General features: G+C 65.6%; 38 protein-coding genes. 18 read left to right on the top strand and 20 right to left on the bottom strand.

Annotation, left to right across the window (positions count from 1 at the left end):
* Nucleotides 1-176: 176 nt before the first annotated feature.
* Complete coding sequence (locus JWQ90_RS27720) at nucleotides 177-1,334, bottom strand: acyl-CoA dehydrogenase family protein (RefSeq protein WP_299698328.1); 1,158 nt, start codon at nucleotides 1,332-1,334, stop codon at nucleotides 177-179.
* 151 nt (nucleotides 1,335-1,485) lie between these two features.
* Between JWQ90_RS27720 and JWQ90_RS27725 the strand changes: the two genes are divergently transcribed.
* The 5 genes from JWQ90_RS27725 to JWQ90_RS27745 all read left to right on the top strand — a co-directional run bounded on the left by JWQ90_RS27725 (nucleotide 1,486) and on the right by JWQ90_RS27745 (nucleotide 8,201).
* Nucleotides 1,486-1,683, top strand: a complete 198-nt coding sequence (locus JWQ90_RS27725; protein ID WP_299698329.1) for a hypothetical protein — start codon at nucleotides 1,486-1,488, stop codon at nucleotides 1,681-1,683.
* Nucleotides 1,684-1,770: 87 nt separating this feature from the next.
* Nucleotides 1,771-5,391 (top strand): hydantoinase B/oxoprolinase family protein, encoded by a 3,621-nt coding sequence (locus tag JWQ90_RS27730; RefSeq protein ID WP_299698330.1) that lies wholly within the window; start codon nucleotides 1,771-1,773, stop codon nucleotides 5,389-5,391.
* A 143-nt stretch (nucleotides 5,392-5,534) separates the two neighbouring features.
* On the top strand, nucleotides 5,535-6,236 hold the full coding sequence (locus JWQ90_RS27735; protein ID WP_299698331.1) for a DUF969 domain-containing protein: 702 nt from the start codon (nucleotides 5,535-5,537) through the stop codon (nucleotides 6,234-6,236).
* Nucleotides 6,233-7,183, top strand: coding sequence for a DUF979 domain-containing protein (locus JWQ90_RS27740; RefSeq protein WP_299698332.1), 951 nt, complete (start codon nucleotides 6,233-6,235; stop codon nucleotides 7,181-7,183). The genes JWQ90_RS27735 and JWQ90_RS27740 overlap by 4 nt, the downstream gene beginning before the upstream one ends.
* Nucleotides 7,164-8,201, top strand: a complete 1,038-nt coding sequence (locus tag JWQ90_RS27745) for a DUF2891 domain-containing protein (protein WP_299698333.1) — start codon at nucleotides 7,164-7,166, stop codon at nucleotides 8,199-8,201. The genes JWQ90_RS27740 and JWQ90_RS27745 overlap by 20 nt, the downstream gene beginning before the upstream one ends.
* 13 nt (nucleotides 8,202-8,214) lie before the next feature.
* Here the strand turns inward: JWQ90_RS27745 and JWQ90_RS27750 are convergent, their stop codons facing one another.
* Nucleotides 8,215-8,736, bottom strand: a complete 522-nt coding sequence (locus JWQ90_RS27750; RefSeq protein ID WP_299698334.1) for a helix-turn-helix domain-containing protein — start codon at nucleotides 8,734-8,736, stop codon at nucleotides 8,215-8,217.
* 94 nt (nucleotides 8,737-8,830) lie between these two features.
* On the opposite strand from JWQ90_RS27750, the gene JWQ90_RS27755 reads away from it, so the two are divergent.
* Nucleotides 8,831-9,619: a hypothetical protein gene (locus tag JWQ90_RS27755; protein WP_299698335.1), complete on the top strand. Its 789-nt coding sequence runs from the start codon at nucleotides 8,831-8,833 to the stop codon at nucleotides 9,617-9,619.
* A 149-nt stretch (nucleotides 9,620-9,768) separates the two neighbouring features.
* Nucleotides 9,769-10,362, top strand: coding sequence for a hypothetical protein (locus JWQ90_RS27760; RefSeq protein WP_299698336.1), 594 nt, complete (start codon nucleotides 9,769-9,771; stop codon nucleotides 10,360-10,362).
* An 82-nt stretch (nucleotides 10,363-10,444) separates the two neighbouring features.
* On the opposite strand, the gene JWQ90_RS27765 is transcribed toward JWQ90_RS27760, so the two are convergent.
* The 7 genes from JWQ90_RS27765 to metG all read right to left on the bottom strand — a co-directional run bounded on the left by JWQ90_RS27765 (nucleotide 10,445) and on the right by metG (nucleotide 16,588).
* Nucleotides 10,445-11,587, bottom strand: coding sequence for an acyl-CoA dehydrogenase family protein (locus JWQ90_RS27765; RefSeq protein ID WP_299698337.1), 1,143 nt, complete (start codon nucleotides 11,585-11,587; stop codon nucleotides 10,445-10,447).
* Nucleotides 11,588-11,705: 118 nt separating this feature from the next.
* Complete coding sequence (nth, locus tag JWQ90_RS27770; RefSeq protein ID WP_299698338.1) at nucleotides 11,706-12,359, bottom strand: endonuclease III; 654 nt, start codon at nucleotides 12,357-12,359, stop codon at nucleotides 11,706-11,708.
* The gene (locus tag JWQ90_RS27775) at nucleotides 12,356-12,640 is read right to left on the bottom strand and encodes a hypothetical protein (protein WP_299698339.1); all 285 of its coding nucleotides are present in this window, start codon (nucleotides 12,638-12,640) and stop codon (nucleotides 12,356-12,358) included. Before JWQ90_RS27775 ends, nth begins: the two co-directional genes overlap by 4 nt.
* 376 nt (nucleotides 12,641-13,016) lie before the next feature.
* Entirely contained in the window at nucleotides 13,017-13,448 is a 432-nt protein-coding gene (locus tag JWQ90_RS27780) for a type II toxin-antitoxin system VapC family toxin (protein WP_299698340.1), read from the bottom strand.
* A complete protein-coding gene (locus JWQ90_RS27785; protein ID WP_299698341.1) occupies nucleotides 13,448-13,681 on the bottom strand; it encodes a hypothetical protein in 234 nt (77 codons plus the stop codon). Before JWQ90_RS27785 ends, JWQ90_RS27780 begins: the two co-directional genes overlap by 1 nt.
* Before the next feature lie 176 nt (nucleotides 13,682-13,857).
* Nucleotides 13,858-14,430 (bottom strand): RnfABCDGE type electron transport complex subunit B, encoded by a 573-nt coding sequence (locus JWQ90_RS27790; RefSeq protein WP_299698342.1) that lies wholly within the window; start codon nucleotides 14,428-14,430, stop codon nucleotides 13,858-13,860.
* 1 nt (nucleotide 14,431) lies between these two features.
* Nucleotides 14,432-16,588, bottom strand: a complete 2,157-nt coding sequence (gene metG / locus JWQ90_RS27795; RefSeq protein WP_299698343.1) for a methionine--tRNA ligase — start codon at nucleotides 16,586-16,588, stop codon at nucleotides 14,432-14,434.
* A gap of 139 nt (nucleotides 16,589-16,727) precedes the next feature.
* Here metG and JWQ90_RS27800 point away from each other — a divergent pair, with 139 nt between their 5' ends.
* From JWQ90_RS27800 to JWQ90_RS27815, 4 genes are all read left to right on the top strand, one after another.
* Nucleotides 16,728-17,231, top strand: coding sequence for a MarR family transcriptional regulator (locus JWQ90_RS27800; protein ID WP_299698344.1), 504 nt, complete (start codon nucleotides 16,728-16,730; stop codon nucleotides 17,229-17,231).
* Nucleotides 17,228-18,583, top strand: a complete 1,356-nt coding sequence (locus tag JWQ90_RS27805) for a TolC family protein (RefSeq protein WP_299698345.1) — start codon at nucleotides 17,228-17,230, stop codon at nucleotides 18,581-18,583. The genes JWQ90_RS27800 and JWQ90_RS27805 overlap by 4 nt, the downstream gene beginning before the upstream one ends.
* Nucleotides 18,584-18,736: 153 nt before the next feature.
* Nucleotides 18,737-19,825: an HlyD family secretion protein gene (locus JWQ90_RS27810; RefSeq protein ID WP_299698346.1), complete on the top strand. Its 1,089-nt coding sequence runs from the start codon at nucleotides 18,737-18,739 to the stop codon at nucleotides 19,823-19,825.
* A 14-nt stretch (nucleotides 19,826-19,839) separates the two neighbouring features.
* On the top strand, nucleotides 19,840-21,390 hold the full coding sequence (locus JWQ90_RS27815; RefSeq protein ID WP_299698347.1) for a DHA2 family efflux MFS transporter permease subunit: 1,551 nt from the start codon (nucleotides 19,840-19,842) through the stop codon (nucleotides 21,388-21,390).
* A gap of 81 nt (nucleotides 21,391-21,471) precedes the next feature.
* On the opposite strand, the gene JWQ90_RS27820 is transcribed toward JWQ90_RS27815, so the two are convergent.
* The 4 genes from JWQ90_RS27820 to JWQ90_RS27835 form a co-directional block, all read right to left on the bottom strand.
* Nucleotides 21,472-22,611, bottom strand: a complete 1,140-nt coding sequence (locus JWQ90_RS27820; protein WP_299698348.1) for a hypothetical protein — start codon at nucleotides 22,609-22,611, stop codon at nucleotides 21,472-21,474.
* Nucleotides 22,612-22,655: 44 nt separating this feature from the next.
* Nucleotides 22,656-23,870 carry a hypothetical protein gene (locus JWQ90_RS27825; protein WP_299698349.1) on the bottom strand — a complete coding sequence of 405 codons (1,215 nt, stop codon included), beginning with the start codon at nucleotides 23,868-23,870 and terminating at the stop codon, nucleotides 22,656-22,658.
* A 242-nt stretch (nucleotides 23,871-24,112) separates the two neighbouring features.
* Nucleotides 24,113-24,679 (bottom strand): sulfotransferase family 2 domain-containing protein, encoded by a 567-nt coding sequence (locus JWQ90_RS27830; RefSeq protein ID WP_299698350.1) that lies wholly within the window; start codon nucleotides 24,677-24,679, stop codon nucleotides 24,113-24,115.
* Between the two features lie 8 nt (nucleotides 24,680-24,687).
* Complete coding sequence (locus tag JWQ90_RS27835; protein ID WP_299698351.1) at nucleotides 24,688-26,028, bottom strand: hypothetical protein; 1,341 nt, start codon at nucleotides 26,026-26,028, stop codon at nucleotides 24,688-24,690.
* A gap of 184 nt (nucleotides 26,029-26,212) precedes the next feature.
* On the opposite strand from JWQ90_RS27835, the gene apbC reads away from it, so the two are divergent.
* Nucleotides 26,213-27,292 carry an iron-sulfur cluster carrier protein ApbC gene (gene apbC, locus JWQ90_RS27840; RefSeq protein WP_299698352.1) on the top strand — a complete coding sequence of 360 codons (1,080 nt, stop codon included), beginning with the start codon at nucleotides 26,213-26,215 and terminating at the stop codon, nucleotides 27,290-27,292.
* 16 nt (nucleotides 27,293-27,308) lie between these two features.
* On the opposite strand, the gene JWQ90_RS27845 is transcribed toward apbC, so the two are convergent.
* The gene (locus JWQ90_RS27845) at nucleotides 27,309-27,971 is read right to left on the bottom strand and encodes a LysE family translocator (RefSeq protein WP_299698353.1); all 663 of its coding nucleotides are present in this window, start codon (nucleotides 27,969-27,971) and stop codon (nucleotides 27,309-27,311) included.
* Nucleotides 27,972-28,119: 148 nt separating this feature from the next.
* On the opposite strand from JWQ90_RS27845, the gene JWQ90_RS27850 reads away from it, so the two are divergent.
* The 3 genes from JWQ90_RS27850 (at nucleotide 28,120) to dcd (ending at nucleotide 32,361) form a co-directional block, all read left to right on the top strand.
* Entirely contained in the window at nucleotides 28,120-29,568 is a 1,449-nt protein-coding gene (locus JWQ90_RS27850) for a PLP-dependent aminotransferase family protein (RefSeq protein WP_299698354.1), read from the top strand.
* 94 nt (nucleotides 29,569-29,662) lie between these two features.
* Nucleotides 29,663-31,732 carry a C1 family peptidase gene (locus tag JWQ90_RS27855; RefSeq protein WP_299698355.1) on the top strand — a complete coding sequence of 690 codons (2,070 nt, stop codon included), beginning with the start codon at nucleotides 29,663-29,665 and terminating at the stop codon, nucleotides 31,730-31,732.
* A gap of 62 nt (nucleotides 31,733-31,794) precedes the next feature.
* On the top strand, nucleotides 31,795-32,361 hold the full coding sequence (dcd, locus tag JWQ90_RS27860; protein ID WP_299698356.1) for a dCTP deaminase: 567 nt from the start codon (nucleotides 31,795-31,797) through the stop codon (nucleotides 32,359-32,361).
* A 98-nt stretch (nucleotides 32,362-32,459) separates the two neighbouring features.
* Here the strand turns inward: dcd and glgA are convergent, their stop codons facing one another.
* Nucleotides 32,460-33,896 carry a glycogen synthase GlgA gene (gene glgA / locus JWQ90_RS27865; protein ID WP_299698357.1) on the bottom strand — a complete coding sequence of 479 codons (1,437 nt, stop codon included), beginning with the start codon at nucleotides 33,894-33,896 and terminating at the stop codon, nucleotides 32,460-32,462.
* 108 nt (nucleotides 33,897-34,004) lie between these two features.
* On the opposite strand from glgA, the gene glgB reads away from it, so the two are divergent.
* Nucleotides 34,005-36,224 carry a 1,4-alpha-glucan branching protein GlgB gene (gene glgB / locus JWQ90_RS27870; RefSeq protein ID WP_299698358.1) on the top strand — a complete coding sequence of 740 codons (2,220 nt, stop codon included), beginning with the start codon at nucleotides 34,005-34,007 and terminating at the stop codon, nucleotides 36,222-36,224.
* A 94-nt stretch (nucleotides 36,225-36,318) separates the two neighbouring features.
* On the opposite strand, the gene JWQ90_RS27875 is transcribed toward glgB, so the two are convergent.
* Nucleotides 36,319-37,278, bottom strand: a complete 960-nt coding sequence (locus tag JWQ90_RS27875; protein WP_299698359.1) for a hypothetical protein — start codon at nucleotides 37,276-37,278, stop codon at nucleotides 36,319-36,321.
* Nucleotides 37,279-37,734: 456 nt separating this feature from the next.
* Between JWQ90_RS27875 and glgC the strand changes: the two genes are divergently transcribed.
* Nucleotides 37,735-39,057 carry a glucose-1-phosphate adenylyltransferase gene (gene glgC / locus JWQ90_RS27880; RefSeq protein WP_299698360.1) on the top strand — a complete coding sequence of 441 codons (1,323 nt, stop codon included), beginning with the start codon at nucleotides 37,735-37,737 and terminating at the stop codon, nucleotides 39,055-39,057.
* A gap of 57 nt (nucleotides 39,058-39,114) precedes the next feature.
* Here glgC and JWQ90_RS27885 read toward each other — a convergent pair whose 3' ends face one another.
* The 4 genes from JWQ90_RS27885 to JWQ90_RS27900 all read right to left on the bottom strand — a co-directional run bounded on the left by JWQ90_RS27885 (nucleotide 39,115) and on the right by JWQ90_RS27900 (nucleotide 44,075).
* The gene (locus JWQ90_RS27885; protein ID WP_299698361.1) at nucleotides 39,115-40,272 is read right to left on the bottom strand and encodes a S53 family peptidase; all 1,158 of its coding nucleotides are present in this window, start codon (nucleotides 40,270-40,272) and stop codon (nucleotides 39,115-39,117) included.
* 128 nt (nucleotides 40,273-40,400) lie between these two features.
* Nucleotides 40,401-42,938, bottom strand: a complete 2,538-nt coding sequence (gene glgP, locus JWQ90_RS27890) for an alpha-glucan family phosphorylase (protein WP_299698362.1) — start codon at nucleotides 42,936-42,938, stop codon at nucleotides 40,401-40,403.
* A gap of 105 nt (nucleotides 42,939-43,043) precedes the next feature.
* Nucleotides 43,044-43,754 (bottom strand): uracil-DNA glycosylase family protein, encoded by a 711-nt coding sequence (locus JWQ90_RS27895; protein ID WP_299698363.1) that lies wholly within the window; start codon nucleotides 43,752-43,754, stop codon nucleotides 43,044-43,046.
* A gap of 150 nt (nucleotides 43,755-43,904) precedes the next feature.
* The gene (locus tag JWQ90_RS27900; protein WP_299698364.1) at nucleotides 43,905-44,075 is read right to left on the bottom strand and encodes a hypothetical protein; all 171 of its coding nucleotides are present in this window, start codon (nucleotides 44,073-44,075) and stop codon (nucleotides 43,905-43,907) included.
* Nucleotides 44,076-44,227: 152 nt separating this feature from the next.
* Here JWQ90_RS27900 and JWQ90_RS27905 point away from each other — a divergent pair.
* On the top strand, nucleotides 44,228-45,375 hold a 1,148-nt coding region (locus tag JWQ90_RS27905; RefSeq protein ID WP_299698365.1), incomplete at its 3' end, for an MltA domain-containing protein.

A 45,375-nucleotide genomic window follows, 5' to 3' on the forward strand; every position in this document is an offset into this window, starting at 1 on the left:
TTTGTTTTCCCATGTAATCGGCGAAAACAATGTACCGTTATTCTCCGAACACGCCACGAGTCTCTTTCATCATCAGGGGTGGCGCGAGTCGCCATGTCCGTTGGGGTGAGCGCAGCGAACCCCAACATCGGCGCGGAACAAATGTTGGGGTTCGCAGGCTCACCCCAACCTACGAGTTAGCGCCCTACCAGCGACCTTGCGATCACTTCTTTCATGATCTCGTTGGTGCCGCCGTAGATGCGCTGGATGCGTGCATCTAGCCAGTAGCGCGAGATCGGGTATTCGGCCATGTAGCCGTAGCCGCCGAACAGCTGCAGGCAGGCATCGACGACGCGGTTCTCCATCTCGCTGGTGGCGAGCTTGATCATCGCCGCGGTCGGCACGTCGAACTGGCCGATCGCATACAGCCGCCGACATTTTTCGTAGAACGCGCGGTGCACCTCGATATCGGTCTTGATCTTGGCCAGCTCGAAGCGCGTGTTCTGGAAGCTCGCGACGGTGGCGCCGAAGGCCTTGCGCTGGGTTACGTACTCGATGGTGCGTTCGAGCGCGCCCTCCGCATGCGCGACTGCCGACACCGCCAGCATCAGGCGCTCGCGCGGCAGCTCGTCGATCAGGTGGCCGAAGCCACCGCCGACGCGGCCGAGCACGGCGTCGGCATCCAGCTGCACATCGTCGAAGAACAGCTCGGAGGTATCGGCCGCATGCATGCCGATCTTCGAAAGGTTGCGGCCGCGCTTGAAGCCGGGCTTCTCGCCGTCGAGCAGGAACAGGGTCATGCCCTTGCCGCCCGCCTTGGGATCGGTCTTCGCGGCGACGATGATCACGCCGGCGTGCTGGCCGTTGGTGATGAAGGTCTTGGAGCCATTGAGCCGGTAGCCGCCGTTGCCATCGGCGACGGCGTAGGTCTTGATCGCCTGCAGATCCGAGCCGGTGCCAGGCTCGGTCATCGCCAGCGCGCCGAAGCATTCGCCGCGTGCCATGCGCAGCAGGTATTTCTGTTTCTGCGCCTCGGTGCCCAAGTGCAGGATGTAGGGTGCGACGATGTCCGAATGCATCATGAAGTTGGACACCAGCGACATGTAGCCGAGCCGCGAGCCTTCTTCGGCGACGGCGCAGGAGTATTCAAAAGGCGCGCCGCTGCCGCCGTATTCCTCGGGCAGATCCACGCACAGCAGGCCGGTTTCGGCGGCTTTCAGATACAGCGATTTCGGCACGATGCCGTCGCGTTCCCATTGCGCGTAATGCGGCTCGACCTCGTCGTTGAGGAAGCGCAGCACGGTGTCGCGCCAGGTGCTCAGGTCGGAGTCATCTGCGGCGGAGGAGGCATCCATGGGCGATCGTCGTCTTGGGTGGAAAATCCGATTGTCAGCCGCCGTCGCCGCCGCCGCGTCCGCCAAGCGGATGAGGCGCTGAACTCTGGCGGTGTAATGCCGTCCAAAACAGGCTGGCTCCAAAGCCGGCCTTCGTCTAAGGAGAGGAACAATGAAAAATCTGATCGGCAACCAGGTCGCTACCGACTACTCGAACTACGTTTTCAAATCCCGCGAAGAAGCCGAGGCGTTCTATCTGGCCGCGCGTCAGAGGGAAGCCAACCGACAGCAGCAACAGGCCGCGACGCCGGACGTGCGCCGCTCGCAGCAGCAGACGGTGGGAAGTAGCGGCGGTTCGAAACGGCGCTGAGAAGCGGCGGGTCACCACCCGCCACAAAATCTGGCTGGTAGGGCGGGTCGTGGCTAAAGTGTCGGCTGATTCCCACCGTGTCCGCCGATGTCGACTGATCAAATGCCCGCTCACGACTGGGAATTCTGGATCGATCGCGGCGGCACCTTCACCGACATCGTCGCGCGTCGGCCTGATGGCCTGCTGCTGACGCACAAGCTGCTGTCCGACAATCCCGAGCACTATCGCGACGCCGCCGCGGCCGGCATCGCCTGGCTGCTGGCGCGCAACGGCGACGCGTATCCACGTATCGCTGCGGTCAAGATGGGCACCACGGTCGCGACCAACGCACTGCTGGAGCGTCGCGGCGAACCCACGGTACTGGCCATCACCCAGGGCCACGCCGATGCGCTGCGTATCGGCTATCAAAGCCGTCCACGCCTGTTCGATCGGCATATCAAACTGCCGCCGCCGCTGTATTCGCGAGTCATCGAGATCGACGAGCGCGTCGCGATCGACGGCGAAGTGCTGCAGCCACTCGACGAAGCAGCCGCGCGGCGCGATCTGACTGCTGCTTATCAGGCGGGTCTGCGCTCGATCGCGATCGTGCTGATGCACGGCTGGCAGCACCAGGCACACGAGAAAAAGCTGGCGGAGATTGCGCGCGCTATCGGCTACACGCAGATCTCGGTCAGCCACGAAGTCAGCCCGCTGATCAAGCTGATCGGCCGCGGCGACACCACGGTGGCCGATGCCTATCTGACGCCGGTACTGCGGCGCTACCTGGACCGCCTGGAGCCCGAACTCGGCGGCGCACGCCTGCTGCTGATGCAATCCAACGGCGGCCTGGCCGAGGCGCGCCGGTATCGCGGCAAGGATGCGGTGCTGTCCGGCCCGGCCGGCGGCATCGTCGGCATGGCGCGCACCGCGTCCGAGGCGGGCTTCGAGCGCGTGATCGGCTTCGACATGGGCGGGACTTCGACCGACGTCTCGCACTATGCCGGCCAGGAAAACGGTGGCTACGAACGCGCCTGGGAGACCACGGTCGCCGGCGTGCGGTTGCGCGCGCCGATGATGGCGATCCACACGATCGCCGCCGGCGGAGGATCGATCTGCCGTTTCGACGGCGCGCGTCTGCGTGTCGGTCCGGAATCGGCCGGCGCGGTGCCGGGGCCGGCCTGTTACCGGCGCGGTGGCCCGCTGACCATCACCGACTGCAATCTGCTGCTGGGCAAGCTGCAGGCCGGGTTTTTTCCCGCGGTATTCGGCACCGGTGCTGATCAGGGATTGGATCGCGATGCGGTCGTCGCGCGCTTCGATGCGCTCGCGGCCGAAGTCGCGGCGGCGACTGGCGAAGCGATGTCGCCGGCCGCGCTGGCCGAAGGTTTTCTGCGCATCGCGGTTGACAGCATGGCGCATGCGATCCGGCAGATTTCCACGCAGCGCGGTCACGATCTGGCGCGCTACACCCTGGCCTGCTTCGGCGGCGCCGGCGGCCAGCATGCCTGCCTGGTCGCGGAGTCCCTATCCATGCGCCAGGTGATGATCCATCCCTACGCTGGCGTGCTGTCGGCCTATGGCATGGGCCTGGCGGATCTGCGCGTGGTGCGCGAACGCAGTGTCGAGCAGCCGCTGGATACCGCTGCCGATACTTTGCTTGAACTCGCCGCCGAACTGTCGCAGCAGGCGCGTGCCGAACTGCTGGAGCAGGCGGCGGGCAGTCCGCTGGATACGCTGAGCCTGCAGCGCCGCGTGCAGCTCAAGTACGCCGGCACCGACAGCGCGCTAGCCGTGGCGCTGGATCAGCCAGCCGCGATGCGCGCGGCTTTCGAGCTGCTGCACCGTCGCCGCTTCGGCTTCGATGTACCCGACAAGCCGGTGCTCGTCGAGATGATGTCGGTCGAGGCGATCGGCGCGCCGCGCAGCGGCCGAGCACGGACGGTCGAAGTCGCATCGCCGTCCGCCGAGCCGCTGGCGCAGGTCGACGCGATTCTGCGCGGCAGCCCGCGGCGCGTCGCGGTCTACGATCGCGATCGTCTGCCCGATGGCTGGCGCATCGACGGCCCGGTGATCATCCGCGAATCGACCGGCACCGTGGTCGTGGAACCCGGCTGGCGCGCGCGGCTGGACCGCTGGCGCAATCTGATCCTGGAATTCACTGCCGCCACCGAAAGCTCGGTACCGGGCCGTATCGACGCCGATCCGGTGTATCTGGAGCTGTTCAACAATCGCTTCATGGCAATCGCCGAGCAGATGGGCTACGCGCTGCAGAACACCGCGCACTCGGTGAACATCAAGGAGCGTCTGGATTTCTCCTGTGCGCTGTTCGATCGCGGCGCCCGTCTGGTGGCCAATGCGCCGCATATTCCGGTGCATCTGGGTTCGATGGGCGACAGCGTGCGCGCGGTGATCGCGCGCCGCGAGCAAACCGCCACGCCGTTCACCGCCGGCCAGGTTTACATGCTCAACGCGCCGTACAACGGCGGCACGCATCTGCCCGACATCACCGTCGTGATGCCGGTGTTCGATGCCGACGGCAGCAGCCTGCTGGCTTATGTCGCCGCGCGCGGTCATCACGCCGACATCGGCGGCATCACGCCCGGCTCGATGCCGCCGCATAGCCGCAGTGTCATTGAGGAGGGCGTGCTGATCGACGACTTTCTGCTGATCGATCGAGGCCGCATGCGCGAAGCCGAAGTGCGCGCGCTGCTGGCGAGCGGCGCCTGGCCGGCGCGCAATCCGGATCAGAACCTCGCCGACCTGCGCGCCCAGGTCGCGGCCTGTGCGCGCGGTGCCGAGGAATTGCGTCTGCTGGTGGCCGAGAGCGACCGTGAAGTCGTGGAGGCCTATCTCGGCCACGTGCAGGCGCATGCGGAAGTCTGTGTGCGCCGCCTGCTGGCGCGGGTGGCCGATGGCGAGGCCGCGATCGAAATGGACGATGGCGCGATCATCCGCGTCGCGATCAAGGTGGATCGCGAGCGCCGCTGTGCGCGTATCGATTTCGGCGGAACCAGCGCGCAGCGGGCCAGCAATTTCAACACGCCGCTGTCGATCTGCCGCGCCGCGGTGCTGTACGTGCTGCGCTGCATGATCGACGAGGACATTCCCTTGAACGACGGCTGCCTGGTGCCGATCGAGCTGATCGTGCCCGAGGGCAGCATGCTCAATCCGCGCTACCCGGCCGCGGTGGTCGCCGGCAACGTCGAGACCAGCCAGGCGGTGACCGACGTGCTGTTCGCCGCGCTCGGCGCGATGGCCGGCGCCCAGGGCACGATGAACAATTTCACGTTCGGCGACGAGGCCCGGCAGTACTACGAAACGATCTGCGGCGGCTCGGGCGCCGGGCCCGGCTTCGATGGCGCGCACGCGGTGCAGACGCACATGACCAATAGCCGGCTGACCGATCCGGAAGTGCTGGAGACGCGGTTCCCGGTGCTGCTGGAGCAGTTCGCCATCCGCGCTGGATCGGGCGGCGATGGCGCCTTCCGCGGCGGCGATGGCGTGGTACGCAGGCTGCGGTTTCTGCAAGCGATGACGGCGGGGATTCTGTCGAATCGCCGACGGGTTGCGCCGTCCGGGCTGGCCGGCGGTGGTGCCGGTGCGGTGGGTCGAAACTCCGTTGAGCGAGCCGATGGCCGCATTGAAGTCCTGGATTCGACCGCTGTGGTGGCGATGCATGTCGGCGATGTATTCGTGATCGAGACGCCGGGCGGTGGTGGCTACGGGTAGGTTGGGGTGAGTTTGCGAACCCCAACATCGGCGCGGAACAAATGTTGGGGTTCGCAAGCTCACCCCAACCTACGACGCTACGACGCCCTATGCGTCTCAGGTGCGAGTCTTGCTATACCGCTGCATTCAGATCGGGAGTGCACATGCTCAAGCTGCTCGGTATCGCGGTGATCGTCGCCGGTTTCGCGCTGCGCCTGAATCCGCTGCCGGTGATCGCAGCTGCGGCGCTGGTCACCGGGCTCGCGGCCGGGCTCGACGTCGTCGCGGTGATCTCCGCGTTCGGCAAGGCGTTCAACGAGAGCCGCTATGTCAGCATCGTGTGGCTGGTGCTGCCGGTGATCGGCGTGCTCGAGCGCGCCGGGCTGCGTGAGCGGGCCGGTACCTTGGTGTCGAAGCTGAAATTGCTGACCACCGGGCGGCTACTCGGCATCTACTTCGTGCTGCGCCAGGCAACGGCCGCGATGGGCCTGACCTCGCTCGGCGGACATCCGCAGATGGTGCGGCCGCTGGTCGCGCCGATGGCGCTGGCGGCGGCGGAATCGCGTTTCGGCGTGCTGCCCCGGTTCTGGCACGAACGCATTCGCGCGCATGCGGCGGCGGCCGACAACATCGCCAATTTCTTTGGCGAGGATATCTTCATCGCGATCGGTTCGATCCTGCTGATGAAGGGCTTCCTGGAACAGAACGGCATTCGGGTCGAACCGCTGCAGCTGTCACTGTGGGCGATCCCGACCGCGCTCGCCGCGCTGCTGATTCACGGGCTCCGGCTGGCGCTGTTCGAGCGTCGCCTGGCCAGGGATCTGGGTGGGGTAAAACCCGCTGCAGACGAGGATGCGGCCCGGTGATCGGGCTGCACGAGGTCTACGATCTGGCAGGCCTGATGTTCGCCGCCTACGCGGTGCTCGGCGTACTCGGGGCAGGGCAGCGGCGCTGGAAGAACTCCGCGTTCTGGGCGCTGCTGGCGCTGAGTTTTCTGGCCGGCGATGCGCTCGGTGATTTCGGCAATGGCCTGCTGGTGCTTGCACTGGTCCTGCTGGCCAGCCTCGGCGGACTCAAGCCACCCACGTCCGCGAATACGTCGGACGCGCAACGCCTGAGTTCGGCGCGGCGATGGGGTGATCGCCTGTTCGTGCCGGCGCTGATGCTGCCGCTGGTCACCGTGCTCGGCACGATCTTGTTCAAGAAGCTCGCCGCGGCCGGGCATCCGATCGTCGATCCGGCGCAGGCGACGCTGGTGTCGCTGGCGCTGGCGGTCATCGTGTCGCTGTCGATCGCGCTGCCCCTGCTGCGGCAGCCTTGGGCGTCGCCGCTGCAGGAAGGCCGCCGGCTGATCGACTCGGTCGGCTGGGCGGCGGTGCTTCCGCAAATGCTCGCGGCACTCGGCGCGGTGTTCGCGATGGCGGGCGTCGGCCAGGTGGTCGGCGATCTCGCCTCCCGCGCGATGCCGGCCGACAGTCGCCTTGCTGCCGTCGTGGCCTATACGCTGGGCATGGCCGCATTCACGCTGGTGATGGGCAATGCCTTTGCCGCGTTCCCGGTGATGACGGCCGGCATCGGTCTGCCATTGATCGTGCAGCGCTTCGGCGGCGATCCGGCGATCATGGCGGCGATCGGCATGCTGTCGGGCTTTTGCGGAACCCTGATGACGCCGATGGCCGCCAATTTCAACCTGGTGCCGGCGGCGCTGCTGGAACTGCCCGATCGCAACGCGGTGATCAAGGCGCAGTTGCCGACGGCGTTGCTGCTGCTCGCATTCAATACGGTGGCCATGTATGTCCTCGTCTGGCGTTGAATCAGGAATCCATCGGCTCGACGCTGCGCTGGCGCAGCGCTTCGCCACGATCGCGCTCGGGCACGTCGACCGCGAATATCCGCACAAGCTCGATCACGTGCTTGATGGCGACGGCGATGCCCTGCCGCCGCGCAGCCTGCACCCGCTGTTTCACGGCAGCTTCGACTGGCATTCCTGCGTGCATGGCTACTGGCTGCTGGCGACGCTGTTGCGCCTGTACCCGGGAATCGCGGCCGCAGATGAAATCCGCAGGCGTTTCGATGCGCGCTTCACTACCGATATCGTCGCTGCCGAATGCGCGTATCTGGCGCGTCCTTCGAGCCGCGGCTTCGAGCGCCCTTATGGCTGGGCCTGGCTGTTGATGCTGCAGGCGGAACTGCGGCGGCACGATACCGAGCCAGGCCGGCGCTGGGCGGCTGCCTTGCAGGCGCTGGCCGATGTTTTCACTCAGCGCTTCCATAATTTCCTGCCGAAGGCAACGTATCCGGTGCGCGCCGGCGTGCATACCAACACCGCTTTCGCACTGGCACTGGCGCAGGAATATGCGCAGCAGTCGTCCGACTCGCGATTGCTCGCGCTGCTGAAGAGCACGGCGGCGCGCTGGTATTCCGCCGATGCCGCATGCCAGGCCTGGGAGCCATCCGGCGATGATTTCCTGTCGCCGGCGCTGATCGAAGCCGAATGCCAGCGGCGCCTGCTGCCGCGGAGTGAATTTCGCCAATGGTTCGCGCGCTTTCTGCCGCGCGCGGCGCTGGGCGAGCCGGCGAGCCTGTTCGAGCCGGCGACGGTCAGCGATCGCAGCGACGGCAAGATCGCGCATCTGGACGGGCTCAACCTGAGCCGCGCCTGGTGCTGGCGTTCGATCACCGGCGCCCTCGCCGCGGACGATCCGCTGAAGTCCCGTGCGAGCACAGCGGTGCGTGCCCATCTTGACGCGGCGTTGTCCGAAGTCGCCGGCGACTACATGGGTGAGCACTGGCTGGCGAGCTTCGCGCTGCTGGCGCTGCGCGAATCATAGAGCGCGTCTGAAGCTACATCGGCGTGGTCTTTCGAGCCTGCTTGCTGCGCTGGCTCAGCAGTTTTCCCAGCATGCGCGTGCCAGGGCCCAGGCGTCCGCCGGGGCCGGCCTCCGTTGCCACGGTTTCGAGCAGCAAGGGTTCACCACATTGGTCGCAGGTGACGCGCGCCGTCGCCAGTGCGCCGCAGTCGTGACGGATGCGCGCCGGCGGGCCGGCCTTGTCCGCCTTCCAGCGATCACCCCAGGCCATCAGCGCCGCGATCACGCCGAACAGCTCGGCACCTTTCGCGGTCGGCACGTAGTCGTAGCGTGGCGGATGTTCCGCATAGGCGCGCTTTTCGAGAATGCCTTCGACGACGAACGAATCCAGGCGCGCGGCCAGCACTTTCCGCGACAGACCCAGGTCCTGCTGCAGCTGGTCGAAGCGGGTCAGGCCGACGAACACGTCGCGCAGGATCAGGGCGCCCCAGGCGTCGTGCAGCACCTGCATGCTGCGGGCGATCGAGCAATGGACGCCGGAAAGGTCGGTACGCATGACCGCTAGTCTAGCGCTAGTCCAGCGCCTCGGTTGCTTTAGGGAACGCACGATGGCAGCATAAGTTTTCTAAGGGAACTTAATGGTGGCGGTTATGAAGAAGTCCGGCGCTGCACCGCTGCGGCCTTCGCTCGTCCTCGCTGTGTTTCTGTGCGCCGGCAATGCGCGGGCCGGTGAGCCGGTCCGCGATCGATGGGGCAACATCCAGCAGGTTGATATCCAGGCGGAGCCGCCGGTGGCCAAGGCGGCCATCGCCTTCGACTTCCAGTTCAGCTACTCGAACGCACTGGGCTTGCCGCGTCCGCAGCGCGAGCTGGTGATCTACTGGCCCACCGGCGGGCGCTGGAACGGCGCGTTGTTTCCGCAGTGCGATCCGGTGCTGCTGGCGCAACAGGGTCCTGAGGTCTGTCCGGCGAATTCGCTGTTCCTGCGCGGTAAGGCGCTGGCGGCGCTGGGCAGCCAGGCGCTCACCATCGAGTCGGAAGTGCAGGGCTTTGTCGGCCTGCCGAAAAACGGCAATCCCACGCAGATCTTCTACATCCGGCCGCAGATCGGGCCGGCCTTCGTGCTCACGGGTGAGTTCACCGAGGAAGGGCAGGGACCGTACGGCCTGGTGCAGCGCTTCGACATGAACGCTATCCCCGCATCGACGGCGCTGACCCCGTCGCCGATCATCCTGACCGCGTTCCATAGCGAGGATCTACACACCTATGTCACGCGCCGTGTCGACGGCACGGACCTGCAGATTGCGCTCACCGTCGCGCCGGACACCTGTCCCGCCGACGGCTTCTGGCACTACGCGATCGAGAGCCGGTACCGGCTCGGCGACCTGCCGCTTCGCAGTGTCGGGCGGCAGCCTTGCGTGGGTGCGTCTACGGACTGAGCTGAAAGCCGGCGGGCTTCGCAACACTCGCCTCACGATGAGTGCCTGCTGAATATTTCGAGCTTAAATAAAGTTCATGTAAGCCCTCGGCAGGGAACCCGCTTTTTCCCTGCGAGGTCGAAAAACGCACAACCCCGCAGGAGATGGAAATGGACTTCAATAAAACCGCTTGCGTACTGGCTCTGTCGGCGCTGATCGCGGCGCCCGCATACGCGCAAAGCAGTACCGCCGCCGACGTGCAACGCGACGCCAACCAGGAGCAGCGCATCGACAATGGCCTGCAGTCGGGCCAGCTCAATACGCGCGAGGCCGGGCAGTTGCAGCACGAGGAAGCGCACGTCGACCAGATGGAGCAGAAGGCCGATCACAACGGATCGGTTTCTGCGCACGAGCAATCCGAAATCAACGCCGAGCAGAACAAGCTCAGCCGCAACATCAACAATGCCAAGCACAACAGCGTCACCGGCAACCCGGATTCGAAGTCTTCGAAGCGCATGCAGGCCGACGTGCAACAGGACGCAAGCGAGCAGCAGCGCATCGCCAATGGCATGCAGAACGGCTCACTGAGCAATCGCGAGACCGGCCGGCTGGAGCGCGGCCAGGCGCATGACGATCGCGCGCAGAGCACGGCGGCTGCCAATGGCCATGTCAGCGCCAGCGAGCAGCAGAACCAGCAGCAGCGCGACAAACATCAGAGCAACCAGATTCACAAGGACAAGCACGACAACGACTATCACGGCTGATTCTGGTCGTAGGTCGGCAATCCTTTGCCGACGTGGCTGGTGATCGCATATCGACGGTACACGTCGGCAAGGGATTGCCGACCTACCGCCCGACCAGAGATCTGGCGATGACTTCCTTCATGATCTCGCTGGTGCCGCCGTAGATGCGCTGGATGCGCGCGTCGGCCCAGTAGCGGCTGATCGGATATTCGGCCATATAGCCGTAGCCGCCGAACAACTGCAGGCAGCCGTCGGTGACGCGGCCCTCCATTTCGGTGGTCGCAAGCTTGGCCATCGCCGCGGTCGGTACGTCGAGCTTGTGCTCGGCGTACTGCGCCGTGCATTTCTCGACGAAGGCGCGATGCACTTCGATGTCGGTCTTCATCTTCGCCAGCTCGAAGCGGGTGTTCTGGAAGCTTGCGATCGCCACGCCGAAAGCCTTGCGCGTGCTCGTGTATTCGATGGTCTTTTCCAGTGCGCCCTGCGCATGCCAGACCGCCGACACCGCCAGCGTCAGGCGCTCGCGCGGCAGCTCGTCGATCAGATGGCCGAAGCCGCCGCCGACGCGGCCGAGCACGTCGGCCGCCGCGACGCGCACATTGTCGAAGAACAGCTCGCTGGTATCGGCCGCGTGCATGCCGATCTTGTCCAGGTTGCGGCCGCGCGTGAAGCCGGGCAGGGAAGTGTCGACCGTGAACAGCGTGGTGCCGCGGCCTCCTGCTTTCGGATCGGTTTTGGCCGCCAGCACGACGACACCGGCATGCTGGCCATTGGTGATGAAGGTCTTGGAGCCGTTGATGACATAGCCATCTCCGTCGGCGAGCGCACTGGTCTTGATGCCCTGCAGGTCGGAACCGGCGCCGGGCTCGGTCATGCCGATCGCGCCGATGCAGGCACCGCTGGCCATCTTCGGCAGGTACTTCCGTTTCTGCTGTTCGCTGCCCAGATGCAGGATATAGGGAGCGGCGATGTCGGAGTGCACGGTCAGGTTCGAGGCCAGCGCCAGGAAGCCCATGCGCGAGACTTCCTCGATCACCACCATCGAGAACGCGAACGGCGCGCCGGCGCCGCCGTATTCCTCGGGCTGGTCGACGCATAGCAGCCCCGCTTCACCCAGCTTCAGGTACAGCTCTTTGGGGAAGATGCCGACGCGTTCCCACTGCGGGTAATGCGGCTCGACCTCGTCGCTCAGAAAGCGGATCACGTTGTCGCGGAACAGCGCGAGTTCTTCGGTGCTCGTGTCCATGGGGTTCCCGGGAATGAAAAGTCGTGCGCGATTATCGGCTGAACGGGTAGGTTGGGGTGAGCTTGCGAACCCCAACATCGGTCCTCGCATCTGTTGGGGTTCGCAAGCTCACCCCAACCTACGCCTTGATCGGCGCCGTCGGCAGCGTCTTTTGCCTGAACTCGCACAGATCGACGATTACGCAGCGCGGGCATTCCGGTTTGCGCGCCTTGCAGACGTAGCGGCCGTGCAGGATCAGCCAGTGATGCGCGTCGCGCGCGAACTCGCTAGGGGTGAACTTGACCAGCTTGTCCTCGACGATGCGCACGGTCTTGCCCGGCGCCAGCCCGGTGCGGTTGGCGACGCGGAAGATATGTGTGTCGACGGCGATGGTGTGCTCGCCGAATGCGGTGTTCAAAACTACATTGGCGGTTTTGCGGCCGACACCGGGCAGCGCTTCCAGCGCATCGCGATCACGCGGCACTTCGCCGCCGTGTTCGCGCAGCAGGATTTCGCTGAGCGCAATCACGTTCTTCGCCTTGCCGTTGAACAGGCCGATGGTCTTGATGTATTCCTTCACACCGGCCAGGCCGAGGTCGACGATCGCCTGCGGCGTATTGGCGACGCGATACAACTTGGCCGTGGCCTTGTTGACGCCGACGTCGGTGGCCTGCGCCGACAGCACCACCGCGACCAGCAGTTCGAACGGCGTGCTGTAGTGCAGCTCGGTGGTCGGAGCGGGATTGCCGGCGCGCAGGCGTGCGTAGATGGTCAGGCGTTTCTGTGGATTCATCGATCCGGTTCTTGGAGCCAGGCACCCCTGGTGAAGAACAGCGGATCGCCGAGCCTGTCGGGGATCGCATCGACATCCGAAGGAGAATAGGCGTGCGTTGTTCCGACGGCAGCTTTCACAAAGAGGCTGGCCAGCTGGCTCGATACGCTTGGGGTGTGCACGGAGCGCATCGAGGCTTGCTGCATCTCGCGGCGGATCTTGTCCATCGAGTCCTGGGCCGGCGACACCGATGCCGACAGCAGCAGGTCGAAACCACAGAAGCCAACGATCAGGGTGCGCATGTGCATTCCTTGAGGCAGCGATGCCTCCAGCATATCGCTGTTGCTTCAATCAGGGCGAGCGCGATTGTGCACGTGCCAGTTGTAGGTTGGGGTGAGCGCAGCGAACCCCAACGTTTCGCCATCGAAGGGAGCTACAACGTTGGGGTTCGCAAGCTCACCCCAACCTACGGAAGCCGGTGCGGCTGTCGTGGCCTTCAAGCCGGCTCCAACCGGCGCCGTTGTGCCGTGCGCCACCTGCAACAACGGCACAAGTCGGACAGAAAGCTTTGCGAGGTGGACAGTTCGGACGCGGTGACGCCTCGCCATTTGGCGATAAACGCATTTGCATCGTCGGCCCTGATTTCCGCCACGAGTTTATCCTTCGATTGTCGAGTTCTTAACGCACGGCTTCGGATGCAAAAGGATTGACGATGCTGACGCCAGTGCCATGATAGTGGCGCTGATTGCGGGTGACGACGCTCAGGCCGTGCGTCAGCGCGGTGGCCGCGATCTGCTTGTCCAATGCGTTTTCCGGATGCGGGACGCGCAGCCGGCCCCAGACCTGCGCGCTGTCGGCGTCCAGCGGCAGAATGTGCTCGACGTGTTCAGTGAGCAGTTTCTGCAGCCAGCTTTCGAGCTTGCGCGCCTGTTGCGAGTCGCCGCGATGCCGTATCAGCTCGACGCCGCGCCTGAGTTCGCCGACGGTGACTACCGACAGGAAAACCGGCGACTGATCGAGGTATATTTTGTCGAAGAAGCTTCGGACTCCGGTGTCCGCTTTGTCTTTCTTGCGCAGCTCGCTGATGACATCGGTGTCGATCAGGTACATCAGACCATTACCGGTGGCGCCCCGTCGGCGCCGACACGTTCGAAGTCGCGATCCTCGCCGACATTCGGAATGGAGGAGAGCGTTTCGGCGAAATTTTTGCGTTTGGGGCGCAGCAAAGCTCGCCGGAGGATGTCGCGGTGCTCGGCTTCGGCGCTGCGCTGATGCCGGGCCGCGCGCTGCTTGAGCGCCTGGACCAGATCGTCCTCCAGGTTGCGTACAACGAGGTTGGCCATGGGCTCATCTCCGGAGCTGCTGCTGTGTGCTATCAATGATAGCAGGGCGGTCTAGCGTCTAGTCGAGTAGGTTGGGGTGAGCGCAGCGAACCCCACGCATCGGCGCGGGCACACGTTGGGGTTCGCTGCGCTCACCCCAACCTACACGCTGTCAGTGATAGCAGGGTGGTCTACCACTAGGGCGAGCGGGATTGAACGCGGTCCAGCGCGGCGGCGACCGGGTCCATCGCGATGTGTCTGCGCCGGCGTTCGCGTTCCTCGGCGTCCCAGCGCTGCAGGCGCGCTTCACGCGCGACGTAGCGCTGGCGGTGCTCGTTGGCACGCAATCGCGGCAAGGCCAGGGTTGGCGCCTCGACCATGACGATGCAATCGACCGGGCAGGGCGGCAGGCATAGTTCGCAGCCGGTGCATTCGGCGGTGATGACGACGTGCATCAGGTTGGCGGCGCCGACGATCGCGTCGACCGGGCAGGCCTGGATGCACTTGGTGCAGCCGATGCAGTCGGCCTCGACCACGCGGGCGACGGTTGCGACCGGCAACTCGGTTCCGCAGTCCGGGTCCAGCGGCAGCTTGTCGCGCTTGAGCAGCAGCGCAAGCGCGGTGATGGTCGCATCACCACCGGGCGGGCAGCGATTCAGCGCGGCCGAACCGTCGGCGATCGCGTCCGCATACGGCCGGCAGGCCGGATAACCGCAGCGCGTGCACTGCGTCTGCGGCAGCAGCGCGTCGATCGCGGCGGCGTCGCTCATGTCACTTGATGTGCATGCCCGGCTGCGCGCCGTCGTCGGGCATCAGCAGGAACGGCGCGCCGCCCTCGGTACTTGCGGCGAGCACCATGCCTTCCGACATGCCGAACTTCATCTTGCGCGGTGCCAGGTTGGCGACGCAGACGGTGAGCCGGCCGACCAGCTTTTCGGGCGCGTAGGCGGACTTGATGCCGGCGAATACCTGGCGTTTGCCAAGCTCGCCGAGGTCCAGCACCAGGCGCAGCAGCTTGTCGGCGCCTTCGACATGATCGGCGGATTCGATGCGCGCGACGCGCAGCTCGATCTTGCTGAAGTCGTCGATGCTGATGACCTCACTGCTCCTTCCCCCGCCCGCGGGGGAAGGCTGGGATGGGGGCGCGCTGATAGCGCTGCTCTTTACCTTCGCGCCCCCACCCGCGTTTGGCTTGGTCGCGGAGTGACCCATGTCACTCCGCGATAGGCCAAACGCCTCCCCCGCTGGCGCAGGGGAGGGAATGCTAGCGGCCACCGGCGCCTCCTCCGCCAGCATCGCGTCGATCGCTTTCTGCTCGATGCGCTGCGCCAGCGGCTCGTAGACGTTGATCGCGTGATCGAGCACGGGCCTCTGCGCGTCGGCCCAGACCAGCGGCGCGACGTTCAGGAACTTCTCGGCTTTGGCCGCCAGCTTCGGCAGCACCGGCTTCAGATAAATCGTCAGCTGGCGGAACGCGTTCAGGAAGCTGGTGGCGACGCGATGCAGCTCGGTCGCGCGCTCCGGGTCTCTGGCCATCGCCCAGGGCGCGAGCTTCTGGATCTCGGCGTTGGCGTCGTCGGCCATCAGCATGATTTCGCGAATCGCGGCGGAATAGTCGCCGGCGTCGAACAGCTGCTGCAGGTTCTCGGATTCGTCGGCGAAGTCGCGGAATAGTGTCTCGTCGTGCAGATCGTCGGCGAGCTTGCCGCCGAACTTGTTGTGGATGAATCCGGCGCAGCGGCTGGCGATGTTGACGTACTTGCCGACGATGTCGCTGTCGATGCGCGCCTTGAAGTCCGCGAGATCCAGATCGAGGTCGTCGACGCCGCTGCCGAGCTTGGCGGCGAAGTAGTAGCGCAGATATTCGGCGTCCAGATGCTGCAGGTAGCTGCGCGCCTTGATGAAGGTGCCGCGGCTTTTGCTCATCTTGGCGCCGTTGACGGTCAGATAACCGTTGACGTGCAGCTTGGTCGGCGTGCGAAAACCTGCGCCCTGCAGCATCGCCGGCCAGAACAGGCCATGAAAGTTGACGATGTCCTTGCCGATGAAGTGATGCAATTCGGTTGTCGTCTCGGCACCGGCGTCCCACCAGTCGCCGAACGTCAGGCCGTCGCGCTCGCACAGCGCAGCGAAGCTGGCCATGTAGCCGATCGGCGCGTCGAGCCAGACGTAGAAGAACTTGCCTGGCGCGCCCGGAATCGGAAATCCGAAGTAGGGCGCGTCGCGCGATACGTCCCAGTCCTTGAGGCCGGCGGCGAACCATTCCTTGAGCTTGGCGACGACCGAGGGTTGCGCGACGTCGGCATGCAGCCAGGCTTCCAGAAACACCTGGAATCTGCCGAGTTCGAAGAAGTAATGCTCCGAGTCGCGCATCACCGGCGTTGCACCCGAAACCACCGAGCGCGGGTTCTTCAGATCGGTGGGTGAATACGCGGCGCCGCAGTTTTCGCAGTTGTCGCCGTACTGGTCCGGCGTGCCGCAGCGCGGGCATTCGCCCTTGATGTAGCGGTCCGGCAGGAACATGTCCTTTACCGGGTCGTAGAGCTGCTGGATGGTGCGCGCCGCGATCACACCCTTGTTGTTGAGCCGCTGCCAGATCAGCTCGCAGTAGCGCTGGTTTTCCGGCGTATGCGTGCTGTGGTACTGGTCGTGTTCGACGCCGAAGTCGCGGAAATCGCGCTCGTGATCGGCCTTGATGCCGGCGACGAAAGCCTCGGGCGCGACGCCGGCCTTTTCCGCCGCCAGCATGATCGGCGTGCCGTGTGCGTCTTCGCCGGCGACGAAATGCACCTCAAAGCCGCGCATGCGCTGGAACCGGACCCAGACGTCGGTCTGCACGTAGCCGACCATGTGGCCCAGATGCAGCGGGCCGTTGGCATAGGGCAGAGCGTGGGTGACGAGTAGCTTGCGCGGAGCGGGATGGGGCATGTCGGCGCCGGATGATGAAGGGCGACGAGTTTACAACGCAGCTCGAGTCTTCATTTGCGCGCGGCAGCCGCTTTGTGAACTTCAACTGAGCTTACTTATAATCAGCTAAACTGATTAATAACTCGCCGCTCTGCCGTTCATGTCCGCTCCCCCTGCCAACGAGGCTTCGCCCGCTGTCCGCTCCCCGGTTCCGCCGGAATACCGAGGGCATCTCGGGTTTCTGGTCGCCAAGGCCAGGCAGCTGCTGTCCGAGCAGATGGACGCGCGGCTCAGCGCCAGCGGCTACAGCGTCCGGCATTTCGCCGTGCTGGGCGGGCTCGGGCGCCAAAGCGGTCTGCGCCAGACCGATCTCTGCGACACCCTGGGCATTGATCGCACAACGATCATGAAGCTGGTCGACGATCTCGAGCGCGGCGGGCTGCTGCAGCGCAACCGCCATCCCGACGACCGCCGCGCCTATGTTCTTGAGTTGACCGATGCCGGCCAGGCCGCTCATGCCCGGATGCTGGTGCCGATCCTGGCCGAGGAAGAGCAGTTTCTGGCGCCCCTGTCGCCCGGTGAACGCGCGCTGCTGCAGGAAATGCTGCTGCGCCTGGTCGAGCGTGCGCTCGATCGTAAACAGACTAATAGTCAATCGACATGAATAGTTCGATCCGATTGCCGGCGTCCTTGGCCGCCGTGATAGTGGTCGCGTGCAGCGCCGCCTGGGCCGGGACCGAGCCGCTGTCGGCCGCGCCGCTGAGCCTGCAGTCCCTGATCCAGCGCGCGCTGGTGCAGGCGCCGCGCCAGCAACTGGCGGACGACAACGTCGAGCTTGCCCGCATTCAGCGCGATTCGATGCGTGCCGCGTTGCTGCCGCAGATCGGGGCCGAGGTCTCCCAGACTCGCCAGACCATCAATATGGCGGCCTCGGGTTTCAACTTTCCCGGCTTGCCGACCCTGGTCGGCCCCTACAACGTCTTCGATGCGCGGCTGAAGCTGTCGCAGAAAGTGCTGGACCTGGCGCGTAGCAGCGAGATTGCCGGCGCCGGCTATGCGATCGATGCCGCGCAGGCCCAGGCCGACGTCAACGGCGAGCAGATCGCCAGCAATGTCGCGCTGTCCTATATCCAGGTGCTGGCCGGCGAGCAGGTGCTGGCCAGCGCGCAGTCCGACATGGCGCTGGCCGACGATCTGCTGACGCTGGCGCGCGATCAGAAGACCGCCGGTATCGCCTCGGGCGTCGACGTTGCCCGCGCCGAGACCGCACTGGCCCAGGATCGCTACGCGGTGTCGGAGGCGCAGACGCGGATCGCGCAGGCGCGCCTGCAGTTGCAACGTCTTGCGGTGCTGCCGATGGAAGGCGCGCCCTTGCTCGCTGGCCGCCTCGACGGCGAGCCCGGTGCGACACCTGGCCTGGTCCCCGAACTCGGCGTGACCGTGGAACAGGCGCTCAACACGGCCCGTGCATCGCGCAGCGAGCTGCGCGCCAGCGAGGCGGCGATGCGCCAGGCCGACGCGCAACTGAAAGCCGCGCATCGCCGCCGTCTGCCGACGCTGTCGCTGGTCGCGGACTACGGCCTGTCGGCGAACACGCCGGGCGAGAATCAGGAGGATACCTATCGCTACGGCGCGGTGATCGATCTGCCGATCTACAGCGGCGGATCGCTGCGCGCCGAAGACGCGGCCGCGGCTAACCGGATCGAGCAGCAGCGCCTGCAGATGGAAGACCTGCAGCAGCAGATCGAGCAGGACGTGCGCCTGGCGCTGGTGACGCTGGCGAACAGCGTCGAACAGCTGCGCGCCGCGGTGTCGGCGCGCGATCTGGCGCAGCGCGAACTCGATCTGGCGCGCGACCGCTTTACCAACGGCGTCGCCAACAACGTCGACGTGGTCAGTGCGCAGGCGAGCTTGGCGCGATCGCGCACGCAGTACGTGGCGGCGGCTGCGGCCGAGCAGCAGGCGCGGGTGAATCTGGCGGCGGCGCAGGGCAGGGCGCGGCAGTTCGATTTGTAGAACGAACTTCAATCAACGACTCCTTCCCCCGCTTGCGGGGGAAGGTTGGGATGGGGGCGCGACGAGGGAGCAATTCCGCGACGTCTCGCCCCCATCCTAGCCCTCCCCCGCAAGCGGGGGAGGGAACACGGACACGATGGAATGAGTGAAACGATGAACGAAGAACCGGCGGCGAATTCGAAGCGCTCAAGACTCTGGCTGGTAGCCGGCCTCGCGGTGCTCGTGCTGATCGCGGCTCTGATGTGGTGGCGCTCGCGCAACATCGAATCCACCGACGACGCCTACATCCAGGCCGACATCACGATGATCGCATCGCGGGTGCCCGGCACCGTGATCGCGGTGCATGTGGCCGACAACCAGTCGGTCAAGGCCGGCGCCGCGCTGTTCGAGATCGACCCGGCGGACTATGAAACGCATGTGCGCCAGGCCGAGGCGAATCTGGCCGTGGCCCGGGCACAGGCGCAGTCGGCCGAAGCCGATCTGACGATCACGCGCACCAGCGCACCGGCCGGTGTCGCCCAAGCGCGGGCTGGGCTGCGCGCCGCGCAGGCGCAGGCCGAGCGAGCCAAGGCCGACGTCGCGCGCTACGAATCCCTGTACAAGAAAGACGAAATCTCGAAGCAAACGCTGGATCAGGCAACGTCCACCGCCCGCGCGCTGCAGGCGCAGGCCGAGCAGGCCGTCGCCTTGCTCGATGGCGCGCAGACCACGCCGCAGCAGACCGCCGCCAAGCAGGCCATGGTCGCCAGCGCACAGGCCGCTGTCGCACAAGCCCAGGCGGCGCTGGACCAGGCGCGGCTGCAGCTGTCGTACACACGGGTAGTAGCGCCGGCAGACGGCCTGGTCACGCACAAGAACCTGCAACTGGGTTCACAGGTGCAGGCTGGCGCTCCGGTACTCGCGCTGGTCGGCAACGCGCCCTGGATCGTCGCCAACTTCAAGGAAACGCAGTTGCAGCACATGCGCGCCGGACAAGACGTAAAGGTGAAGATCGATGCGTATCCGGCGCATGATTTCCATGCGCGCGTCGACAGCGTGCAGGCCGGCACCGGCTCGGCCTTCAGCCTGTTGCCGCCGGAGAACGCGAGCGGAAATTTCGTTAAAGTGGTGCAGCGCGTGCCGGTGAAACTGGTGTTCGATCCGCTGCCGGACGCAGCGCTGCACCTGGTGCCCGGCATGTCGGCGGTCACGCGTGTCGACGTGTCGACTTCGCGCGGCGCGCCAGCGGTGGCCGCGCGGTGACATCGACGGCACCCTTGGCCGCAGCTCCCACCGCCACGCCGTACTGGCTGGCTGCGGTGGTCGGCTTCGGCGCGTTCATGGAGGTGCTCGACACCTCGATCGCGAACGTTTCGCTGTCGCATATCGCGGGCTCGCTGGCGGCCAGCCAGGAGGAAGCGACCTGGGTGCTGACCTCGTACCTGGTGGCCAACGCGATCATCCTGCCAATGACCGGCTGGCTCTCCAACGTGATCGGCCGGCGCCGCTATTACATCGCCTCGATCATCCTGTTCACGCTGGCCTCGGTGCTATGCGGCCTGGCGCCGTCGCTGCCGGTGCTGATCGTTGCGCGAGTCTTGCAGGGCCTGGCCGGCGGCGCCTTGCAGCCGGTATCACAGGCGATCCTGTCCGACGCGTTTCCGCAGAGCAAACGCGGCACGGCGATGGCGATTTACGCCATGGCCGTGATCTGCGGGCCCGCGATCGGCCCGCCGCTGGGCGGCTTGATCACCGACACTTTCAGCTGGCACTGGATCTTCCTGCTCAACGCGCCGGTTGGTGTGTTGCTGGCGATCGCGGCATTCCGGCTGGTGCATGACTCGCCGGCGCAGCTGGAAGCGCAGCGCCTCCGCCGCACCGAAACCTTCACCGTGGATTACCTGGGCTTTGCGCTGATCGTGATCGGCATGGGCACGCTGCAGATCATGCTCGACAAGGGGCAGCAGGAAGACTGGCTGGATTCCGGTTTCATCCGCGGCTGCCTGTTCGTCAGCGTGAGTGCGCTGCTCGCGCTGATTGTCTGGGAGCTGCGGCATCCGCACCCGATCGTGAATCTGCGTCTGCTGAAGAACCGCAACTTCGCGACTTCCAACCTGCTGATCTTCTTCATGGGTATGGCGATGTTCGGCATCATCGTGCTGATGCCGCAGTTCACCCAGAGCGTGCTCGGTTATTCGGCGCTGGACGCGGGCATCGTGATGTCGCCCGGTGCGCTGCTGATGTTTTGCATGATGCCCTTGGCCGCGCGCGTGGCCACGAAGGTGGAGCCCCGCGCCCTCATCAGCGTCGGCTTCGTGGTGTTCGGCGCCGGGCTGCTGGTGACGGCGCATTTCACCAGCCTGGGTCTCGCCCAGCACCAGTTGGTGCTGATGCGCATGGCGCAGGTGGCCGGCATTGCCTTCCTGATGGTGCCGATCAACATGCTCGCGTATGTCGGCCTGCCACCGTCCGAGGGTGGCAATGCGTCGGCGCTGCTCAACCTGATGCGCAACCTCGGCTCCGGCGTCGGCATCTCGCTGGCGGTGTCCTGGCTGTCGCGCGGCGTGCAGATGCACCAGGCCCAACTGGTTGATCGCGTCAGCCTGCTCGACCCGGCCTACCAGCAGACCATTGCCACACTAGGCAGACGATTCGATATCGACACCGCCCACGCGATGATCGCTGGCATGGTGCAAAAACAGGCAATGGTGCTCGCCTACATCGACGACTATCACTATTTTGCGCTGCTCGCGTTCCTGATCGCACCGCTGATCTGGTTCGCGAAAAAGCCGCCGGCCGATGCGCCGCCTCCGCCGCTGGTGCATTGAGAGCCGCCATCGTCGGTGACTGAGTAGTGAGCAGATCCGCTGGCGTTCATCGACGGCCTCGACGTTATCGACTGCCGCGCCTCACTGATTATCCGGTGCACTTATTGTCGCGGAGCCGGAGGTCCCCACGGTGTAGTACAAGATAGGGAGGGAGCCGATCGCGCGTTGGGGCTGGCCCTGACGGTATGCGTAGATTGACACCAGGCCGGTAGCACCTGGCGGCACATCGCTCGGGACATTGATTGACTGCTTGACTGTCGCGGTCTGACCAGCAGCGATGGTCTTTGCGATCGGCGTGGGCCCGCCCTTGCTTCCGAGATCGAACGCCGACTGTGAGACCGGCCCACCGCTTGTGACCTCGATGCTGGCTCGCAGTTCGACATCCAGTACTTCGGTTGTTGTGTTCAGCACCTGATACTGGAACTCGCATGCACTGCCTGTCGCAATCGGTGATGGGCATACGCTGAGTGCGCTGATCTCTGCGGGCATCGGCTCCAACTCGGGGCTGAGCTGTTGGCTTTGGCCTTTCACAAGATCCAGGGGCGGTGAGCGCCAGACGGCGAGTGCATTCCCGGATTTGGGATAGCCGCTGATGGCAAGCTGGTAGCGGCCTGTCGCCAGATTCGACGTATCGACCAAGAAACTGACGGTGTTGTAGTCGACCTGAATGGGCGCGTTCGGCACGTAGTAATACACGCAGAGTTCATACTGCGGATCTTGGCAAACGCTGAACGACACGGGTCCGATAGCGGGTTGGTCGCTGCTGTTTTTCTGCGTCACCCTGCCGTAGATGCCGACGGGTGCGGTGACTGTCATCGTGTACGTGCCGGTGCTGCCGGATTGTCCCGCCGCCGCCAGCCGAAGCTTGCCGTCCTCGGGAATCTCGACCAGCAGGCGCGCCTCGCCCGAACTGGCTGAACTTTGAGTTATTTTGATGCAGGAACTGGTGAATGCACTCAATACCGTATCGGCAATCGTCCCGGCACCCGAAGGGCTGCCTTTCAGGTCGATGGTGAGGAAACTGCCCGGTGTCGCCTTCAACTTGAAATAGTCGACATCGCCGCTGTCGATGGTGCCGCTCACCGACTTGGCCGGAACGCTCCCGATCGATTGGGCACTCTGGCAGCTGTCATTGGGCTCGACTTCATCGCTCGCCCATGCCAAGGGGCTGCATAGGCAGGCCAGAGTGGCCGCGACGGCCCGCCATTGTGTTTTCGTCATCAGGATTTTCCCGTTCGAAACTCGGTGCATGTCTGGGCCGCCTGCTAGGGTTGGAGTGACGGACGTTGCGGCTGGGGTTGCAGCGACGGCCGGCCGAGCAGATTGGGCGCCGGCTGCTTCGCCTGGTCGGCGGGCGAAAGCGTCGTCGTAACGGTGCTCTGCGCACTGATGACATAGCCGCCCAGACTGGCCCCGCCGATCGCGGTTTGCGGCATGCCTTTGCGATAGATGTAGACCGTAATGAATCCAGTCGATCCGGTAGGCAGATCGCCCGCGATCGGTATGGTCTGGCTGATTTTCAGGGTCTGACCTGGCTGCAAGGTTTTGTTGATCGGAGAAAGCACCCCGTTCTTTCCGACGTCGTAGCGTGAAGTAAAGACCGATGCGTCAGTGACGCTGCTTACGTTCGCGCGCAGCTCGACTTCCTGAACCTCGGCCGTCGTGTTCCTGATCTTGTAAGAAATCTCGCAGTCACTGCCGACCGGTAGTCCGGAAGGACATGTGCTGACCGGCGTGATCTCGATCGGCGTGGGCTTGGTCTGGAAGTCCAGTTGAATGGACTCTCCGCCGGCAAGGTCGATCGGATTGGAGTACTGCGTGGCAACGTTAGATCCGCCAGGAATCCAGACTTGGTACCGTCCCGATTCCAAAGTCGAAGTATCGAACGCATAGCGCCCCGAGGCATCCAGAAAGCCGCTAAGAGAATAGTTGACACAAAGCAGGTAGTCCGGACTGGCGCAGTGGTACAACCACGGATAGGTGTTGAGCGGTGCAGCGCCGGTTTGCGGATCGACGACGCTGCCGAAAATCAGCGAGGTGGGCGTGCTGATGTTCAGAACGTAGCTGCCCAGATAGATCGGATTTCCGAGGCTGCTGTAATACGTATCGCCGACCTGGATGATCAGCAGTCCATCGGCTGGAACAATGAGCGTCTCCCGCGAGTTGTATTTAACGCCGCCGATCAGAACACAGGCGCTATCGTAGGCCCCGATCACCGGCACCTGGATGGTTCCCTTTCCTGACTCGGCTCCCTGTGCCTCCAGGGTCAGGTAGGTGCCTGCCGTTGCCTTCAGGCGAAAGTAGTCCGAGTCGCCTTCGACGATCGTGCCCTTGACCGGCGACGATGGAAACTGCCCGATCGACTGGGGGCTGGTGCAGCTGTTGTTGGGCTCGACCTCGGTCTTCGCATTGGCGGTGGAGTGCGCCAGGCACAGACCAGCCGCCACCAGAGCCATTGCGGCCCATTTTGCTTCCCACATTATTTGTTCCCCTGTCCCTTACCGATTCGCGTCGTAATGGCGCTGCCCGATCCGGCGAAGCCCCCGCCTTGCGCAACTCGAAATCAGCGTCACGCAGGGCAAGCGACTATAACGCTGACGGTGGCGGGCCGTCGGGGGGATTCGGGTTTCTTTTTGCGACCTACGTCCCAGAGTTCAGCGCCGGCCCCGTCCCCGGCGCACCGACTTTCGTGGCGCATTGGCTCGGCATCGCGCTAAGCGAGTTATCCGATCTCGAATCGATATCCGAAAGTGGCCAGATCCTCGCCAAACATCGCCTCGGCCAATGCCCGCGTCCGCGCATCGAAATAGCCGCGCCAGTCGCCATCACGCTGGCCTGCGCCCAGATGAGGTAAGGGCCGCGGCGCCAGACCGATCCGCGCGCAGACGCGATCAAAGTCGGTCTGACGGGTTTCAAAGCGGATCAGGTCGTCGGTCACCAATGCTCCGGATTCGGGGTCGCGCAGCAACGCCACCTGGGGCCGGGTCAGATGACGATAGGCATGGCCTTTGCGCGGAGGGTCGAGCAGCACGTCGAGCAGCGGGCGCTCGCGGGTTTCCGGCAGATAGCGCCAGGCCGATATCAGCCGGTCGAAGGGATTGCGTACCGAGGAGAACACGAAGTAGCGCTTGTCCTCTTCGCTGCGCCGTTTCCAGGCTTCGCCTGTCACGCCGTCGTTGAAGCGATGCCAGGCTTCCTGCTTCGGCGTCAGGCCGAATGCGCTGATGATCGAAGACCCTGCCGTTTTACGCTGGTGGATGTAGATACAGCGTCGTTCGACATCGATCATGCCGGCGACTAGAGGCCGATGCAGCCCGCGCCTAACGTCTTGAAATCGGATTTGCGGCAGTAGCCGATCGTCGGATAGTAGTCGCCCATCGCGGCTTTCACCTGCGAGCGCGGCAGCTGCCCGACACTGGCCATCGACTGCGTCCAGCTCGGGTTCGCCAGAGTCTGCCGATACAGGATGAAGCCGTAGTAGTAGATGCCGTCGGCATTGGTTTTCGGTTCGCCGTCGAGGTTGTAGACCACGTCGGTGTCGAGCAGCGCGCCGAACGGCAGCCAGCTCGCGCCCCAGGTCTGCAGCTGCGAACTACTGGGCTTGTTCGACGGGTCCGAGAACACGACCGTGACCGTGCCGTCTAGCGGCTGCGTCTGCCCATCGGCCACACAGCGCGCGACGCCGGTGGTCAGCGGCTCGTTCTCGCAGACCGACCAGAAGCGCACCTGCCGGTCGGTGGTCGCCAGCCACGGCGCTTCGCCGGCCTGCGTGTTCGGGAAAGTCGGCGCGCGCATCCGCATGACGACCATGTTGTAGTCGTAGGGCGCGGTCATGAACTGGCGGCTGATCAGCGCCGACATGTAGTTGTTGTCGGCGCTCGGATAGAACGGCGTGAACGGATTGGTGATCGACAGCAGCAGGCTCGGCGGATTGGTCACCGGCCGCGTATCGAGCGGGATGGTGCCGGTGAAGTCGTACTTGTCGATGTGGCCGTTGACCGTATCCGACTTCGGCAGGATCGGCCGCGGCGCGCACGTGCTCAGCGTGACGCCGTTCTGCTTGATCTTCGGTAGTTTCGGGCTGGTGGTGCTGCCGTACAGGCTCTTGACGTTATTGGCGTAGTACACGCGGTACACCAGCCCCACTTCGGTCAGGCCGTCCGAATAGATCGTGTTCGGCGCCGGCGTCGACGGCGTCGCGCCGAATACCAGTTTGACCGTGTAGGTGCCCAGCGCCGTGGTCGAGCCGGAGCGGTACGGGTTGTTGCTGCCCGAGTCCGGATTGATTTCCTGGTCGCCGATCGCGCCGCGCACGTTGTGCTCGATGTCGTAGACCTGGATGCCCATGTAGCGCGCCGCCGGAAACTGGCCCTTGATCGTCACCGAGCTGCCGAGTGCGCCGGTGATCAGGCCGGCCCAGTAGGTCGCATTGCCTTCCGGATACGCGATATTGCGCATGCCGGTCGGCTCGGACTGGATATTCTGTTGTCCGTACCAGGCCTGTACGTCGGTGCAGGAGGCGTCAGGAGTCGCCCACACGCCCCAGCCGGACTGGGCCAGCGCCGGAGCGCAGAACAGCATGGCGGCTATCGAGATCGGCAGCGCGCCGACGCGCGCCATGATGGATGACATTTGCATGCTGTTGTACCCGGAAACGATCAGCTGAGGCGCGGTGCAACGTCTTTGGCGTTGTTTGCGTAGTTTGACATGCAAGACCGAGCCCATGGTGACATGGCCGGCTCTGCAACGTGAGCCCTGCCGCCGAGGCAGCTGTCGGGCAGGCCGGATAGACTCAGCGCCCATTTTTTTATGCGGGAGCGCCATGTCCGCCACTGTCTATCCAGGCCTGCAGGCTACGCTGGCCGGCTTTATCGATCCGGTGATCGGCCGTGATCTGATCAGTGCCGGCGTCGTCTCCCGTGCCGAGCTTGCCGGCGCGCGCGCGATCGTCGCCATCGAGCTGGGTTTCCCGGCTGCCGGCCATGCGCCGGGCCTAAAAGCCGCGATCACCGAGCGGATCAGGCTGGACACCGGCCTGGAAGCCGAGGTGTCGATCACCTGGCGCGTCAAGCCGCATGCGGTGCAGAAGAACCTGCGGCCGCTGGCGCAGATCCGCAACGTGATCGCGGTGGCCAGCGGCAAGGGAGGCGTCGGCAAATCGACCGTCGCGGTGAACCTGGCGTTGGCGCTGCAGGCCGAGGGTGCGCGCGTCGGTTTGCTTGACGCCGACATCTATGGCCCGAGCCAGCCGCGCATGCTCGGCAGCAGCGCGCGGCCGAGCTCGCCTGACGGCAAGATCATGAACCCGGTCGTCGCCCACGGCCTGCAGTCGATGAGCATCGGCTATCTGATCGACGACACCCAGCCGACGATCTGGCGCGGGCCGATGGTGACCTCGGCGCTGATGCAGCTGCTGACCGAGACGCGCTGGGACGATCTCGACTATCTGATTATCGACATGCCGCCAGGCACCGGTGACATCGCGCTGACCCTGTCGCAGAAAATCCCGCTGTCGGGCGCGGTGATCGTGACCACGCCGCAGGACATCGCGCTGCTGGATGCGCGCAAGGGCCTGGAGATGTTCAGGAAGGTCGAAGTCACCGTGCTCGGCGTAGTCGAGAACATGAGCGTGTTCTGCTGCCCGAACTGCGGCCACCAGAGCGCGATCTTCGGCAGCGGCGGCGGCGACAAGCTGGCGTTTGAGACCGGTGTCGACGTGCTGGGCCGGCTGCCGCTGGACGGGCGCATCCGCGAGCAGGCCGACAACGGCAGGCCGACCGTGGTCTCCGATCCAGATTCGGACGCGGCGAAGGCGTATCGGGACATCGCGCTGCGTGCTGCGGCGCGCCTCGCGCATGGCGAGGTCAACGCGTTCCCGAGCCTGTCAATCTCCGACGACTGAGGCCGTGTCGGCCGGCCTAGCGCAGTATCGCGGTCATCACCGGCTTGAGCATCCACAGCGCCGTCGCCGCCACCAGCGCCGCATTGACGCAGTTGAACAGGCGCCGCAGCCGCGGCTCGGCCAGGTGCCGGCGCATGCCGGAACCGGCCACGACCCACAGCGAGATGCACGGCAGGTTCAGCAGGCAGTAGACACCCACCAGCAGCGGCGCGCGCATCACGTCGGACACATCGGCAGCGAGCACCAGGCTGACGCCGGACGCGGCCATGCCCCAGACCTTGGGATTGATGAACTGGAACGCGACTGCGGCACCCAGGCTCATCGGCTGTGCCGCCGCGCCGCTCCCGGCGTCCAGCGGCTTGCGAGGGTCGGCGCTGGCCGTGACTTTGGCCAGCCACAGCAGGTACAGCGCACCGGTGATCGACAGCAGGGCCTGCAGTGCCGGCACGCGGCTCAGCAAAGCGCCGAGACCGAAGTAGGCGAGCAGCAGCACCAGCGCCAGGCCCGCGCTGACGCCGAAGCAATGCGGCAGCGTGCGGCGCACACCGAAGCGCAGGCCCGAGGACAGCAGCATCAGGTTGTTCGGCCCTGGCGTGATCGAGGTGCCGAAGGCCAGAGCGGCAAGTTGCGCCGACAGGGCGGCGGCGCCGGAGGTCATCGTGAGCGAGGTGGCGTCCATCGGCTGCATCCCTTGAAAGGTGCAGCACCATAGACAGCCGGGTCGGGGCGGTACAGATACAGCGGCGGCGTTTTCCAGGCAGTACAGTTACTGGCCCGGCCGCTGCCACCGATGGCCTAATCTGCCCACCTCGAAAACGCTGATTCGCATGTCTGCCGACGACACCACTGCGCTCCCTGATCAGCCGCTGTACCTGACCGTGGCCGATGAGCTGGACCTGCTGATTGCACAGGGTCAGCTGGCGGCTGGTGAGCGCCTGCCGTCGGTGCGCGAGCTGTCGCAGCGCCGCCGGCTCAGCGCGACGACCGCACTGGCGGCGCTGCGGGCGCTGGAGCGGCGCGGTGTCGTCGAAGCGCGGCCGCAGTCGGGCTACTACGTGCGGCAGCGGCCGCGTCGTCTGCCCGAGCCGGCGACGAGCCGGCCGCCAGCCGCGGCCAAGCCGGTCACGGTCAGCAGCATCGCGGCGCGACTACTCGCCGCGAGTAACGATCCGGACATCATCGGCTTTGGTGCGGCGATTCCCGAAGCAGACTGGTATCCGGTGGCGACGCTGCAACGCCACGCGGCGCAGGCGGCGCGGCGCCATTCGCAGATGATCGGTGAATACAGCCCATTTTTCGGTCTGCCAGCGCTGCGTCACCAGATCGCGCGGCGCTACGCTGAGCTGGGCGTCGCCGTTGACGAGGACGAAGTCGTCATCACCAACGGCTGCATGGAAGCTCTCAATCTGGCGCTGCGTACGGTCGCGGCGCCCGGTGCCGTCATTGCGGTGGAATCGCCGACGTATTACGGCCTGCTGCAGCTGATCGAATCGCAGGGCATGAAGGCACTGGAGATTCCGACGCATGCGCGTGACGGCTTGTCGGTCGATGCGCTTGCCGCGGCGCTGGCCGGGCCGGAAGGCGCTCAGATCCGTGCCTGCGTGGTGACACCGGCGTTCGCCAATCCGCTCGGCTCGCTGATGCCCGAGCGCGCGCGTCAGGCACTGGTGCGGCTCTGCGAGCGGCACCGCGTGGCGCTGATCGAAGACGACATCTACGGCGAGCTGGATTTCGCCGGTCAGCGGCCGATACCGGTGCGGCACTGGGATCGCAGCGGCAGCGTGCTGCTGTGCGGTTCGTTCTCGAAATCGCTGGCGCCGGGCGCGCGCATTGGCTGGTTGCTCGCCGGGCGGCATCGCGACGCGGTGCGCATGCGCAAATTCACCACTTCGGCCGGCACCGCGCTGATCTATCAACACGCCCTGTCGGACTATTTGCGCACGCAGGCCTATGCGCGCCATCTGGCCAGGCTGCGCCGGCTATGTGCGAACAACGTGGCGCGTTATGCCGACGCGGTGGAGCAGCATTTCCCGGCGGGCACGCGCGTCAGCCGTCCCGCTGGCGGTTTCGTGTTGTGGGTAGAACTGCCGCGCGGCACCGACACCCTGGCGCTATACGAACGCGCCCTGTTTCGCCGCATCAACTTCGCGCCCGGGCCGCTGTTCTCGGCGAGCGGCCGTTACCGCCATTGCCTGCGCCTGAATTGCGGCCGCCAGTGGACGCCGGAAGTGGCCGCTGCTTTGCAGGCGCTGGGCCGGCTGGTCGAGACTGGCTGACGCGGCCCCGCGATAGCCGCGCGGTGCGTGAAGCGCTAGCTTTCATGCCGGGAACGGTCGGGCAGACTCGAGCCGTCAGTCAGGGAGACAAGACATGGCCACCAGGAAAACACCGCCGCAGCCGAGCACTGCCGGCCGCACTTTCGATGCTCGCCCCGACCGTGTCGACTTCCGCGACCGGGTCTACACGCCGCCGTTGATCGCGCTGCCGGCGCAGACGCCGGACCCGAAGCAGATCAGCAAATACTTCCCCGAGTACGCAGCGCAGGGTCTGGTGCTGGATCAGGGCAGCGAGGGTGCCTGTACCGGCTTCGGCCTGGCTGGCGTGATCAACCACATGGCCTGGCGCCGCTCGCTGGCCGGCAAGCAGAAACGGGCCGGCGTCAGCCCGCGCATGCTCTACCAGCTGGCGCGCCAGTACGACGAATGGCCCGGCGAGGACTACGACGGGTCCAGCTGTCGCGGCGCGATGAAGGGCTGGCATCGTCACGGCGTCTGCAGCGCCACGCTGTGGCCGTATGCGAACCGGCGCGGCGAATTCATCAAGCCCAAAGCCGGTTGGGAGCAGGACGCCGCACTGCGTCCGCTCGGCGCCTACTACCGCGTCGACATGGCCTCGATCGCCGACATGCAGGCGGCGATTTTCGAGGTCGGCGCGATCTATGTTTCGGCCGACGTGCACGCCGGCTGGTCGATCAAGCGGGCCGCGTCGTTGCCGGTGATTCCCTGCCACAAGGACACCGACGGCGGCCATGCCTTTGCGCTGGTCGGCTACACGCCTGAAGGCTTCATCGTGCAGAACTCCTGGGGGCCGGGCTGGGGCTTTCACGGCTTCGCGGTGATGACTTATGAGGACTGGGTGCTGCACGGCAACGACGCCTGGGTCGCCGCGATGGGCGCGCCAATGCTCGGCGCCGTGTCCGCGCGCACCCGCAGCAGCGAGTCGCTGCGTGATCGCCAGGCGGCGCCGAATTCCGCGCTGGTGCCGGTTACCGCGGCAGCGCTTGCGGCCAACCCGGCGACGCTGCCGTGGAGCGAGGCCGTGGCCTATGAGCACTCGGTGGTGCTCGGCAACAACGGCGAGCCGCAGAACCGTTTCATCAGCGCACCGAACGCCGCCGCCGCGGTGCAGATGGCGGCGTATGAATCGCCGCTGGCCTGGCTGAAGGCGCGACCGACGCCGCGCATCGCGATCTATGCTCACGGCGGCCTCAACGACGAGGCCGCGTCGATCAAGCGCATCCGCGTGCTGGCGCCGTATTTCGCCGCCAACAACATCTATCCGCTGTTCATTACCTGGCGCACCGGCGTCTGGGAAAGCATCGTCGGCATGCTGCACGACACCACCGACAAGCTGTTCGGCGCGAGCATCGTCGGCAGCGGCTGGGAGTGGGCGCGGGACCAGGCCGATCGCGCGATCGAGGCGCTGGCCGAGCGCGCGCTGGTCAAGCCGGTGTGGATGCAGATCAAGCAGAACGCCGAGGCGGCTGCCGACGGCGGCAGCGGCCTCTGGCAAGTCGCCACGCATCTGCGCGCGCTCAAGCAAGCGCTGCCGAGTCTGGAGATCCACCTGGTCGGCCATTCCGCCGGCGCGATCCTGCTCGGCCATCTGCTCGACCTGTGCGCGCCGGCGGCCGCTGTGCCGGCGCTGGCGATCCGCTCGGCCTCGCTGTTCGCGCCGGCCTGCACGCTCGGCTTCGCCAACCGGCGCTACATCGGTGCCGCCGGCAACGGCGTGCTGCGCGCGGCGGATCTGCATGTTGACCTGATGAGCAACGAGCGCGAACTCGCCGACACGGTCGGGCCCTACGGCAAGTCGCTGCTGTACCTGGTCAGCCGAGCGCTCGAGAGCGTGCACAAGATGCCGCTGCTCGGCATGGAGGCGGCCTGGCATCCGCTGGACAAGGACAGCGACGGCAAGCTATGGAACAGCAGCGCCGTCACCATCGCCGACCTGGCGCAGTGGCGGGCGTTCTCGGCCGGCGGCGCGGTCGCCCTGCAGGTGCATGCCGACAAGCTGGTGCGCACCGGCACCGCGCCCGGCCAGTCGATCGCGCTGGCGCACGGCTCTTTCGACAACGACATCGACGTGATCAGCGCGACGCTGGCACGCGTGCTCGGCACGCCGCCGGCGGTGCCGGTCGACAATCTGCAGGCGTTCTAGCGCCGGGGCGGCGGGGCCCCGGTACAATGCCGCCACATCGACCGCAGAGGCTGCCCGTCCGCATGAGCATCAAGTCCGACCGCTGGATCAAACGCATGGCGCGTGATCACGGCATGATCGAGCCGTTCGAGAGCGGCCAGGTGCGCAGCAACGAGGGCGGCAAGATCGTCAGCTACGGCGTCAGCAGCTACGGCTACGACGTGCGCTGCGCGGACGAGTTCAAGATCTTCACCAACATCAATTCGACGATCGTCGATCCGAAGAACTTCGACGAGAAAACCTTCGTCGACGTGAAGGGCCCGGTGTGCATCATCCCGCCGAACTCCTTCGCGCTCGCCCGCACCGTCGAGTATTTCCGCATCCCACGCAGCGTGCTGACGATCTGTCTCGGCAAGAGCACCTACGCGCGCTGCGGCATCATCGTCAACGTCACGCCGCTGGAACCGGAGTGGGAGGGCCACGTGACGCTGGAATTCAGCAACACCACGCCGCTGCCGGCCAAGATCTACGCGAACGAGGGCGTCGCGCAGATGCTGTTTCTGGAGTCCGACGAAATCTGCGAAACCAGCTACAAGGACCGCGGCGGCAAGTACCAGGGCCAGACCGGGGTTACGCTGCCGAAGACCTGAGTCCGGATTGGCGTTGGGCAGCATGTAGGTTGGGGTTCGCTGCGCTCACCCCAACCTACGCGCGGACGGTGAGCGCGCCAGTTGGGCTGTGCTACTTCTCAGGGCCGCGCGTATAGCCGCAAGTATTCTGCCGCGGCGCGTTCCCAGGAAAAATCGCGGGCCATGCCGGCCAGCTGCATCGCCTTCCAGATCTTCGGATCGCCGCGCAATTCCAGTGCGCGGTTGACGCCCCAGAGCACGCCGCCGACGTCGGCGTCGTTGAACATCACGCCGCTTGCGCTGCCATCGGCGATCGTCTGCGGCGTCGCGTCGGTCACCGTGTCGGCGAGGCCGCCGGTGCGGCGTACCACCGGGATCGTGCCGTAGCGCTGGCTGTACATCTGGTTGAGACCGCAGGGCTCGAAGCGCGAGGGCATCAGGAAGATGTCGGCGGCGGCTTCGATGCGGTGAGCCAGGCGCTCGTCGTAGCGCAGCTGCACGCCGACGCGCTGCGGATGGCGCGCGGCGGCGTCGCGCCAGGCCTGCTCCTGAGCACGATCACCGGATGCCAGCAGCGCGAACTGCAGTGCCGGATACGCGTGCAGCAGCGGCTCCAGCGCACCGAGGATCAGGTCGGTACCTTTCTGCTCGGCCAGGCGCGTGACGATGCCGATCAGCGGCGCATCGACGTCGGCGGCCAGGCCCATTTCCTGCTGCAGTTCGCGCTTGTTGGCGTTCTTGCCCTGACGCAGGCTGGCGGCGGTATAGCGGCGCGCCAGCAGCGGATCGGTGGCCGGATTCCAGGCCTCCATGTCGATGCCGTTGGCGATGCCGGCCAGGCGTGCCGCGCGCCAGCGCAGCAGCGGGTCCAGACCATAGCCATACTCGCGGGTCTGGATCTCGCGCGCATACGTGGGGCTGACGGTGGTGATCACGTCGGCCGCGGTCAGGCCGCCTTTCATGAAGCAGAAGCCGCCGTGCATCTCCACGCCGTCGATGCTCCACAGCCGCGGCGGCAGGCCGAGAAAGTCGAAAGCCTCGCGTCCGTACCAGCCCTGGTAGGCGATGTTGTGGATCGTGAACACCGTGCGCGGCCGCACCGGCTCCAGCGACAGCCAGGACAGCGCCGGCCCGGTCTGCCAGTCGTTGGCATGCACCACGTCGGGCTGCCAGCCGGCCGCGCCCATGCTCAAGCGATAGATCACCTCGCTGAAGCAGCCGAAGCGCCAGGCGTTGTCGGCGAAGTCGTGGCCCGCCGCGTCGCGGTACGGGTCGCCGTCGCGGGCATACAGGTACGGCGCATCGATCAGCCATAGCTTCAGCGGCGTGCCCGGCAGCTGCCCCTCGATCACGCCAAAGGACTGGCCGCGGATTTCGATCCGGCGGATTGGCTGCGCGCTTTCGAGCTTGTCGATCAGCCCGCGGTAGGCCGGTATGACCACGCGCACGTCGGCACCGATCCGGGTCAGGGCCAGCGGCAGCGCGTAGGCGACGTCGGCGAGCCCGCCGGTCTTGATCAGCGGCCAGCATTCGCTGGCGGCAAAGAGCACCCGCATTTCGGCTTTCGTTGTCATGGGTTCAGGATTGGCACGTAGGATAAGCGGGTCGCCCGAACTCCGCCTTCGCCGGCGCTGCTGGCCCATAGCGCCAAGGAACCCGAAACTGTGACCGTTGCCGACAACGCGCCTTCCGTCCCGCAGGATCTGCTGCGCCGACTGCAGGAAAACCGTCTCGGTGATCCGTTCCAGCTGCTCGGCCGGCGGCCTTCCGGCAAGTCCGGCACCAGCCTGCGAGTCTGGAGGCCCGGCGCGCGGCGCGTGCATCTGCACGCGGCCGACGGCCCCGAGCTGCAGCGCATTCCGGATTCCGATCTGTTCGTCGCGCAGTTGGCCGGGACGCTGCCGCGTGATTACCGGCTGCATTGGCAGGACGCCGGCGGAGCCTGGCACAGCGGCCACGACGCCTATGCCTTCGACGAGCCGCTGATCGCGGATTTCGACCTGCACCTGTTCGGTGAAGGCCGCCACTGGCATGTGCACAAGATGCTCGGCGCGCATCCGCTGAGCATCGACGGCGTGGCGGGCGTGCGCTTCGCGGTCTGGGCGCCGCATGCGCTGGCGATCAGCGTGGTTGGCGACTTCAACGCCTGGGACGGCCGCATCCACCTGATGCGCGGCCATGGCAGCGGCGTCTGGCAGCTGTTCATTCCCGATCTGCCGGCCGGTGCGTTTTACAAGTTCGAGATCTGCGGGGCCGACGGGGCCCGGCGCCTCAAGTCCGATCCCTACGGCCGCGAGTTCCAGCTGCGCCCCGAAACCGCGTCGGTGATCGGCGCGCCCAGCCAATACCCGTGGGCCGACGCCGCCTGGCTGCAGGCGCGGCAGGGGCGCGACTACCAGCGCGAGCCGATGTCGGTCTACGAGGTGCATCTGGGCAGCTGGCAGCGCAGCGACGACAACGGCTATCTGAGCTATCGCGAGATCGCGCAGCGGCTGGTGCCGTATGTGGTGCAGCTCGGCTTCACCCATATCGAGCTGCTGCCGATCAGCGAGCATCCTTTCGACGGCTCCTGGGGCTACCAGACCATCGGCCTGTACGCGCCGACCAGCCGACATGGTTCACCGGACGACTTTCGTTATCTGGTCGATCAATGCCATGCCAGCGGCATCGGCGTGATCCTCGACTGGGTGCCGGCGCATTTCCCCAAGGACGCGCACGGCCTGCGCCAGTTCGACGGCCAGCCGCTGTACGAATACCCCGATCCGCTGCGCGGCGAGCACCCCGAGTGGGGCACGCTGGTCTACGACTATGGACGGCCGCAGGTGCGCAATTTCCTGCTCGCCAACGCGCTGTTCTGGATCGAGCTGTTTCATATCGACGGTCTGCGTGTCGATGCGGTGGCGTCGATGCTGTATCTCGACTACGGCCGCAATGCCGGCGAGTGGAAGCCCAACCAGCTGGGCGGCCGCGAGCATCTCGAGGCGGTGGATTTTCTGCGCGATCTGAACATCGTCGTGCACGGCCAGCATCCGGGCGCGGTGGTGATTGCGGAGGAGTCGACGTCGTGGCCCAAGGTGTCGCGGCCGGTCGACGAGCAGGGCCTGGGTTTTTCGATGAAGTGGGACATGGGCTGGATGCACGACACGCTCGACTACTTCAAGTGCGACCCGCTGTATCGCCGCTACGACAACAACAAGATGACCTTCGGCCTGATGTACGCCTGGACCGAAAGCTTCGTGCTGCCGCTTTCACACGATGAAGTGGTGCACTTGAAGAAAGCGCTGGTCGAGAAGATGCCCGGCGACGACTGGCAGAAGTTCGCCAACCTGCGGCTGCTGTACGCCTGGATGTACACCCGGCCCGGCAAGAAACTGCTGTTCATGGGCGGCGAGTTCGGCCAGCGCCGCGAGTGGAACCACGACCGCCCGCTCGACTGGTGGCTGGATACGCAGCCGCTGCACGCCGGGCTGCGCGGCTGGCTGAGCGATCTGAATCATCTGCACCGCGACGTGCCGGCATTCCACGAACGCGATTTCGAGCCTGGCGGTTTCGACTGGATCGATTGCAACAACCTCGACGAGTCGGTATTCGTGTACCGGCGCCGGGACCGCTCGGGGCGGGACAGTGTCGTGGTATTGAACTGCACGCCGGTGGTCCGCCATCGCCAGCGCATCGGCGTGCCGAGCCTGGGGCGCTGGATCGAGCGGCTGAATTCCGATGCGCCGGTCTACGGCGGCAGCGGCGTCGGCAACCTCGGCGTCGTCGAGGCGTTCGCGGCTGCGTGCATGAACCAGCCCTGCACGCTGGAGCTGAGCCTGCCGCCGCTGGGGGCGCTGGTGCTGAGCCTGGAAGAGCCCGTCGCGCTCAAGCAGAACAAACTGTAGGAGCGGTCCTTGACCGCGATTGCGCCCTCACGACCACACTCGCGGTCACGGACCGCTCCTACAGTGGTAATCCGTGGTAATCAGTGGTGATGCGCTAACCGCCGCTCATCCACGCCTTCCGGATCTCGCGCCCGCACAGCACGCTGTCCCAGTACGAAGTCTTGCCCATCTTGTTCCGGGCCAGCACGCCATACGTGGTCTTGTCCTTCGAGATCCACGGATAGAAGCCCATCGCGCCCGGGCTGCTGAAGGCGCCGTCGCCGGTGCGGGGGTCGTCCTCGATCCAGTGGTTGATGCTGTAGTGCCAGTTGTCGACGACCGGCGTGTAAGCCACGCCGGGGCAGCTGGTCGAGGCGCAGACCGGCTGGTAGCCGAGGAACTCCTTCATCCGCAGCTGGCCGGAGATGATCTTGCGCAGGAACTTGCCGTAATCCGCGGGGCTGGATTCCATGCCGCCCGCCGGCTGCGGCGATTTGTACGAGAAGCCGATCTCGGGGCCGACGTATTGTTTGATCTCGCGGCCGAACTCCTCGGCGTTCATCCGCCCCAGGCCGAGCATGCCGGCCAGCTTCTGGTCATGGCCGCCGCCGTAGGAGAACCTGCCGACCTTGCTGCCGTCCCGATCGCCGTTGGAGCGCGCGGTCATGCAGGAGTCGACGCTGCGCGACAGCATGCACATCAGCGGGTTGAAGTTGGCATAACCGGAGCGCATTTCCAGGTAGCTCAACTGATCGGCGGTGGGCTGCGCGCTGCGGCCGATCTTCTCCAGGAAATACGCGCCGAACACGAACTTGCTGGCCGAGGCGATGCGGATTGTCTCGTTGGCGCTGTATTCGCTGCCGATCTTGCCGCTGCCCTGGACGCCGCTGGCGTCGCCGATCTCCCAGTAGAAGTCGCCCAGCGCCTTGCACTCCGGGCTGCCACCGGCGACTGAGGCTGCAGCCTGCTGGCGTGCCTGCACCGAACCCGCCGCATAGGCACCCGGCACCGCTGCCGCGGCGATCACCAGCATTGCGATACTCGACGCGGATCGCAGCGCTACGACTTTTTTCATCTGAATGTCCTCTTGTCCTGGTCCGGTTTATTGCACCCGGCGGCTTGCGCTGATCTTGCAAGTTGCCGAATAGCTGACTGACTCGACAGCTAATGTAGCCGCTCTGGATGAACCGCAGCGTAGGAGTTTGCAGCGTCTTTCACCGGCGCAAGCAGCCTGTCGGGCTCGGGATTGATCGGCTGCAAAAGCGGCTGTGCGGTCCATATTCCGCCGCCTTTTCGACCCATAGCACGACTATGGGCCTTCAAAGTCGACGAAATCTGTCCTCGCACAACCGCTTTTTCGCATGCGATCACCCAAGCCCGACAGGCTGCTAGGACAACCTGAGCTTCCTTGAGCAAGTGTTTCATTGGGAACGGCATTGGTCTTGCCTGACACAGCGTCGCCGGCACCGGGATCGAGCGTGATCACAAGGGACGATAGGCCGATGCGACGGACTGCGGAGGAGCCGCTATCATGAAATTCGACAACCCGAGTGCCTACCTCGCCAGCGCTGTAGAGGACCCCGTGCAATCGCAATCCGATCCGCGTTTCGTCAGCCGTCTCACCAAGAGCACGCTTGCGCTGGTCATGGCCGGGGGCCGCGGTTCGCGGCTCGGGCCGATGACGCAGTGGCGCGCCAAGCCGGCGGTGCCCATCGCCGGCAAGTTCCGGATCATCGACTTCTCGCTGTCCAACTGCATCAACTCCGGCATCCGCCGGATTGGTGTGCTGACCCAGTACAAGAGCCATTCGCTGATCCAGCATCTGCAGAAGGCCTGGAGCTTTCTCGGCGGCGAGTTCGGCGAGTTCGTCGAGCTGCTGCCGGCGCAGCAGCGCGTCGACGAGAACAGCTGGTACATGGGCACCGCCGACGCGGTTTACCAGAACCTGGACATCATCCGCGCCCACGAGCCCAGCCATGTGCTGATCCTGGCCGGCGACCACGTCTACAAGATGGACTACGGCCGCATGCTGGCGCACCACGTGGAGAAGGGCGCGCAGATCTCGGTGGGCTGCGTCGAAGTGCCGCTGGTGGAGGCGAGCGGCTTCGGCGTGATGGACGTCGACAGCGATAGCCGCGTGGTCAAGTTCTCGGAGAAGCCGAAGAACCCCGACTGCATCCCGGGCCGGCCCGACACCGCGCTGGCGTCGATGGGCATCTACATCTTCGACGCCAGCTACCTGCTCGACCTGCTGACACGCGATGCCGGCATGACCATGTCCAGCCACGATTTCGGCCACGACATCATCCCCGCCGCGATCAAGAACGACCGCGTCTACGCCTATGCGCTGCGCGACGTCCATGACCAGAACCGCGCCGGCTACTGGCGCGATGTCGGCACCATCGACGCCTACTGGAAGGCCAACCTCGAACTCGTCGACGTGGTGCCCGAGCTGAATCTATACGACGACCAGTGGCCGATCTGGACCTATCAGCAGCAAACGCCGCCGGCCAAGTTCGTGTTCGACGGCCCGCACCAGCGCGGCACCGCGGTCAACTCGATGGTGTCGGGCGGCGCGATCGTGTCCGGCGCCGAGGTCAATCACTCGGTGCTGTTCTCCAACGTGACCATCGAGCGCGGCAGCATCATCGAAGACTCGGTGATCCTGCCGCGGGTGAAGATCGGCGCCAACTGCACGATCCGCAAGGCGGTCATCGACGAGGGCTGCATCATCCCCGAAGGCAGCCAGATCGGTGTCGATCCGGTAGCCGACAAGAAGAACTACCACATGTCGCCCGGTGGCGTGGTGCTGGTGACGTCCGAAATGCTCGGCCAGCCGCCGATGGTTCGGTGAACGGCCAACGGGCATAAAAAAACCGGCCCCGGAAACGGGGCCGGTTCGGTTCCAGCATCAGAACGCGGTGATGCCGTTGGGCGTGCCCAGGCCGGTCGGGCCGTCGTAGCCGGTACCGGCGGTGCACAGGTAGGGCACGGTGCAGCTGCCGTTGCTGCCCGAGGTCACGTCGAACAGCGCGCTGACGTGCGCGTAAGGATCGCTGCCGTAGTTCACCGCGCCGCCATTGGCGCCGTAGACACCGCCGATCAAGGGCGCCGCGACGCTGGTGCCGCCGAACACCAGCCAGGCCGATCTACGCGCCGTCGACGGGCCGTAGACCGCGACGCCGGTGTTCGGATCAGCCACCGCCGACACGTCGGCGAGGCTGCGCATCGTGCAGCCGGTATCTAGCTGCCAGCTCGGCTTCGCATAAGTTGTGCTGCAACCGCTGCCGGCGCCGCTCCAGGCGGTCTCGGTCCAGCCGCGGCTGTTGCTGGCGGTCACCAGATGCGTGCCGCCGACCGCGGTGACATGCGGCGAGGACGCGGGGAACTGCACGCCGTAGCCGCTATCGCCGGTGCTGACGGTAACCGCAACGCCCGGATGGTTGTAGGCGGACTCGTAGCTGGTGCTGCCGGATTCGCCGCCGCCGTAGCTGTTGCTGATTACATGCGCGCCGAATGCGGCGGCGGTGTTCACTGCTGCCGCGAGGTTCGCGAAGCTCGAGGAGTTGCCTTCGACCAGCAGCAGCTTGCAGTTCGGGCACATCGCGCTGGCCATGTCGAGATCCAGTGCGGTTTCCTGCGACCAGCCGGTGTTGGTCTTCGGATACGGTCCGGCGCTGCCGCTTTGGTTGAGCTTCTGGAAGCAGCCGTTGGCGGTGGTGCAGGCGGGCAGGCCATAGGTCGAGCGATACGTCGCCAGATCGCTTTCGGCATTCGGATAGCCGTAGGCGTCGACGATGGCGACGATCGTGGTCGAGCTGCCGGTGGCGGTGATCTTGTATGCCGAGCGCAGATCGCTGGGGCCGTAGCCCGACGGTGTCTTGGTTTCGAGCAGGTTGCCGGCGTTGTCGACTACGACGTGCGAATGGCAGCGTGCCATGCGTTCTTCGGAGATCGCCGGGCAAACCGCGATGTGCCGCACACGCTCGGGCGCTGCATGCGCAGCACTCGCCGCCATCATGGCCGCCGCGGCCACTCCCTTGAGTAACAGTTTTGTAACGGTTCGCATCGAAATATCTCCCTGAAATCGATAAGAAAAGGTGTCGCAACCGATCAAGGCTAACACCGCTGAAGCCGATTTCCCTGGGGAAAAACCCTAGCAAGCGATCAAACGGCGATGCGATGCGCCGATCCTGATCACAACCAGATCATCAAACCGAGCTCGAAGCGATGCGCCTGCGCCGCGTGCCGCGGATACGCGCGGATCTGATAGTGCTGCAGGCCGGTCAAGGGCTCGAGTTCGGTCTCAAACAGGCCCTCCTTGCCCGGCTTCAAAGTCAGCACCTGCTCGACCTGGAATCGGCCCTGCGCATCGACACGTCCGACCCGGTATTCGACGACCAGGTCGTCGACGCTCAGACCATTGAGCTGGGCCTGCACGCGCAAGGCCAGGCGCTCGCCGGTCGCCACCACGCTGGCCGGGGTCGCGGCCAGGCGCAGCGACACTCCGGGCCAGGCGTCCAGTACAAGCCGCTTCCACCGCGACAACTCGCGCGCGGCCTTGCTGTCGCCGGCGCTCAGGCGCGCCGCGGCTCGGGACGCCGGCGCGTAATAGCCGCGCACGTAGTCGACCACCTGGCGCGATGAGTTGAAGCGCGGGATCAGGCTCTTCATCGAATTGCGCGACAGGCGCAGCCATTCGTCCGAGTAGCCGTCGCCGGCACCGTGGTAATAGCGCGCCGCGACCTCGTGCTCGAGCAGGTCGAGCAGCTGGCGCGATTCCTCGGCGTCGCGGATGTTCGGGTCGAGCACCGGCTGAATCGCGAAGCCGTTCTGGTTCGGCTCGGGCTGGTAGCCCTCGGCCCACCAGCCGTCCATCACCGACAGGTTGACCACGCCGTTGATGCCGGCCTTCTCGCCGGACGTGCCGCTGGCTTCCTGCGGATATTCGGGGTTGTTGAGCCAGACATCGCAGCCCTGCACCAGGTTGCGCGCCAGCAGCATGTCGTAGCCCTCGACCATGAACAGCCGGCCGATGAACCCGGGCTTCAGCGACATCTCGTGCAGCTGGCGGATCAGGTCCTGGCCCGGCTGGTCCTTCGGATGCGCCTTGCCGGCAAAGATCAGGATCGCCGGACGCTGCGGATCGTTGAGCAGCTTCGACAGCCGCGCCGGATCGCGCAAGATCAGCGTCGCGCGCTTGTAGGTCGCAAAGCGCCGCGCGAAGCCCAGCACCAGGGTGCGCGTCTCATGCGTGCGGATGTGCTGCGTCGCCTGCGCGATCAGCGCCTCGGGTAGCTCGTTGCGGCGGTGCTGGCGGGTGATGCGCTCGTTGATGTCGATCAGCAGATCGCGCTTGAGCTGGCGGCGCACCGCGCGGAAGCGATGATCCGGGATCTCGTCCAGCCGCTGCCAGTAATCGACGTCGAGCAGCTTGTTGCGCCAGCCGCGCAGCGCGTCGTGGAACAGCTGCGTCCAGGCGCGTGCGATGAAGGTCGGCAGATGCACGCCGTTGGTGACCGAGCCGATCGGATTCTCCTCCGGCGTGATCTGCGGCCACAGGCTGCGTTCCATCATGCTGGCGACGCCGCCATGGATCTTGGAAACGCCGTTGTGAAAGCGCGATCCGCGCAGTGCCAGCGCGGTCATGTTGAAGCGCGTTTCGCCGTGCCCGTCGGCGCCCAGGCGGAGCAGGCGACTCTCGTCGGTGCCGAACTGCGGCAACAGCTGCTGGAAGAACCAGTTCACCTGCGCATGATGAAAAATATCGTGTCCGGCCGGTACTGGCGTATGCGTGGTGAACACCGTGCCCGCGGCGATCTCCTCCAGCGCCGCTTCGAAATCCAGGCCCTGGGCAACCCGTTCGCGCACCCGCTCCAGGATCATGAAAGCCGCATGGCCTTCGTTGATGTGCCAGGCGCTCGGCGCAAGACCGAGCGCGCGCAGCGCGCGCACGCCGCCGACACCGAGCACGATCTCCTGCTGGATGCGCGTATCGGTATTGCCGCCGTAGAGCTGGAAGGTGATCGAGCGATCCGCGTCGCTGTTCTCGGGCAGATCGGAGTCGAGCAGGTACAGCGCGATATGGCCGACATCGGCGCGCCAGACCCGCAGCTGCACGATGCGATCGGCGATCGGCACCGACACACGCACCTCGGTGCCGCGAGCGTCGAGCGCGATGCTGATCGGCAGCTCGTCGAAGTTCGCGGTCTGCGGCGTCGCCACCTGGTGGCCGAGTGCGTCGATGGTCTGGTTGAAATAGCCTTCGCGATACAGCAGGCCCACCGCGACGAAGGGCACGCCCAGGTCGCTGGCGGCCTTGCAGTGGTCGCCGGCCAGGATGCCGAGGCCGCCGGAATAGATCGGCAGTGATTCGTGCAAGCCGAATTCGGCGCAGAAATAGGCGACCAGGTCACGGCCCGGCTGCAGATGCTCGAGCACCTCGGGCTTGGGATCGGATGCCAGATACGAGTCGTGCGAGGCCAGCGCGCCGTTGTAGTCCTGCAGAAAATCGTCGTCGTCGGCCGCGGCCTCGAGCACGCTCTGCGACACCCGGCGCAGGAACAGCTTCGGGTTGTTGCCGCAGGTGCGCCACAGATCCTTGTCGAGCCGCCAGAACACGCCGCGGATGTCGCGGTCCCAGCTGTACATCAGGTTGGAGGCCAGATCCGTCAGCCGGCTCAACGCGGCCGGAATCTGCGGCCTCAGTTCGAGGCGGAAAAGCGTGCCGGGCATGGTGTGCTCCTGGTTCTTATTCTTGGCCGAGGTCCAGTTTAGCCCGCGTTCGCCTGGGCCCGCGTTGACCTGGACTCGCGGGCACCTGCCGGCAAGCTTCGCCGCTCAGCGGCGCAGCGTCCCCGGTGCGACATTGAGCTGTTGCAGGCGTGCATCCAGTAAGCCCGGGAAGCGGCCGTACCAGCTTGCATTGAGCGGCGAGGGATGCGGCAGCGGATACAGGCGAAACTCTCGAGCCACGCCATCGCCGGCGGCTAGCGTGATGCTGATCGCTTCGCTGAAGCGGTCTTCGCGCAGCCAGAACGCATCGAGTTTTTCGCGCGTCTCGCGTGACTGCAGCAGGCCGAACCACAGAAAAGCTTCACGGCCCAGTGTGATCAGGCTGTCGCCCCGCCATTGTTCGATCAGCAGCCGCGCCACCGACGGTTGAAAGCGCTGCTTGATCCGCGTCGACCAGGCCTTGTTGCCGAACGGCTTGTACGGAACCGTATTGGCCCAGTAGAAATCGCGGCCGATTTCGCGCGACGCGGCAAAGTCAGGCAGCAGCTTGCCGGCGTGCAGCGCGCGATACAGCGCGCGTCGCACCAGCTGGCCGCCGGCACCGATGAAGGGCTCGCCGTGCTGCACCTCGTCGCGGCCCGGATCGCGGCCGAAGAAACCGACACGGCTATCGTCCGGCCCCAGGCCGAGTATCGGTTCCAGCGGGTCCTTGCCGAAGCGCTGGTAGACCTCGACGTCGATGCCCTCGGTCTGTGCGGCAAGTTCGCGGAAGCGGGCGTGGATCGGTGTCGGAATCGCGGGTGATGGAGTCGCCACAGACGAAGTTTTTGGTGGGTTCATCACAGCGATAGTTAATAAGCAGCGCGTAGGTTGGGGTGAGCGCAGCGAACCCCAACATGAAGTCCGTGCCGATGTTGGGGTTCGCTGCGCTCACCCCAACCTACTCAGCTACAGAAGCTGTGCAGTTTAGGACGGATCCTTGGTCCGTGTACGCGTGGCGCCGGTGAACAGCGCGATGCCGAGCAGGATCGTGCAGCCGATCGCGATGTACATCGTTGGCACGCCGGCGACGACCAGCGCCCAGGCGATGCCGCCGATGAAGATCAAAAAGCCGATGAGATAGATCGCTAATGACATGGTCGCCTCGATGGACGGAGTGATGAGAGCCCATTTTGCAAAGCCAGGCTGAACGCCTGCCGCGGCGGCGCCGAATGTCATACGCCATGCGGCGGATAGCGCCGCGCCTGGGCCGCTCCCACACTCGCCGCGCAACCAATCGGAGCGGCGCCATGCCCAAGTCTGTGATCGATCCCGTGGTGGCCCGCCGTTTGTTGATCGGCAGCGGCGCTGCCTTGTTGGCCCTATTCGCCGGCTGCGCCGCGCAGCCGGCCGCCGCACCGGCGGGCAGCGACAGCGGCGCACTGCCGGCGTCCGCCGCAGCCGGCGGCGCCACGATGGTCAAGGGCGCGGCGGCGTCGCACACCGTCGCCGCAGCCGGCGGCGAACTCGGCGCACCGTTTGAAACCAAGTACGCGCGCTTCGAGCCGGCGCCGTTCACGCAGGTGCCGGGCTGGTCCGACGACACGCAGGGCGAAGGCCTGGCCGCGTTCCGCCAGTCCTGCGCCGCGCTGCGCAGGAAGCCGGTGTGGACCGAGCTGTGCGCCAAAAGCGATCAGCTCGATCCGCAGCTGGCCGGAGTCTGGCGCCAGTTCTTCGAGCAGAATTTCCGCGCGTATTCGGTGCAGCAGCTGGACCGTTCGGCCGACGGCCTGATCACCGGCTACTACGAGCCGCAGCTCAACGGCAGCCGCAAGCCGACTCCGCGCTATGCCTACCCGGTTTACGGTACGCCTTCGGACCTGATGTTCGTCGACGCCAAGGGCATTACCGGCAGCGCACGCCAGTGGTTCCGCAACGACGATCGCCTGCTGTTGCCGGCGATCCCCGGCGCCAGCGGTGCGCGCGAATACGCGGTGCAGCTCGGCGACACCGATCCCGGCATCCGCGACAAGAAATTCCGCGTGCGCATCGAAGGCGAGGGCGCGAATGCTTTGATCCTGCCGTACTGGTCGCGGCAGCAGATCGAGACGCGCGAGATGCGCGCGCCGGTGTTCGCCTGGGTCGACGATCCGTATGCGCTGTACTCGATGCAGATCCAGGGCTCGGGCAAGATCAAGCTGCCCAGCGGCGAGATCGTACGCGTCGCCTACGGTGAACAGAACGGCTACGCCTTCCTGCCGCGCGGCAAGCCCGAAGAGACGGCGATGGTCGCCGGCGCGGCGAAGACGCGCGGCCTGCATATCGCCGATGCGCCTGTGCCGTCATCCGCAGGGCCCGCGGCCGCCGCGCAGAACAGCGAGGTCGCCGACATCATTGCGTCGCTGAAGAGTAAGCCCGGCGCCGCGCGCCCGGCGGCAGCGCCGGCCGCTGCGCCGCC

This window comes from Hydrocarboniphaga sp. (assembly GCF_028291725.1).
In the GTDB taxonomy this organism is placed as follows: domain Bacteria; phylum Pseudomonadota; class Gammaproteobacteria; order Nevskiales; family Nevskiaceae; genus Hydrocarboniphaga.

Bases quoted from the DNA above. Each gene is read 5' to 3' on its own strand.
- JWQ90_RS27720 (WP_299698328.1), bottom strand. From the start codon at position 1,334: ATGGATGCCTCCTCCGCCGCAGATGACTCCGACCTGAGCACCTGGCGC.
- JWQ90_RS27725 (WP_299698329.1), top strand. From the start codon at position 1,486: ATGAAAAATCTGATCGGCAACCAGGTCGCTACCGACTACTCGAACTAC.
- JWQ90_RS27730 (WP_299698330.1), top strand. From the start codon at position 1,771: ATGTCGACTGATCAAATGCCCGCTCACGACTGGGAATTCTGGATCGAT.
- JWQ90_RS27735 (WP_299698331.1), top strand. From the start codon at position 5,535: ATGCTCAAGCTGCTCGGTATCGCGGTGATCGTCGCCGGTTTCGCGCTG.
- JWQ90_RS27745 (WP_299698333.1), top strand. From the start codon at position 7,164: ATGTCCTCGTCTGGCGTTGAATCAGGAATCCATCGGCTCGACGCTGCG.
- JWQ90_RS27750 (WP_299698334.1), bottom strand. From the start codon at position 8,736: ATGCGTACCGACCTTTCCGGCGTCCATTGCTCGATCGCCCGCAGCATG.
- JWQ90_RS27755 (WP_299698335.1), top strand. From the start codon at position 8,831: ATGAAGAAGTCCGGCGCTGCACCGCTGCGGCCTTCGCTCGTCCTCGCT.
- JWQ90_RS27760 (WP_299698336.1), top strand. From the start codon at position 9,769: ATGGACTTCAATAAAACCGCTTGCGTACTGGCTCTGTCGGCGCTGATC.
- JWQ90_RS27765 (WP_299698337.1), bottom strand. From the start codon at position 11,587: ATGGACACGAGCACCGAAGAACTCGCGCTGTTCCGCGACAACGTGATC.
- nth (WP_299698338.1), bottom strand. From the start codon at position 12,359: ATGAATCCACAGAAACGCCTGACCATCTACGCACGCCTGCGCGCCGGC.
- JWQ90_RS27775 (WP_299698339.1), bottom strand. From the start codon at position 12,640: ATGCGCACCCTGATCGTTGGCTTCTGTGGTTTCGACCTGCTGCTGTCG.
- JWQ90_RS27780 (WP_299698340.1), bottom strand. From the start codon at position 13,448: ATGTACCTGATCGACACCGATGTCATCAGCGAGCTGCGCAAGAAAGAC.
- JWQ90_RS27785 (WP_299698341.1), bottom strand. From the start codon at position 13,681: ATGGCCAACCTCGTTGTACGCAACCTGGAGGACGATCTGGTCCAGGCG.
- JWQ90_RS27790 (WP_299698342.1), bottom strand. From the start codon at position 14,430: ATGAGCGACGCCGCCGCGATCGACGCGCTGCTGCCGCAGACGCAGTGC.
- metG (WP_299698343.1), bottom strand. From the start codon at position 16,588: ATGCCCCATCCCGCTCCGCGCAAGCTACTCGTCACCCACGCTCTGCCC.
- JWQ90_RS27800 (WP_299698344.1), top strand. From the start codon at position 16,728: ATGTCCGCTCCCCCTGCCAACGAGGCTTCGCCCGCTGTCCGCTCCCCG.
- JWQ90_RS27805 (WP_299698345.1), top strand. From the start codon at position 17,228: ATGAATAGTTCGATCCGATTGCCGGCGTCCTTGGCCGCCGTGATAGTG.
- JWQ90_RS27810 (WP_299698346.1), top strand. From the start codon at position 18,737: ATGAACGAAGAACCGGCGGCGAATTCGAAGCGCTCAAGACTCTGGCTG.
- JWQ90_RS27820 (WP_299698348.1), bottom strand. From the start codon at position 22,611: ATGACGAAAACACAATGGCGGGCCGTCGCGGCCACTCTGGCCTGCCTA.
- JWQ90_RS27825 (WP_299698349.1), bottom strand. From the start codon at position 23,870: ATGTGGGAAGCAAAATGGGCCGCAATGGCTCTGGTGGCGGCTGGTCTG.
- JWQ90_RS27830 (WP_299698350.1), bottom strand. From the start codon at position 24,679: ATGATCGATGTCGAACGACGCTGTATCTACATCCACCAGCGTAAAACG.
- JWQ90_RS27835 (WP_299698351.1), bottom strand. From the start codon at position 26,028: ATGCAAATGTCATCCATCATGGCGCGCGTCGGCGCGCTGCCGATCTCG.
- apbC (WP_299698352.1), top strand. From the start codon at position 26,213: ATGTCCGCCACTGTCTATCCAGGCCTGCAGGCTACGCTGGCCGGCTTT.
- JWQ90_RS27845 (WP_299698353.1), bottom strand. From the start codon at position 27,971: ATGGACGCCACCTCGCTCACGATGACCTCCGGCGCCGCCGCCCTGTCG.
- JWQ90_RS27850 (WP_299698354.1), top strand. From the start codon at position 28,120: ATGTCTGCCGACGACACCACTGCGCTCCCTGATCAGCCGCTGTACCTG.
- JWQ90_RS27855 (WP_299698355.1), top strand. From the start codon at position 29,663: ATGGCCACCAGGAAAACACCGCCGCAGCCGAGCACTGCCGGCCGCACT.
- dcd (WP_299698356.1), top strand. From the start codon at position 31,795: ATGAGCATCAAGTCCGACCGCTGGATCAAACGCATGGCGCGTGATCAC.
- glgA (WP_299698357.1), bottom strand. From the start codon at position 33,896: ATGCGGGTGCTCTTTGCCGCCAGCGAATGCTGGCCGCTGATCAAGACC.
- JWQ90_RS27875 (WP_299698359.1), bottom strand. From the start codon at position 37,278: ATGAAAAAAGTCGTAGCGCTGCGATCCGCGTCGAGTATCGCAATGCTG.
- glgC (WP_299698360.1), top strand. From the start codon at position 37,735: ATGAAATTCGACAACCCGAGTGCCTACCTCGCCAGCGCTGTAGAGGAC.
- JWQ90_RS27885 (WP_299698361.1), bottom strand. From the start codon at position 40,272: ATGCGAACCGTTACAAAACTGTTACTCAAGGGAGTGGCCGCGGCGGCC.
- glgP (WP_299698362.1), bottom strand. From the start codon at position 42,938: ATGCCCGGCACGCTTTTCCGCCTCGAACTGAGGCCGCAGATTCCGGCC.
- JWQ90_RS27900 (WP_299698364.1), bottom strand. From the start codon at position 44,075: ATGTCATTAGCGATCTATCTCATCGGCTTTTTGATCTTCATCGGCGGC.